Raw genomic sequence first — 40,954 nt, 5'->3', positions numbered from 1 at the left:
CCCCCGCCCCACAGGCTCGCGAAGTCCGTCCCCGTCTGGAACTCGATCCGCGCCGCGCACACCGGCCGGTCCCCCGCCATGGCCAGGACGGCGACGAGCCCCTCCGGGTCGGCCTCAAGGCGGGTCAGCACCTGGTGCTGGATCCGCGAACTGTCCGAGCCGAAGGCCTCGTCGTGGGCCTCCCCCATCAGCCGTACACCTGCCGCATCGGTGACGGGCACCAGCCGCACCCCCTCGGGCAGCCGCACCTCCGTCGGCAGCTCCGCGACCTCCGCGACCATCAGCGCCTCGGCCGGCTCCGCCTCGAATCCGGCCGCCGCCAGCCGCGCCCCCAGGTCGTGGGGCGTGTCGTGCGAGTAGAGCTTCCACTCGAATTCCAGCCCCAGCGCCCCGAAGTGCTTCACCTGCGCCGCGATCACCGCATCCGCGTCCGCACCGTCCTCGCCCAGGCCCGACCAGAGGACTCCGTTCCAGTCGCCGCCCCCGCCCGTCTGCCGTACGACATCACCCGCACGCTCCACCCGCACACCCGGACCGTCCCCCGGGGTCTCCCGCCGCATCTGCCGGTCGAATACCGCACGCACCGCATCACTGTTCATGCGGTCACTCCAACACCGCATCCCACCTGCGGCAACCAGATATCGGCGGGCCCCGTAGCATTCCGGACGAACCCACTCGCACCATGGAGGTACCCCCGGTGAACCGCTCCCCGATCATCCTGGACAGCGACCCTGGTCTCGACGACGCCGTGGCCCTGCAGTACCTCCTGGGCACCGGCCTGTGGGACCTCAAGGCCTTCACCGCGGTCGCCGGAAACGTCCCGCTCGACCACACGTACCGCAATGCCCGCGCACTGACCCGCGCCCTGCGCATCGACGGCGACGTCCCCGTGTACCGCGGCGTCGGGCGCACCCTCAGCCGTATCAGCCCCGACTCCGGCGGCTTCCACGGCGAGAACGGTCTCGGCGACGAGATCATCCCCGACTCCACCGCGCCCCACCAGACCGAGTCCGCGGTCCAGGCGATCCTCCGCCTCTCCAAGGAGTACGAGGGCGAGCTCACCCTCGTCGCCACCGGCCCCCTGACCAACGTCGCCGCGGCCCTCATCGAGGACCCCGACCTGGCCAGGCGGCTGAAGAAGCTGGTCTTCATGGGCGGTGCCGTACACACCGGAAACATCACCCCCGTCGCCGAGTTCAACGTCTGGGCCGACCCCGAGGCCACCGACATCGTGGTCACGTCGGGAGCCCCGTACACGATGGTCGGCCTGGACGCGACGCACGCCTGGCGCTTCACCCAGGGCGACCTGGACACGCTCGTGGCCGCGGGTCCGGGCCAGGAGCTCACCGCCAACCTGATGCGCCACTACCTCAAGTCCTACGACGTGAACGCGGGCCAGCCGGACTGCCCGCTGCACGACCCCCTGGCGGTGGGCGTGGCGGCCGACGAATCGTTCGTCACGGCGGCCGACGGCACGATCGTGGTGGAGTGCGCCAGCGAACTCACCCGAGGCCAGACCGTCTTCCTCCCGGCCGACGAGGCCCGCACCTACGCGTACAGCGATGCCATCAAGGCGCGCACTCTGCAGACGGGCCGGGTGGCTCTCGGCAAGGGCCCGCGGAACTTCAGCGCCCACTTCACCGAGAACCTGCTGCGCTGGCCCAGCGCCTGAGGCGGCTATCTTGTGCCGTCCGGTACGGAATCACCGGTCGGCACATCAAGGGGGAACAGCATGACGCAGGACGCGGGTTGGGGCGGGGCATACGGAGGACCACCCGGGTACGGCGGGCCACCCGGCTACGGAGGACCGCCCGGCCCTGGCCCCGGATGGGGTGGCGGCTGGGGGCCGCCGGAGGCGCCCAAGCCAGGCGTGATCCCGCTGCGGCCGCTGCAGGTCGGCGACATGCTCAGTGGCGCGATGTCCGCGATCGGCCGCTACTGGAAGCCCCTGCTCGGCATTGCCGCGACCCTCTACGGAGGGGCGGCGACAGCCGTCGTCGCGATCATCGGCATCCTGTACGCCACGTTCTCGGACACCTTCCACACCGTGTTCGACGATGACCGCCAGCCCCACCTCACCTGGCCCGACGTCCGTTCGCTGGTGTTCGGCTTCATCGCCCTCTGGGTGGTCGCCCTGCTCCTGATCATGTTCTGTACGGCCATGATGTACGCGACCTGCGCAACCGTGCTCCAGGACGGCGTACTCGGCAAGCCCGCGACCTACGCATCGGTCTGGCGCCGCGCCTTCTCGCGCATGCCCGCCGTGCTCGGCGCCGTACTGCTGTCCGGACTGGCCACCGTGGTGCCGCTGTTCCTGATCGTGGGCGGGTTCATCGCCCTGATCGTGATCGCGGTCAGCAACGACAGCCCGGCGGCTCTGATCGCCCTGATCCCGCTGCTGATCCTGACGGTCGTCCCGCTCGCGGTCTGGCTCTACGTGAAGTTCAGCCTGGCCCCCTCCGCCGTGGTCTTCGAGGGCCGGCGCCCCGTCGACGCGCTGCGCCGCTCCTCGCAGCTGGTGAAGGGCTCCTGGTGGAGGATCTTCGGGATCTCGGCCCTCTCCTCCGTGATGGCCGCCATCACGGGCTACTTCGTCCAGATGCCCTTCACCCTCCTGGGCAGCTTCCCCACGGCAACGCTCGGTGAAGACGCGGGCACCGCCCAGATCGTCACCGTCATCTCCTTCTATTTCGCGCTCGGCATGCTCGGCCAGCTGATCAGCCAGGTGATCACCGTCACCTTCCCCCAGCTGATGACGGGTCTGCTCTACGTCGACCAGCGCTTCCGCAAGGAGGACCTGGCCCCCGTGCTCGTCCAGGCGGCAGCGGGGAACGCTACGGAGTCACCGTGAACCACGTGGCGCGGGACTTCTTCCACTCGTCGTGGGAGAGGTCCTTCGCCTCTGTGCCGTCACCGTAGAGGTCGGCCGAACCGTCGTCGGTGATCAGCTGCGCCTGCGCACCGGAGACGCTCAGGTCCGGTACGTCCACCACGGCCTCCCAGCCGCCCGGGTCACTGGTCGGCAGGTCGATCCGCTTGACCGGGGCGTGCGCCGCGACCCCGTCCCAGGAGTAGAGGGCATACGGGTCGCTGTTGTCGTCGGCGGCCCATGAACCGGCCACGATCAGGTACTGGTTCGCGGCGTTCTTCCGGATGTCCCGGATCGCGAGCCCGCCCAGGTCCAGCTCGATCGGCGTACCGAAGACGGCCTTCGCCCCGCTGCCGAGAACCTTGTCGATGTTGGTGACGGGCACGATCAACCCCTTGCCGCCTCCCTTCGGCGGTACGAGCGGCGCGCGGAATCCGATGTACGCGGTCGTGGTGGATCCCGGCGCGAACTCAAGACCCTCGACGTTGAACCCGTCGATCTGCTTGGGCACCTGGCCGTCGGCCACGCCCGCCGCGAAGCCGTAGCCGTTGCCGTTCATCTTGTCCCAGGCGACCAGGTCGTCACGGAGCTTGTGGTACGAACCGGCCACCGTCAGCGCGGTGTTGGCCCCGGAGCCGCTCACCGTGGTGGTGATAACGGTGTTGCGGTCGGCCTTGTACTCGCCGTCCTTGTTGTTGCCGAGCGATCCGGTCCAGTAGATGGTGTTGCCGACCCGGGCGGCGCCCTCGATGTCGATCTCCTTGTCCGCCCCGAGAGCGTCGCTGACGTCCCAGGTCTTCACCGGCGCCCCGGACGCCGAACGGCTGTACAGCCGCAGCACGTTGGACTCGTCGTCGGCGACGACCACGTACCCGTCACCCACGTCGACGGCGGCCGACGCGTCGGAGGAACCGGTGAGGTACCGGGTCTGCGGCCCGTACTGGACGGCGGCGGACGCGGCGTAGTGCAGCGTCTTGGTGGCGGTCTTCCCGCCGAGCCCGGTCACCTTGAGGGTCAGATCGGTGTACCCCCGCGCATGGGCGCCCACGGTCACCGTCCGGGTCGCCCCGGTCCCGGTGACCGTCACGTCGCCCGTACCGGCGACGGAGGACTTGGAGCTGGCGGATGCGGCCACGGTCAGCGCCGAGACGTCGGCGCCGCTCTGGGCGAGGGTCACGGTGACGGCGGGGTCGGCGGTCGCACCGACGGCGCCGGAGAGGTACGCGGCCGAGAGCGCGATGGTCGGCGTGCCGTAACTCACCGCCTGTGCAGGTGTGTTGAGGCCCATGACGGCCAGCGTAAGCAGACCGCTCGCGGCGGCGATCGCCGTGCGGCGGGAAAGCACTGTGCCTTCCCGGGGGACAACCCCCGGACCCCCGGCCGGAAGAGCACGTCGGCGCGACATCCCCGGGCGCCCTCGCAAAGCTTGCTTTAGCGCAACGTACGACTGCACTGGGTGTCCCTCTCGTCGTGATGATCCCCGTGTGATCTCGACGAGAAGGTTCCGGTTCCTGCGCCAACTGTCGGCGCACGGCGTACGTACGGAAGGCGAACAACGCCGGACGGCCCCGGTGCACTCGGTGCACCGGGGCCGTTCAGGGGTGTTGCGGATCAGGCTCGGATCAGACGTTGAAGCCGAGCGCGCGCAGCTGCTCGCGGCCGTCGTCCGTGATCTTGTCCGGGCCCCACGGCGGCATCCAGACCCAGTTGATCTTCAGTTCGTTGACGATGCCCTCGGTCGCCGACTTCGCCTGGTCCTCGATGACATCGGTCAGCGGGCAGGCCGCGGACGTCAGGGTCATGTCGAGGGTGGCGATGTTCGCGTCGTCGACGTGGATGCCGTAGATCAGGCCCAGGTTGACGACGTCGATGCCCAGCTCGGGGTCGACGACGTCGTACAGCGCCTCGCGGACCTCTTCCTCAGAGGCCGGCTTGGTCGTCAAGGTCTCACTGTCGCTCATGCTGTCTTCCTTTCGGACTCGCCCAGCGCCTGAGCGGTCGCGTCCTTCCACGCCATCCAGCTGAGCAGCGCGCACTTCACACGGGCGGGGTACTTGGAGACTCCGGCGAACGCGACCGCGTCCTCCAGGATCTCCTCCATCGCGTCATCCGGCTCCAGCTTGCCCTTGGACTGCATCAGCTCCAGGAACGCGGCCTGGATCTTCTGCGCGTCCTCGAGCTCCTTGCCGACCAGCAGCTCGTTGAGCACGGAGGCGCTGGCCTGGCTGATCGAGCAGCCCTGGCCCTCGTACGAGATGTCCGCGATGCGGTCGCCGTCGTACTTCACGCGCAGCGTGATCTCGTCGCCGCACGTCGGGTTGACGTGGTGCACCTCGGCGTCGCCGTCCCGGAGACCGCGCCCGTGCGGGTGCTTGTAGTGGTCCAGGATGACTTCCTGGTACATCGAATCCAGCTTCACGATCCCCAGTCCCTATCCGAAGAAGTTCCGTACGTGCTCCAGGCCATCGACCAAGGCATCGACCTCGCCGGGCGTGGAGTACAGATAGAACGACGCTCGCGTCGTCGCAGGAATTCCGTACCGCAGGCAGACGGGCCGCGCGCAGTGGTGGCCGACCCGGACCGCGATGCCCTGCTCGTCGAGGACCTGGCCCACGTCGTGCGGGTGGATGTCGCCGAGCGTGAAGGAGATCGTCGCGGCGCGGTTCTCGGCCGTGTCAGGACCGATGAACCGCAGGTCGGGGATCTCCCCGAGCCGCTTCATCGCGTACGCGGTGATCGCGTGCTCGTGCGCCTCGATCTTGTCCATGCCGATCGCGGAGAGGTAGTCCACGGCCGCACCGAGGCCGACGGCCTGGGCGATCGGGGGCGTACCCGCCTCGAACTTGTGCGGCGCGGGAGCGTACGTCGACGAGTGCATCGACACGGTCTCGATCATCTCGCCGCCACCGAGGAACGGCGGCAGGTCCTCCAGGAGCTCCTGGCGGCCCCAGAGAACGCCGATGCCCGTGGGACCGACCATCTTGTGGCCGGTGAAGGCCACGAAGTCGGCCTGCAGCGCCTGGACGTCGAGCACCATGTGCGGGGCTGCCTGCGAGGCGTCGATGCAGACGAGCGCGCCGACCTGCTGGGCGCGGCGGATGATCGCCTCGACCGGGTTGATCGTGCCCATGATGTTGGAGACCAGCGTGAAGGAGACGATCTTCGTCTTCTCGGTGATGATCTCTTCGATGTTGGACAGGTCGAGGCGGCCGTCGTCGGTGATGCCGAACCACTTCAGCTTCGCGCCCGTGCGCTGCGAGAGCAGCTGCCACGGCACGATGTTGGAGTGGTGCTCCATCTCCGTGATGACGATCTCGGTCTCGCGGTCCACCCGGTAGGGCTCGTCGGCCCAGCCCAGCATGTTGGCGACGAGGTTGAGCGACTCCGAGGCGTTCTTGGTGAAGATGACCTCGTCGCGGCTCGGCGCGTTGATGAAGGCGGCGACCTTGTCGCGGGCGCCCTCGTACAGTGCCGTGGCCTCCTCGGCAAGCACGTGCACGCCGCGGTGGACGTTGGCGTTGTGCTGCTCGTAGTACTCGGTGAGCGCGTCGAGCACCTGGCGCGGCTTCTGCGAAGTGGCCGCGTTGTCCAGGTAGACGATCTTCTTCCCGTCGTGGACCACACGGTCCAGCAAGGGGAAGTCCTTGCGGATCGCCTCGACGTTGTAGTCGGACGCCGTGAGGAGGCCCGGCAGTGTTGTCACGCTGAAGCGCCGCCCTTCGTGGTGTAAGCCTCGTAGCCCTCGGTCTCCAGCTTGTCCGCGAGCTCGGGACCGCCGGACTCGGCGATGCGGCCGTTCGCGAAGACGTGGACGAAGTCGGGGGTGATGTAGCGCAGGATGCGCGTGTAGTGCGTGATGAGGAGCGTGCCGACCTCACCGGTCTCGCGGACGCGGTTGACGCCCTCGGAGACCTGGCGCAGCGCGTCGACGTCCAGACCGGAGTCGGTCTCGTCGAGGATCGCGATCTTCGGCTTGAGGAGCTCCATCTGGAGGATCTCGTGGCGCTTCTTCTCGCCGCCGGAGAAGCCCTCGTTGACGTTGCGCTCGGCGAAGGCCGGGTCCATCTGGAGGGTCTCCATCGCGGTCCTGACCTCCTTCACCCAGGTGCGCAGCTTGGGGGCCTCGCCGCGGATCGCCGTCGCCGACGTACGCAGGAAGTTGGAGACCGACACACCGGGGACCTCGACCGGGTACTGCATGGCGAGGAACATGCCGGCGCGGGCGCGCTCGTCGACGGTCATCGCGAGGACGTCCTCGCCGTCGAGGGTGACGGTGCCGGAGGTGACCGTGTACTTGGGGTGACCCGCGACGGAGTACGCCAGGGTCGACTTGCCGGAGCCGTTGGGGCCCATGATGGCGTGGGTCTCGCCCTGCTTCACGGTCAGGTCGACGCCCTTGAGGATCTCCTTCGTACCGTTCTCGGTTTCGACGGAGACGTGCAGGTCGCGGATTTCAAGCGTTGCCATGGGTAGCTCAGGACTCCTGGGTGACGGAGACGAGCACATCGTCCCCTTGGATCTTTACGGGGTATACGGGGACGGGGCGCGTCGCGGGAAGGCCGGACGGCTTTCCGGTACGGAGGTCGAACGACGAGCCGTGCAGCCAGCACTCGATCGAACAGTCGTCGACCTCGCCCTCGGAGAGGGAGACGTTCGCGTGCGAGCAGATGTCGTTGATCGCGAACACCTCCCCGTCCGTGCGGACCAGCGACACCGGCGTGCCGTCGAGTTCCACCCGCTTCGGGGTGCCCTCTTCCAGCTCGCTGAGCGCGGCCACCTTGACGAAAGCCATCAGACCGACGCCTCCAGCTCCGCGTCGATCTTGGCGAGGAGGCGCTCCTCGACGTCCGGCAGACCGATCTGCTGGACGAGCTCGGCGAAGAAGCCGCGGACGACGAGGCGGCGGGCCTCGTCCGCCGGGATACCGCGCGACTGCAGGTAGAAGAGCTGCGAGTCGTCGAAGCGGCCGGTAGCGGAGGCGTGTCCCGCGCCCGCGATCTCGCCGGTCTCGATCTCCAGGTTCGGTACGGAGTCGACGCGCGCGCCGTCCGTGAGGACGAGGTTGCGGTTCAGCTCGTACGAGTCCGTGCCCTCGGCGGCCGCCTGGATCAGGACGTCGCCGATCCACACCGCGTGCGCGTCCTGGCCCTGCAGTGCGCCCTTGTAGGCCACGTTGGACTTGCAGTTCGGGGCGTTGTGGTCGACCAGGAGGCGGTGCTCCTGGTGCTGGCCCTTGTCGGTGAAGTACAGACCGAAGAGCTCGGCGTCGCCGCCGGGGCCCGCGTAGGTGACGCGCGGGTGGAGGCGTACGAGGTCGCCGCCGAAGGTGACCACGATCGACTTGAAGGTGGCGTCCCTGCCGACGAGCGCATTGTGCTGCGCGACGTGGACGGCCTTGTCGTCCCAGTCCTGGACGGAGACGACGGTGAGCTTCGCGCCGTCGCCGAGCAGGTAGTCGACGTTGGCGGCGAGGACCGCGTCGCCGGTGTGGTCGATGACCACGACGGCCTCGGCGTAGGCGCCGAGCTCGATGACCTGGTGGCCGTAGGCGACACCGCCGATGCCGTGCACGGCGATACGGATCGGCTCGGTGAGCACGGCCTCCTTGGGCACCGAGACGACCGAGGCCTTCTCGAAGGAGGTGTACGCCTGGGCGGCGACCCGGTCCGCCGGGGTGCCGGCCCTGCCGATGCGCGCGTCGTCGCGGCCGACCGTCTCGACGGTCACGCCGTCGGGGGCGGTGACCTCGACCCGTACGCCTTCACCCGTCGCGACGGCGGTGCCGTCGTGCAGGCCCCTGAGGCGGTCCAGCGGGGTGAACCGCCATTCCTCCTCGCGGCCGTGCGGGACCGGGAAGTCGGCCACGTCGAAGGACGGCGGCGCGCTCATACGGGTGGCGACGGTGGACTCGGCGGCCACCGCGATGGACCCGGCAGTGGTGGAACCCGCCGGAATGTTCTGAGCCTCAGCCATGGCTGTCGTCGTGCTCACTTTCTGATGAAGACGTCTGGTGCTGGTGTACGGGCGGGGCGGCTGCTAGCCGACCGAACCCTCCATCTGCAGCTCGATCAGCCGGTTGAGCTCCAGGGCGTACTCCATCGGGAGCTCCTTGGCGATCGGCTCGACGAAGCCACGCACGATCATGGCCATCGCCTCGAACTCCGTCATACCGCGGCTCATCAGGTAGAAGAGCTGGTCGTCGGAGACCTTGGAGACGGTCGCCTCGTGGCCCATGGACACGTCGTCCTCGCGCACGTCCACGTAGGGGTACGTGTCGGAGCGGGAGATCGTGTCGACGAGCAGCGCGTCGCAGAGGACGTTGGACTTGGACCCGTGCGCGCCCTCGCCGATCTCCACCAGACCGCGGTAGGAGGTACGGCCGCCACCGCGCGCCACCGACTTGGAGACGATGTTGGAGGAGGTGTTGGGCGCCATGTGGACCATCTTGGATCCGGCGTCCTGGTGCTGGCCCTCGCCGGCGAAGGCGATGGAGAGCGTCTCGCCCTTGGCGTGCTCGCCCATCAGGTAGACGGCGGGGTACTTCATCGTCACCTTGGAGCCGATGTTGCCGTCGACCCACTCCATGGTCGCGCCCTCGTACGCCACGGCGCGCTTGGTGACCAGGTTGTAGACGTTGTTCGACCAGTTCTGGATCGTCGTGTAGCGGCAGCGGCCGCCCTTCTTCACGATGATCTCGACGACCGCGGAGTGCAGCGAGTCGGAGGAGTAGATCGGGGCGGTACAGCCCTCGACGTAGTGGACGTAGGCGTCCTCGTCGACGATGATCAGCGTCCGCTCGAACTGGCCCATGTTCTCCGTGTTGATACGGAAGTAGGCCTGCAGCGGGATCTCGACCTTCACGCCCTTGGGCACGTAGATGAACGATCCGCCGGACCACACGGCCGAGTTGAGCGAGGCGAACTTGTTGTCGCCGACCGGGATGACCGTGCCGAAGTACTCCTGGAAGAGCTCCGGGTGCTCCTTCAGCGCGGTGTCGGTGTCCATGAAGATGACACCCTGCGCCTCGAGCTCCTCGTTGATCTGGTGGTAGACCACCTCGGACTCGTACTGAGCCGCGACACCGGCGACCAGGCGCTGCTTCTCCGCCTCCGGGATGCCGAGCTTGTCGTACGTGTTCTTGATGTCCGCGGGCAGGTCCTCCCAGGACTGTGCCTGCTTCTCCGTGGAGCGCACGAAGTACTTGATGTTGTCGAAGTCGATGCCGGAGAGGTCGGAACCCCAGGACGGCATGGGCTTCTTGCCGAAGAGCTTCAGGCCCTTGAGACGCAGCTTCAGCATCCACTCGGGCTCGTTCTTCTTCGCCGAGATGTCGCGGACGACGGCCTCACTGAGGCCGCGCTTGGCCGCGGCACCGGCAGTGTCGGGGTCGGCCCAGCCGAACTCGTACGTACCAAGCCCGTCGAGTTCGGGGTGAGCGGTCTCCGTAGGGAGCGTCATGCGGGGTTCCTCCCGGCCGTGCTGGCGGATGCTGAATGGGCGGTATTGGGGATGAACGTCGTGCACACTCCGTCGCCGTGGGCGATGGTGGCCAGACGCTGCACATGGGTCCCGAGCAGGCGGGAGAAGACCTCGGTCTCCGCCTCGCACAGCTGGGGGAACTGCTCGGCGACATGGGCGACCGGGCAGTGGTGCTGGCAGAGCTGTTCGCCGACCGGTGCGCTTCGCGCCGTAGCAGCGTACCCGTCGGCGGTCAACGCCTTGGCAAGGGCTTCGGCGCGGCTCTCGGGGGCCGCGGCCTCGACCGCAGCGCGGTAGGTCTCCGCCTGGGTGGCGAACCTGGCACGGGCGAAGGCCATGACGGCTTCTTCGCTGCCGGCCTGCTCGGCGATCCAGCGCAGGGCGTCGGCCGCGAGCTTGTCGTAGCTCTGGTCGAAGGCGTCCCGGCCGCAGTCGGTGAGCGCGAAGACCTTGGCGGGCCGGCCTCGGGCCCTCGTTCCGTACACCCGCTGTTCACGGGGGACGATCACGTCGTCCGAGACGAGGGCGTCCAGATGGCGGCGGACCGCCGCCTGGGTCAGCCCGAGCCGCACGGCGAGATCGGCGACGGTGGACGGGCCGTGGTCCAGGATGGAGCGCGCGACACGGTTGCGGGTGGACCGCTCACCGGTCGCGAGTTCCTCCTGCGGAGCCTCGCCAACGTATTTCACAACACCATTGTTGCGTAATTCTCCAGACCCTGGCAACCCTCGTCCGGATCATGAGCGATGCATTGCATCACTTAGGGATACCTAAGCTGACCTGGGAAAACGATCACTGATCGATCAAATCAGTGGCGGTCATGGACGGGTGCGAGGACACTGTCGGACCATGTCGACACCGCCTCTGACCGGCCCTTTGTGCACACGCGCGACGATCTCGGCGGAGCTGAGGGCGCTCGGTGTGGAACCCGGCGAGACCCTGCTCGTGCACTCCTCACTGAGCTCGCTCGGCTGGGTCTGCGGCGGGCGCGTCGCCGTCGTACAGGCACTCATCGACGCACTCGGTCCCGGCGGGACCCTGGTGGTGCCCACGCACACAGGGGACAACTCCGACCCGTCGGAGTGGGGCAATCCGCCCGTACCCGAGGAGTGGTGGTCCGCCATTCGTGCGGCGACCCCCGCGTACGACCCGCTCACCACGCCCAGCGGGGGCATCGGCGTGATCCCCGAGACCGTCAGGACCTGGCCGGGCGCCCTGCGCAGCGCGCACCCCCAGACCTCGTTCGCGGCGGTCGGGCCCGCGGCCGCCGCGCTCACGGCGGGCCATGCGGAGGACTGCAGGCTCGGCGAGCGCAGCCCGCTGGCGCGGCTGGAGGAGACGGGGGCCAGGGTGCTGCTGCTGGGCGTCGGCTTCGACCGCTGTACGGCCTTCCATCTGGCCGAGTACCGGATCCCGTCGCCCGAGGTCGACGAGGGGCGCGCGGTGATGACCGCCGGGGGCCGCCGCTGGCAGACCGTGCGCGAGACCTCGATCTCCAGCGACCGCTTCGACGAGCTGGGGGCGGACTTCGCACGGGACGAGCCGGTGGTGCGGGGCACTGTGGGAGCGGCAGAGGTACGGCTGTTCCCCCTGGCCGCGGCGGTCGCGTACGCGGAGGGCTGGCTGGCCCTGCACCGGCCGCGCGACCTCGTGTAGCGGACCGGTCCGGCCCGGTGCCGTACCGCGTGCGAGGAGGCCGCGGAAGGTTCGTAGACTCGCAGCCATGAGCACAGACCCCGCCGTCGAGGTCCGCGGCCTCGTCAAGCGGTACGGATCCAAGACCGCGGTGAACGGCCTCGACCTGAGCGTCGCCACCGGCACCGTCACCGCCGTCCTGGGGCCCAACGGCGCCGGCAAGACCACCACCGTCGAGACCTGCGAGGGCTACCGCCGGGCGGACGCGGGCACGGTCCGTGTCCTGGGTCTCGACCCGGTCGCCGACGCCGCGAAGCTCAGACCGCGCATCGGTGTGATGCTCCAGTCCGGCGGCGTCTACTCCGGCGCCCGCGCGGAGGAGATGCTCCGCCACATGGCCAAACTGCACGCGCACCCCCTCGACGTGGACGCGCTGATCGAGCGCCTGGGTCTGGAGAGCTGCGGCCGTACGGCCTACCGCAGGCTCTCCGGCGGCCAGCAGCAGCGCCTCTCCCTCGCCATGGCCGTGATCGGCCGCCCCGAACTGGTCTTCCTGGACGAGCCGACCGCGGGCCTCGACCCGCAGGCCCGCCGCTCCACCTGGGACCTCGTAAGGGAACTGCGCACCGACGGCGTCACCGTCGTCCTCACCACCCACTTCATGGACGAGGCCGAACAGCTCGCCGACGACGTGGCGATCTTCGACGCGGGCCGGGTCATCGCCCAGGGCACCCCCGAGGCGCTCTGCCGCGGCGGCGCCGAGAACACCCTGCGCTTCACCGGCCGCCCCGGCCTAGACCTCGGCTCGCTGCTCAAGGCGCTCCCCGACGGCAGCGCCGCCGCCGAACTCACCTCCGGCGCCTACCGGATCACCGGCCACATCGACCCGCAGCTCCTCGCCACGGTCACCTCCTGGTGCGCCCAGCACGGCGTGATGCCCGACGGAATCGCGGTCGAGCGCCACACCCTCGAAGACGTCTATCTGGAACTGACCGGCAAGGAGCTGCGCGCATGAGCGCGTCGACGTACACCCCTGCACCCGGAGCCGCCCCGCTCCCCCGCATGATCGTCGCGCAGGCCTCCTTCGAGACGAAGATGCTCCTGCGCAACGGCGAGCAGCTCCTGCTGACGGTGATCATCCCGTCGCTCCTGCTCGTCCTCTTCTCCTCCATCGACGTCGTGGACACCGGCTCCGGCAAGTCGGTCGACTTCCTGGCCCCCGGCATCCTCGCCCTCGCCGTGATGTCCACCGCCTTCACCGGCCAGGCGATCGCGACGGGCTTCGAGCGCCGTTACGGAGTCCTCAAGCGGCTCGGCGCCTCCCCGCTCCCCCGCTGGGCCCTGATGACCGCCAAGACCCTGGCCGTCCTGGTCACCGAGGTCCTGCAGATCGCCCTCCTCACGGTGATCGCCCTCGCCCTGGGCTGGTCCCCGCACGGCAACCCGGCGGCGGTCTTCCTGCTGATCGTCCTCGGTACGGCGGCCTTCTCGGGCCTGGGCCTCCTGATGGCAGGCACCCTCAAGGCGGAGGCCACGCTGGCCGCCGCCAACCTGGTCTTCCTGCTGTTCCTGGTCGCCGGCGGCGTGATCGTCCCGATGGACAAGTTCCCCGGCGGCGTCCAGTCCGTACTGAATCTGCTGCCGATCTCGGCCCTCTCCGACGGGCTGCGCGATGTGCTCCAGCACGGGGCGTCCATGCCCTGGGGCGACCTGGGCATCCTCGCCGTCTGGGCCGTGCTCGGTTTGGGCGCTGCCGCCCGTTTCTTCCGCTGGGAGTGACCCTAGTGAAAGCGTGCACAAGCGTTCCGCCTACGATGTCCCCGTGCCAAAGCTGACCCGAGCCGAAGTCGCTCAAGCCGTGCGAAACCCGCTCGCCTTCATCGCCGAGCGCTGGACCCCCGATCCCAGGACCGTCCGACGAGCGGCCATGGCAGCCCTCGTCATGGCGGTGGCCATCGTCGTCACCGGCGGCGCCGTACGCCTGACGGGCTCCGGTCTCGGCTGCCCGACCTGGCCCAAGTGCACCGACCAGTCGCTCACCACGACCAGTGCGATGGGCTTCCACGGCATCATCGAGTTCTCCAACCGGATGCTGACGTACGTCCTGTGCGCCGCCGTCGGCTGGGCCATCATCGCGGCCCGCGCGGCCGAGCCCTGGCGGCGCGACCTGACCCGGCTCGGCTGGGCGCAGTTCTGGGTGGTCATGAGCAATGCGGTGCTCGGCGGGGTCGTGGTGCTGGTCGGCCTCAACCCGTACACCGTGGCCGCGCACTTCCTGCTCTCCGCGGCCCTGATCGCCATCGCCGTCGTCACCTGGCAGCGCACCCGCGAGGGCTCGACCGAGCCCCGCCCCCTGGTGGGCAGGCCCGTCGTCCAGCTCACCTGGCTGACGGTCGTCGCGGCGGGCGCGCTGATCGCGGTCGGTACGGTCGTCAGCGGCGCGGGCCGGCACGCGGGCGACTCCAGTGATGTGGAGCGCATCCCTCTCGACTGGACGATGATCGCCCAGCTGCACGCCGACCTCGCCTGGCTCGTGGTGGCCCTGTCTGTCGCGCTCTGGTTCGTGCTCAAGGCGGTCGACGCCCCCGTCGGCCCTCGCCGGCGGGCCCGCGATCTCTTCCTGATCCTGATGCTGCAGGGCGTACTCGGCTACATCCAGTACTTCACCAAGACCCCCGAGATCCTGGTGGGCCTGCACATGCTGGGCGCCTGTCTGGTGTGGATCGGTGTGCTGCGCGTACTTCTCTCGCTGCGCGAGCGGCCGACGACGGACACCGAGATCCCCTCGCAGTCGGACAGCTCGGCGCTCTCGGCCGTCTAGGACGCGTCGAGCCGGTAGACGCGGCGGGCATTGCCCGCCGCGATCATCCCGGCGACCCGGTCGGCGTCCGTACGCGACCAGGCCCCGTCCCGCACCCAGTCGCCGAGGACCCGCTCCAGCGCCTCCCGGAAGCCCCGCGCACCCACCACATGCAGTTCGGGAACCCCGTACCCGCCGCTGGAGAAGAGCAGCTTCCCGAACGGCGCGAGCTCCAGGATCTCCGCGAGTACGGCCGCGGCCCGCGCTCCGGTGTGGGCGACGGCCGGGCCCAGGTCGGCGTACACATGCGGGTGGATGCTCGCCAGATGGGCGGCCTGGCGGTGGTACGGATAGGCGTGCAGCAGCACCAGATCGGTGCCGTGCCCGGTCGCGGCGGCGGCGAAATCGGTGAGCAGCAGTGGGTCCCCGACCCCCACCCGCAGTTGCAGCGGCAGTCCGGAGGCGACGGCGTTCCACAGCAGATGCCGCAGCAGTACGGGATCGCTCAGCCGCCCCCCGACCTGCCGCGCCGCCAGCCAGCGCCCCGCGGCGCCGCGCACCTCACCTGGGCCCGGCGGTTCGGGCGCCAGGGCGGGCCCGTGCCGTACGCAGGCGACCGAAGCGAAGGCCACCGCGGTGCAGGAGGCCGCGTGCACGGCCTCGGCGAGGTTGGCGAGGAACGACTCGACGGTGCCAGAGGTGTCGGCGACCTGCTCGGCCAGTAACTCAAGACGTACGATCTCGCGCGCGTCGGCGGCGCCCGCCGCGGCCATCTCCTCGGGACCCGTGAGGTCCCCGGGCAGCCCGGTGTCCACCAGATAGGTGGAGACGCCCGTGCCCCGCAGCAGCAGCCGCGCCGACTCCACGACACCGAGCTCCCTGCGGCGGGCGAGATAGCGGGCCGGCGGGCAGTGCGGTTCGAGCCCGAGGAGCGGCGGGCACCAGCGGCGTACGGCGAACCCGGTCTGGGTGTCGAAGAAGGTGGTGCCGGGCGCGGGCGGGCCCGTGTCCCTGCCCAGATACGACTCGAAGGTGCCGAGCCCGAGCTCCGTACGGAGCACCCCGTGGCAGTACTGGTCCACCAGGGACGGCATTTCGATCATGCGGACTCCCCGTAGTGGACTGTGCTTCCCACAGTCCTAACGGGTGAAGCCGCTTCAGGTGTTGCTCGGGCCGCCGACCTGGATGCCGGCCATGCGTGTCCACTCGTACGGACCGGTGCGCACCTTGGCTGCGAACTCCCCGTCGAAGTCCTCGTGGACGGTGACGCCGGCCTTCTCGGTGGCGCTCTGCGCGAGGGCGTAGGTGGGTGCGACCAGATCGCCCCACTCGCCGTCCTCGCCGACGAGCACGATGCGCGCGCCCTTCTGGCCGATGTACGCGACCTGCGCCTCGGCGCCGCCGTGCGATGTGGAGAACGCCTGGATCTGCTTGGCGAGCCTCGCGGCTCGCTTCTCGTCTACCTGAGTCTCAGCCATGAGGGCATGCTACTCGCGGGTAGCCGGGAAGCGCCGCCGGGCCCCCGGTACGCGTGCTTCGCACGCGTGTCCTCAATCGCCGGACGGGCTATTCATAGCCCGTCCGGCGATTGAGGACCGGGGTCCGGGGCGGAGCCCCGGGGCGGGGCTAGCGCAGGAAGGGGCTAGCGCAGGAAGGGGTCCACCGCGACCGCGATGAAGAGCAGCGAGACATAGGTGATCGACCAGTGGAACAGTCGCATCTCCTTGAGCTTCGCCCCCGTCACCCCGCCCTTGGCCCGCGACTGCAGCCCATGCGCTTCCCAGAGCCAGAAGCCACCGGCCAGCAGGGCCACCGACGTGTAGAACCAGCCGGTGTAGCCGAGCGGCGTCAGCAGCAGTGAGACGGCGACCATCACCCAGCTGTAGATGACGATCTGGCGGGCCACGACGCTGTTGGAGGCGACGACGGGGAGCATCGGAACGCCCACCCGCGCGTAGTCCTCCCTGACCTTCATCGACAGCGGCCAGTAGTGCGGCGGCGTCCAGAAGAACATGACGAGGAAGAGAATGACCGGGGCCCACGACATGGAATTGGTCACCGCGGACCAGCCGATGAGCACCGGCATGCAGCCCGCGATGCCGCCCCAGACGATGTTCTGCGAGGTGCGGCGCTTGAGGATCATCGTGTAGACGACGACGTAGAAGAGCAGCGCGCCCAGCGAGAGTGCGGCGGACAGCCAGTTGACCAGCAGCCCGAACCAGAGCGTGGAGATCACTGCGAGTGCGAAGCCGAAGGCCAGGCACTCGCGCGGCGAGACCATTCCGGTGACCAGCGGACGCTGCGCGGTGCGGTCCATCAGCGCGTCGATGTCGCGGTCGATGTACATGTTCAGCGCGTTGGCGCCGCCCGCCGACAGATAGCCGCCGACACAGGTGACGAGGACCAGCCAGAGCTTCGGCACACCCTGCTCTGCCAGGAACATCACCGGCACAGTGGTGATCAGCAGAAGTTCGATGATCCGCGGCTTGGTCAGCGCCACGAATGCCTTGACGCGGGCCCCGAATGGCCGATGGGCCCCCGGGCTGGGAGTCAAGACGACCCCTGCGGGCCGGGACTCGAGCGCCGTCACGCACACCCCTGACAGAGAATTCTCAGCAAGTCCCCGTAGTTTCCGGGCGTGAAGGCCCGGTAAAGACTTGCGCTTACCACGCCACTCTAGACGTTGCCCATACGCCGATCTTCGCGGGGGTGGGGTCGTGTTGGAGCTCGCTCGACAGGCGAAGTCGGCCCGCCGCCCGCACCCTGGCAGTGACTGTCTTTTACCGACAGGCACTCGAAAAATTGCGCGTTCCTGCGGGGGTAGGCTCGACAACGCCCGGTGCGCCCCGAGTCACCGGGACACAACATGTGGAGAGGAGCCCTGACCCAGGGTGAGCACCAAGCCGACCACCACAGACCTCGAGTGGACCGAATTGGACCAGCGGGCCGTTGACACGGCACGCGTCCTGGCCGCGGACGCCGTACAGAAGGTCGGCAACGGCCATCCCGGTACGGCCATGAGCCTGGCCCCCGCCGCGTACACCCTCTTCCAGAAGGTGATGCGGCACGACCCGGCGGACGCCGACTGGACCGGCCGCGACCGGTTCGTCCTCTCTGCGGGACACTCGTCCTTGACTCTCTACACCCAGCTCTACCTGGCCGGCTTCGGCCTGGAGCTGGATGACCTCAAGGCTTTCCGCACCTGGGGCTCGAAGACCCCCGGTCACCCGGAGTACGGCCACACCACGGGCGTCGAGACGACCACGGGGCCGCTCGGCCAGGGTGTCGCCAATGCCGTGGGCATGGCGATGGCCGCCCGCTACGAGCGCGGCCTGTTCGACCCGGAGGCCGCCGCCGGCACCTCCCCGTTCGACCACTTCGTCTACGCCATCGCCGGTGACGGCTGCCTCCAGGAGGGCATCTCCGCGGAGGCGTCCTCGATGGCCGGGCACCAGAAGCTCGGCAACCTCGTCCTTCTCTGGGACGACAACCACATCTCCATCGAGGGCGACACGGAGACCGCGGTCTCCGAGGACACCGTCAAGCGCTACGAGGCGTACGGCTGGCACGTCCAGCGCGTGGCGCCCAAGCCGGACGGCGACCTCGACCCCGAGGCCCTGTTCAACGCGATCGAGGCCGCGAAGGCGGTGACGGACAAGCCGTCCTTCATCGCGATGCGCTCGATCATCGCCTGGCCCGCCCCGAACGCCCAGGGCACCGAGGCCGCACACGGCTCGGCGCTCGGCGACGACGAGGTCGCCGCGATCAAGCGCGTGCTGAGCTTCGACCCGGAGAAGACCTTCGAGGTCTCCGACGAGGTCATCGGCCACACCCGTGAGGCGCTCGACCGCGGCCGCGAGGCCAAGGCCGAGTGGGAGAAGTCCTTCGCCGCCTGGCGCACCGCCAACCCGCAGCGCGCCGCCGAGTTCGACCGCATCGACGCGGGCGAGCTCCCCGCGGGCTGGGAGGAGAAGCTCCCCTCCTTCGAGACCGGCAAGGCCGTCGCGACGCGTGCCGCGTCCGGCAAGATCCTGCAGGCGCTCGGTGCGGTCATCCCCGAGCTGTGGGGCGGCTCCGCCGACCTCGCGGGCTCGAACAACACCACCATCGACAAGACGTCGTCGTTCCTCCCCGCGGGCAACCCGCTCCCGGAGGCCGACCCGTACGGCCGGACGATCCACTTCGGTATCCGCGAGCACTCCATGGCCGCGGAGATGAACGGCATCGCGCTGCACGGCCACACCCGCATCTACGGCGGCACCTTCCTGGTGTTCTCCGACTACATGCGCAACGCGGTCCGTCTCTCGGCGCTGATGCACCTTCCGGTGACGTACGTCTGGACGCACGACTCCGTCGGTCTCGGCGAGGACGGCCCGACCCACCAGCCGGTCGAGCACATCGCCTCGCTGCGCGCCATCCCCGGCCTCAACGTCGTCCGTCCCGCGGACGCCAACGAGACCGTGATCGCCTGGCGCGAGATCCTGCGCCGCGGCAAGAAGGACTTCGGCAAGAGCGCCCCGCACGGCCTCGCGCTGACCCGCCAGGGCGTGCCGACCTACGACGCCAACGAGGGTGCCGCCAAGGGCGGTTACGTCCTCTTCGACGCCGAAGGGACCGAAGGGCAGAGCACAGAGGCGCAGGTCGTTCTCATCGGCACCGGCTCCGAGGTGCAGCTCGCCGTCGAGGCGCGCGAGCAGCTCCAGGCCTCGGGCGTCCCCACCCGGGTCGTCTCGATGCCGTGCGTCGAGTGGTTCGAGGCGCAGGACCAGGGGTACCGGGACTCGGTCATCCCGCCGTCCGTCAAGGCGCGTGTGGCGGTCGAGGCCGGTATCGGTCTGACCTGGCACCGCTTCGTCGGTGACGCGGGCCGGATCGTGTCGCTGGAGCACTTCGGTGCCTCCGCCGACGCCAAGGTCCTCTTCCGCGAGTTCGGTTTCACCGCGGAGAACGTGGTGGCCAAGGCCCGGGAATCTATCGACGCCGCAGCGCGCTGACGCCGGTACACGATCAAGTAGGAGATGCAACTCTCATGACAGACGCACTCAAGCGCCTCTCCGACGAAGGCGTCGCGATCTGGCTCGACGACCTGTCGCGCAAGCGCATCACGTCCGGCAACCTGGCCGAGCTGATCGACCAGAGCCACGTGGTGGGCGTCACCACCAACCCGTCGATCTTCCAGAAGGCGATCTCCAGCGGTGACGGTTACGAGCAGCAGCTCACCGACCTCGCCGCCCGCAAGGTCACCGTCGAGGAAGCCATCCGCATGATCACGACGGCCGACGTGAGGGACGCCGCCGACATCCTGCGTCCGGTCTTCGACTCGACGGACGGCCAGGACGGCCGGGTCTCCATCGAGGTCGACCCGCGGCTGGCCCACAACACGGGTGCCACGGTCGCCGAGGCCAAGCAGCTCGCCTGGCTGGTGGACCGCCCGAACACGCTCATCAAGATCCCGGCGACCAAGGCCGGCCTGCCGGCGATCACCGAGGTCATCGGCAAGGGCATCAGCGTCAACGTCACGCTGATCTTCTCGCTGGAGCGCTACCGCGAGGTCATGGACGCGTACCTGGCGGGCCTGGAGAAGGCGAAGGCCGCCGGCCTGGACATCTCCAAGATCCACTCGGTGGCGTCCTTCTTCGTGTCCCGTGTGGACACCGAGATCGACAAGCGCCTCGACGGTATCGGCACGGACGAGGCCAAGGCCCTCAAGGGCAAGGCCGCGCTGGCCAACGCGCGTCTCGCGTACGAGGCGTACGAAGAGGTCTTCGGCTCCGAGCGCTGGGCGGCCCTGGACAAGGCGCAGGCCAACAAGCAGCGTCCGCTGTGGGCCTCGACCGGCGTCAAGGACCCGTCGTACAAGGACACCCTGTACGTCGACGACCTCGTCGCCCCCAACACGGTGAACACCATGCCGGAGGCGACCCTCGAGGCCACCGCCGACCACGGCCAGATCACCGGCAACACCATCGCCGGCACCTACGAGCAGGCTCGCGCCGAGCTCGACGCCGTCGAGAAGCTCGGGATCGCGTACGACGACGTCGTACAGCTCCTTGAGGACGAGGGCGTCGAGAAGTTCGCGTCCGCCTGGAACGACCTGCTCAAGTCGACCGAGGCAGAGCTCAAGCGCCTCGCCCCCTCGGAGGGCTGAAACCTTGTCAAGCAGCAATCCGCTGCGTGACGCCGCGGACCGACGGCTCCCGCGTATCGCGGGGCCGTCGGGCCTGGTCATCTTTGGCGTCACGGGCGATTTGTCCCGTAAAAAGTTGATGCCCGCCGTCTACGACCTCGCCAACCGCGGTCTGCTCCCGCCGGGCTTCTCGCTCATCGGGTTCGCCCGCCGCGAGTGGCAGGACGAGGACTTCGCGCAGGAGGTGCACGACTCCGTCAAGGAGCACGCGCGCACCCCCTTCCGCGAGGAGGTCTGGCAGCAGCTCATCCAGGGGATGCGCTTCGTCCAGGGCACGTTCGACGACGACAACGCCTTCGAGCAGCTCAAGAAGACCATCGAGGAGCTCGACAAGGCGCAGGGCACGGGCGGCAACTTCGCCTTCTATCTGTCCGTACCGCCGAAGTTCTTCCCCTCCGTCGTCCAGCAGCTCAAGAAGCACGGGCTGGCCGACCAGAAGGAAGGCTCCTGGCGCCGCGCGGTCATCGAGAAGCCCTTCGGCCACAACCTCCAGAGCGCGCAGGACCTCAACAAGGTCGTGCACGAGGTCTTCCCGCCGCACGAGGTCTTCCGTATCGACCACTACCTCGGCAAGGAGACCGTCCAGAACATTCTGGCGCTCCGCTTCGCCAACACCCTCTTCGAGCCGATCTGGAACCGGTCGTACGTCGACCACGTGCAGATCACCATGGCCGAGGACATCGGCATCGGCGGCCGGGCCGGGTACTACGACGGCATCGGCGCGGCCCGTGACGTCATCCAGAACCACCTCCTCCAGCTGCTCGCGCTGACCGCGATGGAGGAGCCCGCCTCCTTCGACGCGGACGCGCTGGTCGCGGAGAAGACCAAGGTGCTCGGCGCGGTGAAGCTGCCGAAGGACCTCGGCAAGGAGACGGTGCGCGCGCAGTACGCGGCCGGGTGGCAGGGCGGCGAGAAGGCCGTCGGCTACCTCCAGGAAGACGGCATCGACCCCAAGTCGAAGACCGACACCTATGCCGCCGTGAAGCTGGAGATCGACAACCGCCGCTGGGCGGGCGTCCCGTTCTATCTCCGTACGGGCAAGCGCCTCGGCCGCCGCGTCACCGAGATCGCGGTCGTCTTCCAGCGCGCCCCGCACTCCCCCTTCGACCACACGGCGACGGAGGAGCTGGGCCAGAACGCGATCGTCATCCGCGTCCAGCCCGACGAGGGCATCACGATGCGCTTCGGCTCCAAGGTGCCCGGCACCTCGATGGAGATCCGGGACGTGTCGATGGACTTCGCGTACGGCGAGTCCTTCACCGAGTCCAGCCCCGAGGCGTACGAGCGGCTCATCCTCGATGTGCTGCTCGGCGACTCCAACCTCTTCCCGAGGCTGGAAGAGGTCGAGACGTCCTGGCGCATCCTCGACCCGATCGAGGAGTACTGGGACGCCCACGGCAAGCCCGCACAGTACGAAGCGGGCACCTGGGGTCCTGTCGAGGCGGACGAAATGCTCGCACGAGACGGACGGAGCTGGCGTCGCCCATGAAAATCGATCTGACGGAAACCACGGCCAGCAAGGTCAACAAGGCCCTCGTCCAGGGGCGCCGCGCGATCGGCACCCCGGCCGTCGGCATGGTGCTGACCCTCGTCATCGTCACCGACGAGGAGAACGCCTACGACGCGCTCAAGGCCGCCAACGACGCCTCGCGCGAGCACCCCTCGCGCACCCTGGTCGTCATCAAGCGGGTCTCGCGCTCGCCGCGCGACCGTGCCAAGGCCCGCCTCGATGCCGAGGTACGGGTGGGCGCGGACGCCGGTACGGGTGAGACGGTCGTCCTGCGGCTGTACGGCGAGGTCCTGCACCACGCCCAGTCGGTCGTCCTGCCGCTGCTGCTGCCCGACGCCCCCACGGTCGTCTGGTGGCCGGTGAACGCCCCGCTGGACCCGGCGAAGGACCCGCTGGGCGCTCTGGCCCAGCGCCGGGTCACCGACTCGTACGCCGCCGAGCAGCCGATCCACGAGCTGACGGCACGTGCCGCCACGTACACGCCTGGCGACACCGACCTGGCGTGGTCGCGCATCACCCCGTGGCGCTCGATGCTCGCCGCCGCGCTCGACCAGGTGCCCAGCAAGGTCACCGGTGTCGAGGTCGAGGGCGAGGAGTTCAACCCGAGCTGCGAGCTGCTCGCCATGTGGCTCGCGGTGCGCCTCGGCGTCCCCGTGCGGCGCTCGATCTCCGCGGGTCCCGGACTCACGGCCGTACGTCTGGAGACGGACCTCGGCACGATCGTCCTGGACCGTGCCGACGGTTCCCTGGCGACGCTCTCGATGCAGGGCCAGCCGGACCGCGCGGTGGCGCTGAAGCGGCGAGAGACCTCGGAGCTGCTGGCCGAGGAGCTGCGCCGGCTGGACCCGGACGACACCTATGCGGCCGCGCTGGCGTACGGCGTGGACCGGCTCGGCGAGGCCGGTGCCGCGTCGGTGCCGGCCGAGAGCGACGAGAAGCCCGCCGCCTCCCAGGCGCAGGAGGCCGCTGCCGCCAAGAAGACGGCAGCCGCCCCGAAGAAGGCTCCGGCCAAGAGGGCGGCGTCGAAGTGAGTGCTCCGCAACTCGTCGTCCACCACGACAAGGAGCTGATGGCACAGGCCACGGCGGCCCGGCTGATCACGAAGATCCTGGACGCCCAGGCCTCCCGGGGTTCGGCGTCCGTGGTCCTCACCGGCGGCCGCAACGGCAACGGTCTGCTGGCCGCCCTGGCCACGTCACCGGCCAGGGACGCGATCGACTGGTCGCGGCTCGACCTGTGGTGGGGCGACGAGCGGTTCCTGCCCGAGGGCGATCCGGAGCGCAACATCACGCAGGCCCGTGAGGCCCTGCTGGACTCCGTACCGCTGGACCCGAAGCGGGTGCACGCGATGGCGGCGTCGGACGGCGAGTACGGCAACGACGTGGAGGCCGCGGCCGACGCGTACGCCGCCGAACTGGCCGCCGCCGCAGGGCCGGAAGACCATGGCCCGGTCCCGACGTTCGACGTCCTGATGCTGGGGGTCGGCCCGGACACGCATGTGGCCTCGCTCTTCCCCGAGCTTCCTGCCGTACGGGAGACCGAGCGCACGGTGGTGGGTGTGCACGGCGCACCGAAGCCGCCGCCGGTCCGTATCTCGCTGACCCTGCCCGCCATCAGGGCGGCGCGTGAGGTGTGGCTGCTGGCCGCGGGCGCGGACAAGGCGGGGGCTGCCGCCATCGCGCTGTCCGGGGCCGGGGAGATCCAGGCGCCGGCGGCCGGTGCGTACGGCCGCAGCAGGACGCTGTGGCTGCTGGACTCGGCGGCGGCTTCCCAGCTGCCGCCGCAGCTCTACCCGCCGACCGCCTAGCGGTTCGGACGGTACGACGCGGATCGGCCCGCGCTCCCTTCGGGGAGCGCGGGCCGATCTTTCGTTTCGGGGCCTGATCAACGACCGCGCAACGTGCGGACCTCTTCTACTGCCTACCTCGCAGGGCTCGGTAGGTACTCACCAGCGCGGCGGTCGAACTGTCCAGCTGTTCGGCGCCCTTGCCCTCGGTCAGTACCGGCTCGACCTTCTTGGCGAGGACCTTGCCGAGCTCGACGCCCCACTGGTCGAAGGAGTCGATGTTCCAGATCGCGCCCTGGACGAACACCTTGTGCTCGTACAGCGCGATCAGCTGGCCGAGCACGGACGGGGTGAGGTTCTCCGCCAGGATCGTGGTCGTCGGGTGGTTGCCCTTGAACGACTTGTGCGGGACGAGCTCCTCGGCCACGCCCTCGGCCCGTACCTCGTCGGGCGTCTTGCCGAAGGCCAGCGCCTGCGTCTGCGCGAAGAAGTTGGCCATCAGCAGATCGTGCTGGGCGACCAGACCCGGCTGCAGATCGGCGACGGGGCGGGCGAAGCCGATGAAGTCCGCCGGGATCACCTTCGTGCCCTGGTGGATCAACTGGTAGTACGCGTGCTGCCCGTTGGTGCCGGGCGTGCCCCAGACGACGGGTCCGGTCTGCCACTCGACCGGGTTGCCGTCACGGTCCACGGACTTGCCGTTGGACTCCATGTCCAGCTGCTGGAGGTACGCGGTGAACTTGGAGAGGTAGTGCGAGTACGGCAGCACGGCATGCGACTGGGCGTCGAAGAAGGCGCCGTACCAGACCCCGAGAAGGCCGAGCAGCAGCGGCACGTTCTCCTCGGCGGGGGCGGTGCGGAAGTGCTCGTCGACGAGGTGGAATCCGTCGAGCATCTCGCGGAAGCGGTCCGGGCCGATCGCGATCATCAGCGCGAGGCCGATGGCCGAGTCGAAGGAGTACCGCCCGCCGACCCAGTCCCAGAACTCGAACATGTTCGCGGTGTCGATACCGAAGTCGGAGACCTTCTCGGCGTTGGTCGACAGCGCCACGAAGTGCTTGGCGACGGCTTCCTGATCGGCCTTCAGCTCGGTCAGCAGCCAATTGCGGGCGGAGGTGGCGTTGGTGATGGTCTCGATGGTGGTGAAGGTCTTGGACGCGATGACGAACAGCGTCTCGGCCGCGTCCAGGTCGCGTACGGCCTCGTGCAGATCGGCCCCGTCGACGTTGGAGACGAAACGGACCGTCAGATCGCGGTCGGCGAAGGAGCGCAGCGCCTCGTACGCCATCGCGGGACCGAGGTCCGAGCCGCCGATGCCGATGTTGACGACGTTCTTGATGCGCTTGCCGGTGTGCCCGGTCCACTCCCCCGACCTCACGCGGTCGGCGAAGGCGGCCATCTTGTCGAGCACGGCGTGGACGTCCGGGACGACGTTCTCCCCGTCCACCTCGACCACGGCACCGCGCGGGGCCCGCAGCGCGGTGTGCAGGACGGCACGGTCCTCGGTGGTGTTGATCTTCTCGCCGCGGAACATCGCGTCGCGCAGCTCGGCCACCCCGGCGGCGGTGGCCAGCTCACGGAGCAGACCGAGCGTCTCGTCGGTCACCAGGTGCTTGGAGTAGTCGAGGTACAGGTCGCCGACCTGCAGCGTCCAGCCGCTTCCGCGGCCCGGATCGGCGTCGAACAGCTCCCGCAGATGGGTCTCGCCCAGCTGCTCGCGGTGCTTGCCCAGGGCAGTCCACTCGGGCATCTGGTTGAGCTTGGTACGGCCTGCGTTCATCTCGGACATCAGTCCATTCTTCTCGAACCTGCGTACATCCCCGCTGCATATCAAACCTAAAGGATCTGAAGCGCGAGTGACGTGCCGGACAGGGCCGCATGACGACTGGACCGCATGAACAACGTAGTCCGGCCGGACACCCGTTGAGGTGTCCGGCCGGACGGAAAAGCTCTAGATCTCGCCCCGCAGTTTCGCGAGGGCCTCGGCGAGGATCGCCTCGCCGTCCGCGTCACTGCGCCGCTCCCGTACGTACGCGAGATGCGTCTTGTACGGCTCGGTGCGCGGCGGGTCCGGCGGATTGTCGCGGTCCTGGCCTGCCGGGAACCCGCAGCGCGGGCAGTCCCAGGTGTCCGGAACCTGTGCGTCTCGGGCGAAGCTCGGCTGCGTCTCGTGCCCGTTCGAGCACCAGAAGGAGATGCGGAGACGCGGCGCGGACTCGCCGCGCTCGGCCTCCCCCATCGGCCCCGCTCCGACCCGGCTTCCCCGAATCGCGTTGCCACTTGCCACGGTCGTAACTCCCTGCGTGATGGTGCTCGAAGATGCCCCAGTCTACGTAAGGCCCAACGCACGTCCAGCGATTGGAGTTACTCGCAGCCCGTCAGCTGTCGAGCTTCATGACCAGGCCCAGTACGACAATGCACGCGAACCAGAGCAGACCAATCACCACGGTGATGCGGTCGAGGTTGCGCTCGGCAACCGATGAGCCGCCGACGGACGACTGCATGCCACCACCGAACATGTCGGAGAGGCCGCCGCCCTTTCCCTTGTGCATCAGCACCAGCAGCATCAGCAGCAGGCTGAAGACGATGAGGGCGATCGAGAACCCCATGATCACGGCTGGACCAACTTCCTCGGACTTGGACAGGTGCTAGTAACAGTGCTTGAAAAGTACTGCGGGGGCCGTGCGGCTGGACTCCAGCCTGCTCGGCCCCCGCAAGGGTACGACGGATCCGCGCTACCGCATACTCACTGGTCGCGGAACCGGACGATCTTGACGAACTCCTCGGTGTCCAGCGCCGCGCCGCCGATGAGAGCGCCGTCCACATCGGGCTGCGCCATGATCGCCGCGACGTTGCCGGACTTGACGCTGCCGCCGTACTGGATACGGACCTTCTCGGCCAGTTCCTGCGAGTACAGCTCGGCCAGACGCCCGCGGATCGCACCGCAGACCTCCTGGGCGTCGTCCGGGGTGGCGACCTCGCCGGTGCCGATCGCCCAGACCGGCTCGTACGCGATCACGATGGACTCGGCCTGCTCGGCCGGGACGTCCTTGAGGCCGCCGTCGAGCTGCGCGAGGGTGTAGGCCACCTGGTTTCCGGCCTTGCGGATGTCCAGGCCCTCGCCGACGCAGAGGATCGGGGTGAGGCCGTGCTTGTACGCGGCCTTGACCTTGGCGTTGCAGACCTCGTCGTTCTCGGCGTGGTACTGGCGGCGCTCGCTGTGGCCGACGGCCACGTACGTGCACTTCAGCTTGGCCAGCATCGGGCCCGAGATCTCACCGGTGTACGCACCGGAGTCGTACGCCGAGATGTCCTGGGCGCCGTACTTGATCTTGAGCTTGTCGCCGTCGATCAGGGTCTGCACGGAGCGCAGGTCGGTGAAGGGCGGCAGGACGGCGACCTCTACCGCGTCGTAGTCCTTGTCGGCGAGCGCGAAGGCGAGCTTCTGGGTGTGGGCGATGGCCTCGAGGTGGTTGAGGTTCATCTTCCAGTTGCCCGCCATCAGCGGGGTGCGGGTGGTACTCATGGAAAGTCAGCCCTCCAGGGCGGCGAGGCCGGGAAGCGTCTTGCCCTCGAGGTACTCGAGGCTCGCGCCGCCACCGGTCGAAATGTGGCCGAAAGCGTTCTCGTCGAAGCCCAGGATGCGGACCGCGGCGGCGGAGTCGCCACCGCCGACGACGGTGAACGCCGGGGAGTCGAGGAGCGCCTGGGCAACGGCCCTGGTGCCCTCGGCGTAGTCGGGGTGCTCGAAGACGCCCATCGGACCGTTCCAGAAGACGGTTTCCGCGTCGGCGAGCTTCGAGGCGTACAGCTTGCGGGTCTCGGGACCGATGTCCAGACCCATCTGGCCGGCCGGGACGGCGTCCGCGGCGACGGTGCCGGGGTTGGCCGGGGCCTTGGTCTTGAGGTCGGGGAACTCCGCGGCGACCAGGATGTCGACGGGGAGCACGAACTCCACACCCTTGGCCTTGGCGCGCTCCAGGTACTCCTGCACCTTCGGGACCTGGTCCTCCTGCAGCAGCGAGGTGCCGACCTCGTGGCCCTGGGCCTTGAGGAAGGTGTACGCCATGCCGCCGCCGATCAGGATCCGGTCGGCCTTGTCCAGGAGGTGGTCGATGACCCCGAGCTTGTCGGAGACCTTGGCGCCGCCGAGGACGACCGCGTACGGGCGCTCGACCTCCGAGGTGAGCTTCTTCAGGACGCCGACCTCGGTGGCGATGAGGTAGCCGGCGTAGTGGGGCAGCCGAGCCGGGAGGTCGACGACGGAAGCGTGCTTACGGTGCACGGCGCCGAAGCCGTCGCCTACGTACACGTCGGCGAGGGCGGCCAGCCGGTCCGCGAACTCACCGCGCTCGACGTCGTCCTTGGACGTCTCGCCGGCGTTGAAGCGCAGGTTCTCGATGACCGCGACCTGGCCGGGCTCAAGACCGTTCACCGCGTCGTGCGCGGCAGGGCCGACCGTGTCCTGTGCGAACGCGACCGGCTTGCCGAGGAGTTCGGCGAGGCGCTCCGCTGCGGGCAGCAGCGAGAACGCCGGGTCCGGGGCGCCCTTGGGACGGCCCAGGTGGGAGGCGACGATCACCTTCGCGTCCGCGTCCACGAGCGCCTTGATGGTGGGCAGAACGGCGCGGATGCGGCCGTCGTCGGTGATGAGGGCGCCGTCCAGCGGCACGTTGAGGTCGGCGCGGACGAATACCCGCTTGCCCGCGACCCCTTCGGCGAGAAGTTCGTCGATCGTCTTCATGAATAGGGCTCCTCGTGAGGCCATGTCACGTGCAACAACAACTCGTACAACACGTGCAGAAGGGCCCGGGCGGCGCCACATTGCGCCTGCCCGAGCCCTGCTGCTCACATCTTGGTGCTCTCGCCGCTGATTAGAGCTGGCCGCCGACGAAGACGGTCAGGTCGACCAGACGGTTGGAGTAGCCCCACTCGTTGTCGTACCAGCCGAGGATCTTCACCGACGTACCGTCCTGAACCATGGTCAGGGAGGAGTCGAAGGTGCAGGACGACGGGTCGCCCACGATGTCCGAGGACACGATCGGGTCCTCGGTGTACGTGAGGAAACCCTTGAGGTCGCCGTCCTCGGAGGCCTTCTTGAAAACGGCGTTGACCTCGTCCTTGGTGACCTCGCGCGCCACCGTCACGACCAGGTCGGTGACCGAGCCGGTCGGAACCGGGACGCGGATCGCCATGCCGTCGAGCTTGCCCTTGAGCTGCGGGAGGACCAGAGCGGTGGCCTTGGCGGCACCGGTCGTGGTCGGGATGATGTTCTCGGCTGCGGCGCGGGCGCGGCGCAGGTCCGAGTGCGGGTAGTCCAGGATGCGCTGGTCGTTGGTGTACGCGTGGACCGTCGTCATCAGGCCCTTGACCAGACCGAAGTTCTCGTCGAGAACCTTGGCCATCGGCGCCACACAGTTGGTGGTGCAGGAGGCGTTGGAGATGACGTGGTGGTTGGCCGCGTCGTACTTCTCGTTGTTGACGCCCATCACGATCGTGATGTCCTCGTCCTTGGCCGGAGCCGAGATGAGGACCTTCTTGGCGCCACCCGCGATGTGCTTCTCGGCGTCGGCCTTCTTGGTGAAGAAGCCGGTCGACTCGATGACGATGTCGACACCCAGCTGACCCCAGGGGATCTCGGCCGGATTGCGCTCGGAGAGCACCTTGATGGTCTTGCCGTCGACGGTGATGGTGTCGTCGGTGTGCGTCACCTCGGCCTTGAGGCGGCCCAGAATGGTGTCGTACTTCAGCAGATGGGCGGTGGTCGCAGTGTCACCCAGGTCGTTGACAGCCACGATCTCGATGTCCGCACCCTGTTCAAGGAGCGCGCGGAAGTAGTTGCGCCCGATGCGGCCAAAGCCGTTGATGCCTACGCGGATCGTCACGAACCGATCTCCTCGTTGGTACGCCGGTTTTTGACTGCCGGCGAGTTGTATGGGATGTCCCCGACCGCCTCCGACCCTACCTCTCCAATGGCCACAGGGTGACATCGAGCGGGTCCGTATGGGGGCCGCGAACGGCACGGCGACCCGTACCCACCAGTAGGGTTACGGGCCGCCGTGGCGGTCAGGGACCTTGGTCCCGATGTGTCACCGCAGTGTTGTCAGCGCTTTTCCTATGAGTTTCGCGCGGTCCGCCGCGCTCGGTACGTGCTCCAGGCCGAAGCCGAGAAGCACGGTGTCGCGCGTGGTGACCGCTCCGTACGTCTTGAAGAGCTCGCCGGTGCGGGCCCAGTTGTTGGTGACGGGCGGGCTGCCCGCGGGCGGGGCCGCGGCGGTCCAGGCGCCCAGGGAGGTCTCGAAGCCCTCGGTCTCGGTGGCCTGGCCGCCGATGACGACCGAGGCGTTGTCGGCGAGGACTCCGTGGCCGCCGGTGCCGGGGTCGGTGATGTAGCTGAGGGAGACCTCGATCTTCTTGCCCGCGTACGCGCTGAGGTCGAAGGAGACCGGCTGCCAGCCTTCGGAGGCGCCGGTGAAGGCGTTCCAGGTGCCGCTGGTGCCGGTCGCCGTGCAGCCGGTGGAGGCCTGCGTCAGATAGCGCTTGAGGGCGGGGTGCTCCTTGATGTAGAAGCCGGCCTCGCACTCGGCGGGAACGGCGGTGCTGGTGGCGCCGCCCTTCTCCGGCAGGGTGGTCCAGTCCTCGGCCCCTGTCGTGTGGGCTTCGAGCACCGCGTTGTCGTAGCCGGGCTCGGTGTCCCACAGCAGCTGGAACGTGAGAGTGGGCACGTCGGCGGCGGCGACCCCGGTGAGGTCGATGGTGTGGGTGAGGCGCTTCCATGCGTCGTCGGTGTGGATCGCGGCGGCCATCCCGGTGCCCTCGTAGGGGCCGTAGGGGTTGACCGTGCCGACGTACTGGCCCGCTCCCGCGCTCTTGAACTGCGGGTACGTGGCGATGGGCAGGTTGTCGGAGGTGATGCTGTACGAGCCTGCCGCGTCCAGCGGGTTGCCGGGGGCGCCGGCGAGCGCACCGGTGTAGCCGTTGAGGCCGCCGGAGCCGGTGAAGGCGGTGGCGCCCGGCGACGACGTGCGCGAGTAGGCGCCGAGGTAGTACTGGCTGAAGTCGTTGGTGCGGGTGCCGCCGATGTCGACGGAACCGCCCGCCTGTTCGCCCGCCTCGACGAGCTTGCCGCCCTCGTTGAGGAAGTCGCGCAGGGCGAGCTGGGTGGCGAGGCCGGGGCGCGGGACGCCGGTGTAGTGGACGACGTTGCGGAAGTGGTCGAGCACACCGAGCGCGTCGGGCACGCCCTGGGTCGCCACGTCCCAGACCAGGGGCTTCTTGCCGTTGGCCTTCAGCGCGTCGACGTACGCCTGGGACTGCTGGGCGGCCGCGCCCTCCTCGGCGACGACGAGCGTGTCGGCCCTGGGGATCGAGGCCACGGTGTACGTGAAGTGCTCGCTGGAGGTGCGCTTCCCGTGGGCGGTGCGACCGGTGTACCAGACCTCGACCTTGTCGCCCGGGTTCGCGTTCTCCACGGTGGCGCGGTACTCGTCGAAGTAGAGGTTGTCGTCGCCTCCGTAGGTCTCTCCGCCCTTCCAGGCCTTGAGGTCCTCATCGTGTGTACGGCCGCCGTTGATGCGGTAGTTGAGCTCCTTGTCGCGTACGGACTTGCGGACGACCACGGAGACCTTCTGGTCGGCGCCGCGCGCGTAGGAGGTGGTGAAGGCCGCCGGGGTGAAGTCGGCGGCGTTCAGACCGACCGAGGACGACGGCTGGTCGGGGTGGGCGGCCGTCTCGGCGACGGAGAGCGCGAAGGGGATGTTCTTCGCGAACTCGTCCTGGATCAGCTTCTCGTCGTCCGGGTAGGTGAAGACCGACTCGCAGTCCTCGGGCTTCCAGGCGTCGTTGGGGTCGATGGCCGAAGCCGTCTGGCAGGTGCTCATCTCAGGGGTGAACATCGCCACGCCGTTGACGTTGCCCGCGTGTCCGTCGGCCTCACCGTTGGTGGTGTAGAGCTCGGAGGAGACCTGCGGGTGGTAGCCGGGGATGGCCGAGTTCTCGGGGGTGCCTGCGAGCTCCTTGTAGAGCACGTCGTCGGGGGTGGGGGTGGCCACCTGCCAGCCGACTCCGTACAGCAGGAGCTCTGCGGCGGAGTGGTAGTTGATGGCGTACCTGAACCCGACGCGCTTCTCGAAGGCGTCGAGCGCCTTGGTCTCGGGCTCGGAGGCGGGGCTCGTGCCGCGGTAGGTCTCGTTGGCGGGACTGGGGGACGAACCCTCGTCGTCGTAACCCCACTTGTAGGCGAAGTTACGGTTGAGGTCGACGCCGTCGCCGGTGGCGATCGTGCCGTCGCCGTTGTTGTCGTGCAGGTTCTTGCGCCACTGGCGGTCGCCGTCGGCCTTGAAGGTGTAGTCGTAGCCGTCGGGGTTGGCGGAGAGGACGAACCACAGCTCGGTGGAGTCGACGATCTTCGTGATCTGCTTGTTCTTGCCGTAGTTGTCCAGGTAGTAGTGCATCAGCCGCCGGGTCATCTCCGGGGTGATCCACTCACGCGCGTGCTGGTTCGACATGTACAGCACGGCGGGCTTGGAGCCGTCCTTGGTCTTCTTCGCACCCTTGGAGAGCTTGAGCGCGAGGATGTCCTGGCCCTGGACGGTCTTGCCGATGGAGACGACCTTGGTCAGGTTCGGATTGGCCTGGCCGGTCTTGACGATCTCCTCCTGGAGATTGCCCTTTCCGCTGTACGGGCGGAAGACGCCGTCCCCCGCGGCCTCCTGCGCCTTCAGCGCCTTCGCCGAGACCTTGTGCTCGGTGAGGTCGACGCCCTTGTTCTCGAGCTGCCCGGCCTGTTTGTCGGTGAGGTAGACCTCCACCTCGGCCTTGCCCTGCTTCGGGGCCTGTTGGCTCAGCTCCTGGCCGTCCTGACCGGCCGCGAGCAGCAGGGGTATCTGTTCCTTGGTGACCTGGGCATGGAACACCTTGATGGCGTCGGACCCCGGATCGGGTGTCTTCGCCCCACTGGCCTGGGCGACGGGTGCGGCCGCCAGACCGGCTATCAGCAGTGAAGCCGCGGCGAGGATCGATCTCGCTCTGCGTCTCATGAGCCCCCCTTGCTGTTGTCTGCCACGTGAGTGGAATGACGCCAGGCTGGTGACACCTCATGATCATGTCAAGGGGGCGTAAAAGGGTACGCAACCGGAACCCAGAGAACCGCTGCCGGGTCCCCGTGGGGGCCCGGCAGCGGTCGGCGGAAAGGGAGGGGGTGGTTCAGGTCCGGCTCAGGTCCGGTTCAGGTCCGGTTCAGGCCCTGCTCAGCCGACGAGGCTGTCGTCCAGCTCCTCGCTGAGGTTGGACTCCGTCCCCGGAATCCCCAGGTCCTGGGCCCGCTTGTCGGCCATGGCGAGCAGACGGCGGATACGGCCCGCGACCGCGTCCTTGGTCAGCGGCGGGTCGGCGAGCGCGCCCAGCTCCTCCAGCGAGGCCTGCTTGTGCTCCATGCGCAGCCGGCCCGCGGCGGCCAGGTGCTCGGGCACCTCGTCGGCGAGGATTTCCAGCGCGCGCTGGACCCGGGCGCCCGCGGCGACCGCGGCACGTGCCGAGCGGCGCAGGTTGGCGTCGTCGAAGTTGGCGAGGCGGTTGGCCGTGGCGCGGACCTCGCGGCGCATCCGCCGCTCCTCCCAGGCCAGTACCGAATCGTGCGCGCCGAGCCGGGTCAGCAGGGCGCCGATCGCGTCCCCGTCCCGTACGACCACGCGGTCGACGCCGCGCACCTCGCGCGCCTTGGACGCGATCTGCAGCCTGCGGGCCGCACCGACCAGGGCGAGCGCGGCCTCGGGTCCCGGGCAGGTCACCTCCAGGGAGGAGGAGCGGCCGGGCTCGGTGAGCGAGCCATGGGCGAGGAAGGCCCCGCGCCAGGCCGCCTCGGCGTCGCAGGTGGCCCCCGAGACCACCTGCGGCGGGAGACCCCTGATGGGGCGCCCGCGGCCGTCCACGAGCCCCGTCTGGCGGGCCAGCTGGTCGCCGCCCGCCACGACCCGTACGACAAAACGAGAACCCCGGCGCAGACCGCCGGGTGCCATCACAATCAGCTCCGAGCTGTGCCCGAAGATTTCCAGAATGTCCCGCTTGAGCCTGCGCGCCGCCATCGCGGTGTCCAGCTCCGCCTCGATCACAATCCGGCCGCTCACCAAGTGGAGACCGCCCGCGAACCGAAGAATCGCCGAGACCTCCGCCTTCCTGCAGCAGGTCCGGGTGACGGGAAGCCGGGAAATTTCGTCCTTCACCGCTGCCGTCATCGCCATGGGCCGATCCTTCCATGCATCCGAAAAATACGGTCGTACGCGGCGGCCAGCAGCTCCGGGTCATGTGTCGCCGAGCTGCCGGGCGATGCCACCGGCGCCAGCTCGACCGTCGCCCCGAGCCGTTTTGCGGCTTCGGTCAGGCTCTCCCGGTCTCGCACGGCGGCCTGATCGGCCAACACCACGTCGAAGGCGAGTTTAGGGGCGTGTCGGGCCAAAACCTCCAAATGACGCTGCGGTGAGAAGCCATCGGTTTCTCCGGGTTGTGGCGCGAGGTTGAGCGAAAGGACCTTCCGGGCCTTCGTCACGGTGAGCGCGTCGAGCAGTTCCGGCACCAGGAGGTGCGGGATCACGGAGGAGAACCAGGACCCGGGACCGAGCACCACCCAGTCCGCGTCGAGGACCGCGGCGACGGCCTCCGGGACGGCCGGCGGATCACTCGGGACAAGGTGGACGGACTGGACCTCGCCCGGGGTGAGGGCGACGGTGGCCTGGCCACGGACGGTGTCCACGTCGTCGGGGCGGTCCGGGTCGTGGCCCCGTACGAGAGCCTCCAGCTCCAGCGGGACCGCGGACATGGGCAGCACCCTGCCGTGCGCGCCGAGCAGCTTGCCGACCAGATCCAGGGCCTGGACGTGGTCGCCGAGCTGCTCCCAGAGGGCCACGATGAGAAGGTTTCCGACCGCGTGTTCGTGCAGGTCACCCTTGGACTCGAAGCGGTGCTGGATGACGCGGGACCAGGTCTGGCCCCAGTCGTCGTCGCCGCAGAGCGCGGCGAGGGCCTTGCGGAGGTCGCCCGGCGGGAGAACGCCGAGCTCGTCGCGCAGGCGCCCGCTGGAGCCGCCGTCGTCGGCGACGGTGACCACGGCGGTGAGGTCACCGGTGATCCGGCGCAGCGCGGTGAGCGAGGCGGACAGGCCCATGCCGCCGCCGAGGGCGACGGTCTTGGGCTGGGCGCCCCGCTTGTGGTTCTGTCGGTTCAGCCGGTTCAGCCGGTTCAGCCGGTTCAGCCGCAGGGACGACTTCACTCGCGCCCCATGTCGCGGTGGACGATCACCGTCTCCACCCCGGCGGCGGCGAGCCGCTTGGCGAGCTTCTCGGAGGTGGCGACCGAGCGGTGCTTGCCGCCGGTGCAGCCGACCGCGATGGTGACGTACCGCTTGCCCTCGCGGCGGTAGCCCGCGGCGATCAGCTGGAGCAGCTCGGTGTAGCGGTCGAGGAACTCCTTGGCGCCTGGCTGGTTGAAGACGTAGTTGGAGACCTCTTCGTTCAGTCCGGTGAAGGGGCGCAGCTCCGGGACCCAGTGCGGGTTGGGGAGGAAGCGCATGTCGACGACGAGGTCGGCGTCGACCGGCAGGCCGTACTTGAAGCCGAAGGACATCACGGTGGCCCGCAGCTCGGGCTCCTCGTCGCCCGCGAACTGGGCGTCCATCTTGGCGCGCAGCTCATGGACGTTGAGCGAGGAGGTGTCGATCACCAGGTCGGCGTCGCCGCGCAGCTCGCGCAGCAGATCACGCTCGGCGGCGATCCCGTCGACGATGCGGCCGTCGCCCTGGAGGGGGTGCGGGCGCCGTACGGATTCGAACCTGCGGACGAGGGCGTCGTCGGAGGACTCGAGGAAGACGATCCTGCGGGTGACGTGCTTGGCCGCGAGGTCCGCGAGGGATTCGCGCAGATTGTCGAAGAAGCGGCGGCCACGGACGTCGACGACGACGGCGATACGGGCCACGTTGCCCTGCGAGCGGGCGCCGAGCTCGACCATGGTGGGGATCAGGGCGGGCGGCAGGTTGTCGACGACGAACCAGCCGAGGTCCTCCAGGCACTTCGCCGCGGTGGACCGTCCCGCGCCCGACATCCCGGAGATGATCACCAACTCGGGGATGGCCGGTTCGGCGGCCTCGATGGCCGGCGTGGCGCTGCCCGTACTCACGTCTGCTCCGTCCTGTTCTTGCTCTTGCTCTTGCTCCTGCTGGTGCTCTTGCTCCTGATCCTGTTCCTGCTGGTGCTCAAGTTCTTGATCGTCACTGCTCATGTGTGCTGCCCCCGTCGTCTTCCATGATCTCTCCTGTTGCCGTGTTCACGGCGGGTGCGGCCGGAGCCGCCTGGGCGAGTGCCGCGGCCACGGTCTCGGCCGTCTTGCGGCCTATCCCGGGAACATCGCAGATCTGGTCAATTGTGGCCTGTTTCAGCTTCTTCACCGAGCCGAAGTGCTTGATGAGGGCCTGCTTGCGCGTTTCGCCCAGGCCGGGGACGGCGTCCAGCGGGCCCGCCTTGAAGCGCTTGGCCCGCTTGGCGCGCTGGTAGGTGATGGCGAAGCGGTGAGCCTCGTCACGTACCCGCTGGAGGAGGTAGAGGCCTTCGCTGGAGCGCGGCAGGACGACCGGGTCGTCGTCGCCGGGGAGCCAGACCTCTTCGAGGCGCTTGGCGAGGCCGCAGATGGCGATGTCGTCGATCCCCAGCTCGTCCAGGGCGCGCTGGGCGGCGGCGACCTGGGGCTGGCCGCCGTCGACCACCAGGAGCTGGGGCGGGTAGGCGAAGCGCTTGGGGCGGCCGTCGTCCCCGGCGGGGGATTCCGGTTCGGTGGACGCGTCCGGGGCCGGCGCGTCCTGCTCCGTCCACTCCCCCGTCTGCTCCTTCTCGGAGAGATAGCGCCGGAAGCGGCGGGTGATGACCTCGTGCATCGAGCGGACGTCGTCCTGGCCCTCGAAGCTCTTGATCTGGAAGCGGCGGTACTCGCTCTTGCGGGCCAGGCCGTCCTCGAAGACCACCATCGAGGCCACCACGTCGTCGCCCTGCAGATGGGAGATGTCGTAGCACTCGATGCGCAGCGGCGCCGAGTCCAGGTCCAGCGCCTCGGCGATCTCCTCCAGGGCGCGCGAGCGCGTGGTGAGGTCCGACGCGCGCTTGGTCTTGTGCAGGATCAGGGTCTGCTGCGCGTTGCGCTGGACCGTCGCCATCAGGTCCTTCTTGTCGCCGCGCTGCGGGATACGGAGCGACACGTTCGAGCCACGGCGTTCGGCGAGCCAGGCCGCGACGGCCGTCTCCTGCTCGGGGAGCGCGGGGACCAGGACCTCCTTGGGAACGGCGTCGCCCTTCTCCTCGCCGTACAGCTGCTGCAGCGCGTGCTCGACGAGGCCCGCGGTGTCGACGGCCTCGACCTTGTCCGTCACCCAGCCGCGCTGGCCGCGGACCCGGCCCCCGCGGACATGGAAGATCTGGACAGCGGCTTCCAGCTCGTCCTCGGCGACGGCGATCAGGTCCGCGTCGGTGGCGTCGTTGAAGACGACGGCGTTCTTCTCCAGGGCGCGCCTGAGGGCCTCGATGTCGTCGCGCAGACGGCCGGCCTTCTCGTACTCCATCTCCTCCGCCGCCTCGCGCATCTGCTGCTCCAGGCGGCGGATGTACGTACCCGTGCGGCCGGCCATGAAGTCGCAGAATTCCTCGGCCAGTTCGCGGTGCTCCTCGGGGGTGACACGGCCGACGCAGGGGGCCGAGCACTTGCCGATGTAGCCGAGGAGGCAGGGGCGGCCGATCTGGGCGGAGCGCTTGAAGACCCCGGCCGAGCAGGTGCGGACGGGGAAGACGCGGAGCATCAGGTCGACGGTCTCGCGGATCGCCCAGGCGTGGCCGTACGGACCGAAGTAGCGCACGCCCTTCTTCTTGGGTCCGCGCATCACCTGGACGCGGGGGAATTCCTCGTTGAGCGTCACCGCGAGGGACGGATAGCTCTTGTCGTCGCGGTACTTGACGTTGAAGCGCGGGTCGAACTCCTTGATCCAGGAGTACTCCAGCTGCAGCGCCTCGACCTCGGTGGAGACCACCGTCCACTCGACCGAGGCTGCCGTCGTGACCATCGTGCGCGTACGCGGATGGAGATTGGCCAGATCCTGGAAGTACGACGAGAGGCGCGGGCGGAGGCTTTTCGCCTTGCCCACGTAGATCACCCGGTGGTGTTCGTCGCGGAATTTGTAGACCCCCGGCGAGTCGGGGATCTGTCCCGGCTTCGGGCGGTAACTGGAGGGGTCGGCCATGGTGGACAGCCTACTGGCGGGGGCTGACAGTGGGGCCCGCCCGGGGAGGCGGGCGGGCCCCGGGATCAGCGGCGGCGCAGGCGCACGGCCGCGGTGGTGAGGGCCAGCAGGACGGCTCCCGCGGCTCCCGCGGCGGCGGGGTCGAGGGCGGAGTCGTCCTTGGCGGGCGGGGCGGCCTGTGCGGCCTCGGTTCCGCTCGCGGCCTGCGGTGCGCCGTAGCCGCCCGCCTTGCCGGACTTGGCGTAGGCGGAGCCCGGGAGCTTGTCCCCGTAGGCCTTCCGCACCTGGCGCTGGTAGGCGGTGAGGGTGGTGCCTCCGGCGCCGACCGCCCGTACCGCGTCCTCGTCCAGGGGCAGGACCCTGGCGCCCTTCTGTACGTACCAGGCGTCGGCCTGCGGCTCCCGGAAGACCGTGCCGCCGGGGAGCCTGCGGGCGCCTGCCGCGCTGTAGCGGGTCTCGTCGTCGCCTGAGGCGATGTTCACCACCTGCCAGGAGGAGCCCTGCCGCGCGGTCCACAGGGACGCCTTCCGGCCGTCGGACGAGACCGCCGTACTGGCCATGAAGTCCAGGCGGGCGACCGCGGCGCCGGGGCGGCCCGCGACGAAGTCCGGGGCGAGGGTGTAGACGGGGACGGCCCTTCCCTCGATGTGCGGGGCGGCCGCGGCAGCCGCGACCTTGCCGTCGCGGGCGAAGTAGCGGGAGAGGGTGGTGAGGGTGGCGGGGGCGGTGGCCGCTTCGTGGGCGGCCTTCTCGTCCGGGGCCGGGGTGTCGGCCGACGCGTGCGGGGCCGCGAGCAGGAGGAGCGTGGTCGCGGAGCCGGCGAGGACCGACCGGCAGAGACGTCCGTTCATCGGTGTCACGCCCCGATCCGGTAGAGGGAGTGGGTCCAGGAGAACTCGTTGTTGTTCACGTACCAGGCGTGCGAGGCCCAGTTGTAGCGGTCGTTGGAGGGCCAGGGGTCGCCCCAGTAGACCCAGCTGTTCGCCGGGTCGTAGCCGTACAGGACGTGCATATGGCCGCCGCCGCTCGACCACTGGATGCGTGTCTCGACCGGGCGGTTGGCGTCGATCTCGCTCTGGACCGTGGTGTAGCGGAGCCAGCCGGTGACATACGAACCGGCGTTGATGCCCGCCCAGTCGAGACCGTTCTGGACGTCGCCGAGACTGGCCTGGGAGTTGGGGCAGTCGTAGCCCTGCTGACGGCCGAACGCCGCGTTGCAGAACTGGTTCTGGGAGTAGGTGCGGCCGAACCAGGTGGCGATGGTGTTGCCGCTCGCGGCCCAGCACCAGTTGGTCTTCTGCTGGGACTGCATGGTGATGTTCAGGCGTTTGGCGGCCGCGGCGGGGGCGGTCTGGTCGGCCGAGGCCGCCGTCGCCGGTGCGGCGAAGACGGCCGCGGCCAGCAGGGCGGCTGCGGACAGCCATCTCTTCTTGTTGCGCATCGCGTTCCTCCCGAGGCGGGGGGTGGGTTGGAGGAGCGCGTCCGGACGCTGCTGAGGAGCATCGATGGTTGTCGGGTTCAGGTCAACACGCTTCAATGCGGGGTGGCACGGCGCTGTGAACAGTGCGGGTGGAGTGTGAACGGCCCTTGCCGGTACGGTCGGTCGCCCGGCGGCGCCGCCACGCTCCCGTTGTGAACGTTCACCTGAGGAGTCCGGATGGGACACCCCGAGGCCGATCTCGCGCAGATGCTGCACACCGGGCCCTTCCATCTGGCCCTGCGCGCGGCGATCGCGGTGCGCGGGCTGCCCCTGCAGCGCGTACAGAACCGGCTCGCGAGTCGTGGCATCAAGGTCGGCGTGACCAGCCTGAGTTACTGGCAGCAGGGCGCACGCCGCCCCCAGCGGCCCGAGTCGCTGCGGGCCGTGCGCGCGCTGGAGGACGTACTGGAGCTGCCGGGCGAGTCTCTGCTGCGGCTCCTGGGCGCGGAGAGCGCGCGGGCGGAGGTCGAGCGGCCCGCCACCCGCTCCTACCGGTCGCTGGTCGAGTCGTCGGGGGCCGTCGAGCGGCTGCTCGGCGAGCTGGAACTGCCGGCCGACGGTGGGCTGCACACCGTGGGGCATCACGAGCGGGTACGGATCGGGGCGGGGCGTGAGCTCCGGGGGCGCGATTCGGAGCATGTCGTACGCGCCCACCGCGACGGCATCGACCGCTATCTGGCCATCCACCGCGGCGATCCGGGGTGCGACCCGGCGGGCGTGGTGGTGCGCGCCGGGGAGAACTGCAGGACCGGTCGGGTCCGTTGGGAGCGCGAGAGCGGGGTTGTGGTGGCGGAGCTGCTCTTCGACGCGCGGCTGCGCGCCGGGGACACCTATCTCTTCGGGTACGGCTTCGAGGACGGGACCGGGGGCGTGAGCGGCGAGTACGTACGGGGGTTCAGCTTCGGGGGCGGGCAGTACGTACTGCAGGTGCGGTTCGACGAG

The 40,954-nt window shown here is 69.1% G+C and carries 38 protein-coding genes; 12 read left to right on the top strand and 26 right to left on the bottom strand.

The annotated features are described in order from the left end of the window. A partial coding sequence (locus tag J0695_RS00190) for a GNAT family N-acetyltransferase (protein ID WP_206958772.1) occupies positions 1-599 on the bottom strand: 599 nt, incomplete at its 3' end. 83 nt (positions 600-682) lie between these two features. Between J0695_RS00190 and J0695_RS00185 the strand changes: the two genes are divergently transcribed. Together J0695_RS00185 and J0695_RS00180 are read left to right on the top strand one after the other, a co-directional pair. Further along, a complete protein-coding gene (locus tag J0695_RS00185) occupies positions 683-1,672 on the top strand; it encodes a nucleoside hydrolase (RefSeq protein WP_206958770.1) in 990 nt (329 codons plus the stop codon). Positions 1,673-1,732: 60 nt separating this feature from the next. Then, positions 1,733-2,851 (top strand): DUF7847 domain-containing protein, encoded by a 1,119-nt coding sequence (locus tag J0695_RS00180; protein ID WP_206958768.1) that lies wholly within the window; start codon positions 1,733-1,735, stop codon positions 2,849-2,851. Here the strand turns inward: J0695_RS00180 and J0695_RS00175 are convergent. The 9 genes from J0695_RS00175 to J0695_RS00135 all read right to left on the bottom strand — a co-directional run bounded on the left by J0695_RS00175 (position 2,835) and on the right by J0695_RS00135 (position 11,037). Then, entirely contained in the window at positions 2,835-4,157 is a 1,323-nt protein-coding gene (locus J0695_RS00175; RefSeq protein ID WP_242552001.1) for a hypothetical protein, read from the bottom strand. The genes J0695_RS00180 and J0695_RS00175 overlap by 17 nt on opposite strands. Positions 4,158-4,491: 334 nt before the next feature. Continuing rightward, positions 4,492-4,830, bottom strand: a complete 339-nt coding sequence (locus J0695_RS00170; RefSeq protein WP_206958765.1) for a metal-sulfur cluster assembly factor — start codon at positions 4,828-4,830, stop codon at positions 4,492-4,494. After that, positions 4,827-5,288 carry a Fe-S cluster assembly sulfur transfer protein SufU gene (sufU, locus tag J0695_RS00165; RefSeq protein ID WP_206958763.1) on the bottom strand — a complete coding sequence of 154 codons (462 nt, stop codon included), beginning with the start codon at positions 5,286-5,288 and terminating at the stop codon, positions 4,827-4,829. Before sufU ends, J0695_RS00170 begins: the two co-directional genes overlap by 4 nt. 12 nt (positions 5,289-5,300) lie before the next feature. Beyond that, a complete protein-coding gene (locus J0695_RS00160) occupies positions 5,301-6,572 on the bottom strand; it encodes a cysteine desulfurase (protein ID WP_206958761.1) in 1,272 nt (423 codons plus the stop codon). Further along, positions 6,569-7,336 carry a Fe-S cluster assembly ATPase SufC gene (sufC, locus tag J0695_RS00155; RefSeq protein ID WP_206958759.1) on the bottom strand — a complete coding sequence of 256 codons (768 nt, stop codon included), beginning with the start codon at positions 7,334-7,336 and terminating at the stop codon, positions 6,569-6,571. Before sufC ends, J0695_RS00160 begins: the two co-directional genes overlap by 4 nt. Positions 7,337-7,343: 7 nt before the next feature. Next, on the bottom strand, positions 7,344-7,661 hold the full coding sequence (locus J0695_RS00150) for a non-heme iron oxygenase ferredoxin subunit (RefSeq protein ID WP_206958757.1): 318 nt from the start codon (positions 7,659-7,661) through the stop codon (positions 7,344-7,346). Further along, entirely contained in the window at positions 7,661-8,842 is a 1,182-nt protein-coding gene (gene sufD / locus J0695_RS00145; protein WP_206958755.1) for a Fe-S cluster assembly protein SufD, read from the bottom strand. The genes J0695_RS00150 and sufD overlap by 1 nt, the downstream gene beginning before the upstream one ends. Positions 8,843-8,905: 63 nt before the next feature. Continuing rightward, positions 8,906-10,327 (bottom strand): Fe-S cluster assembly protein SufB, encoded by a 1,422-nt coding sequence (gene sufB, locus J0695_RS00140; protein ID WP_206958753.1) that lies wholly within the window; start codon positions 10,325-10,327, stop codon positions 8,906-8,908. Beyond that, positions 10,324-11,037 (bottom strand): helix-turn-helix transcriptional regulator, encoded by a 714-nt coding sequence (locus J0695_RS00135; RefSeq protein WP_206958752.1) that lies wholly within the window; start codon positions 11,035-11,037, stop codon positions 10,324-10,326. Before J0695_RS00135 ends, sufB begins: the two co-directional genes overlap by 4 nt. A 160-nt stretch (positions 11,038-11,197) precedes the next feature. Here J0695_RS00135 and J0695_RS00130 point away from each other — a divergent pair, with 160 nt between their 5' ends. From J0695_RS00130 to J0695_RS00115, 4 genes are all read left to right on the top strand, one after another. After that, positions 11,198-12,004: an AAC(3) family N-acetyltransferase gene (locus tag J0695_RS00130; protein ID WP_206958750.1), complete on the top strand. Its 807-nt coding sequence runs from the start codon at positions 11,198-11,200 to the stop codon at positions 12,002-12,004. Positions 12,005-12,071: 67 nt separating this feature from the next. Next, complete coding sequence (locus J0695_RS00125; RefSeq protein ID WP_206958748.1) at positions 12,072-12,998, top strand: ABC transporter ATP-binding protein; 927 nt, start codon at positions 12,072-12,074, stop codon at positions 12,996-12,998. Beyond that, positions 12,995-13,762: an ABC transporter permease gene (locus tag J0695_RS00120; protein WP_206958746.1), complete on the top strand. Its 768-nt coding sequence runs from the start codon at positions 12,995-12,997 to the stop codon at positions 13,760-13,762. The genes J0695_RS00125 and J0695_RS00120 overlap by 4 nt, the downstream gene beginning before the upstream one ends. 43 nt (positions 13,763-13,805) lie before the next feature. After that, positions 13,806-14,804 (top strand): COX15/CtaA family protein, encoded by a 999-nt coding sequence (locus J0695_RS00115; protein ID WP_307798316.1) that lies wholly within the window; start codon positions 13,806-13,808, stop codon positions 14,802-14,804. Here the strand turns inward: J0695_RS00115 and J0695_RS00110 are convergent. From J0695_RS00110 to J0695_RS00100, 3 genes are all read right to left on the bottom strand, one after another. Further along, a complete protein-coding gene (locus J0695_RS00110) occupies positions 14,801-15,886 on the bottom strand; it encodes an amidohydrolase family protein (RefSeq protein WP_206958743.1) in 1,086 nt (361 codons plus the stop codon). The two genes, J0695_RS00115 and J0695_RS00110, sit on opposite strands and share 4 nt — an antisense overlap. Positions 15,887-15,940: 54 nt before the next feature. Next, positions 15,941-16,261 (bottom strand): hypothetical protein, encoded by a 321-nt coding sequence (locus J0695_RS00105; protein ID WP_206958740.1) that lies wholly within the window; start codon positions 16,259-16,261, stop codon positions 15,941-15,943. Between the two features lie 164 nt (positions 16,262-16,425). Next, entirely contained in the window at positions 16,426-17,379 is a 954-nt protein-coding gene (locus J0695_RS00100; protein WP_206958732.1) for a heme o synthase, read from the bottom strand. Positions 17,380-17,674: 295 nt separating this feature from the next. On the opposite strand from J0695_RS00100, the gene tkt reads away from it, so the two are divergent. The 5 genes from tkt to pgl are packed head-to-tail and all read left to right on the top strand — an operon-like array spanning position 17,675 to position 24,287. After that, positions 17,675-19,777 (top strand): transketolase, encoded by a 2,103-nt coding sequence (gene tkt / locus J0695_RS00095; RefSeq protein ID WP_206958730.1) that lies wholly within the window; start codon positions 17,675-17,677, stop codon positions 19,775-19,777. 35 nt (positions 19,778-19,812) lie between these two features. Then, positions 19,813-20,931 carry a transaldolase gene (tal, locus tag J0695_RS00090; RefSeq protein ID WP_206958728.1) on the top strand — a complete coding sequence of 373 codons (1,119 nt, stop codon included), beginning with the start codon at positions 19,813-19,815 and terminating at the stop codon, positions 20,929-20,931. A 4-nt stretch (positions 20,932-20,935) separates the two neighbouring features. Next, on the top strand, positions 20,936-22,459 hold the full coding sequence (gene zwf, locus J0695_RS00085) for a glucose-6-phosphate dehydrogenase (protein WP_206958726.1): 1,524 nt from the start codon (positions 20,936-20,938) through the stop codon (positions 22,457-22,459). Continuing rightward, positions 22,456-23,511, top strand: a complete 1,056-nt coding sequence (gene opcA / locus J0695_RS00080; protein ID WP_206958724.1) for a glucose-6-phosphate dehydrogenase assembly protein OpcA — start codon at positions 22,456-22,458, stop codon at positions 23,509-23,511. Before zwf ends, opcA begins: the two co-directional genes overlap by 4 nt. Continuing rightward, the gene (pgl, locus tag J0695_RS00075; protein ID WP_206958722.1) at positions 23,508-24,287 is read left to right on the top strand and encodes a 6-phosphogluconolactonase; all 780 of its coding nucleotides are present in this window, start codon (positions 23,508-23,510) and stop codon (positions 24,285-24,287) included. Before opcA ends, pgl begins: the two co-directional genes overlap by 4 nt. A 106-nt stretch (positions 24,288-24,393) precedes the next feature. Here the strand turns inward: pgl and pgi are convergent, their stop codons facing one another. The 13 genes from pgi to J0695_RS00010 all read right to left on the bottom strand — a co-directional run bounded on the left by pgi (position 24,394) and on the right by J0695_RS00010 (position 39,973). Further along, on the bottom strand, positions 24,394-26,046 hold the full coding sequence (gene pgi / locus J0695_RS00070) for a glucose-6-phosphate isomerase (protein WP_206958783.1): 1,653 nt from the start codon (positions 26,044-26,046) through the stop codon (positions 24,394-24,396). Between the two features lie 171 nt (positions 26,047-26,217). Next, positions 26,218-26,553: an RNA polymerase-binding protein RbpA gene (locus J0695_RS00065; RefSeq protein WP_206958720.1), complete on the bottom strand. Its 336-nt coding sequence runs from the start codon at positions 26,551-26,553 to the stop codon at positions 26,218-26,220. 91 nt (positions 26,554-26,644) lie between these two features. Continuing rightward, entirely contained in the window at positions 26,645-26,875 is a 231-nt protein-coding gene (gene secG / locus J0695_RS00060) for a preprotein translocase subunit SecG (protein WP_206958718.1), read from the bottom strand. Between the two features lie 137 nt (positions 26,876-27,012). After that, a complete protein-coding gene (gene tpiA / locus J0695_RS00055) occupies positions 27,013-27,792 on the bottom strand; it encodes a triose-phosphate isomerase (RefSeq protein ID WP_206958716.1) in 780 nt (259 codons plus the stop codon). Positions 27,793-27,798: 6 nt separating this feature from the next. Then, positions 27,799-29,010, bottom strand: a complete 1,212-nt coding sequence (locus J0695_RS00050) for a phosphoglycerate kinase (RefSeq protein WP_206958714.1) — start codon at positions 29,008-29,010, stop codon at positions 27,799-27,801. Between the two features lie 130 nt (positions 29,011-29,140). After that, on the bottom strand, positions 29,141-30,151 hold the full coding sequence (gene gap, locus J0695_RS00045; protein WP_206958712.1) for a type I glyceraldehyde-3-phosphate dehydrogenase: 1,011 nt from the start codon (positions 30,149-30,151) through the stop codon (positions 29,141-29,143). A 204-nt stretch (positions 30,152-30,355) separates the two neighbouring features. Then, positions 30,356-33,304, bottom strand: a complete 2,949-nt coding sequence (locus tag J0695_RS00040) for a M14 family metallopeptidase (RefSeq protein ID WP_206958696.1) — start codon at positions 33,302-33,304, stop codon at positions 30,356-30,358. 210 nt (positions 33,305-33,514) lie between these two features. After that, positions 33,515-34,504, bottom strand: coding sequence for a DNA-binding protein WhiA (gene whiA, locus J0695_RS00035; protein WP_206958689.1), 990 nt, complete (start codon positions 34,502-34,504; stop codon positions 33,515-33,517). Then, complete coding sequence (locus J0695_RS00030; protein WP_242552002.1) at positions 34,495-35,517, bottom strand: gluconeogenesis factor YvcK family protein; 1,023 nt, start codon at positions 35,515-35,517, stop codon at positions 34,495-34,497. The genes whiA and J0695_RS00030 overlap by 10 nt, the downstream gene beginning before the upstream one ends. Positions 35,518-35,525: 8 nt before the next feature. After that, positions 35,526-36,533, bottom strand: a complete 1,008-nt coding sequence (rapZ, locus tag J0695_RS00025; protein ID WP_242551999.1) for an RNase adapter RapZ — start codon at positions 36,531-36,533, stop codon at positions 35,526-35,528. Further along, positions 36,523-38,532, bottom strand: coding sequence for an excinuclease ABC subunit UvrC (gene uvrC / locus J0695_RS00020; RefSeq protein WP_206958681.1), 2,010 nt, complete (start codon positions 38,530-38,532; stop codon positions 36,523-36,525). The genes rapZ and uvrC overlap by 11 nt, the downstream gene beginning before the upstream one ends. Before the next feature lie 65 nt (positions 38,533-38,597). Further along, positions 38,598-39,383 carry a hypothetical protein gene (locus tag J0695_RS00015; protein WP_206958680.1) on the bottom strand — a complete coding sequence of 262 codons (786 nt, stop codon included), beginning with the start codon at positions 39,381-39,383 and terminating at the stop codon, positions 38,598-38,600. A gap of 5 nt (positions 39,384-39,388) precedes the next feature. Beyond that, complete coding sequence (locus tag J0695_RS00010) at positions 39,389-39,973, bottom strand: papain-like cysteine protease family protein (RefSeq protein WP_206958679.1); 585 nt, start codon at positions 39,971-39,973, stop codon at positions 39,389-39,391. 216 nt (positions 39,974-40,189) lie between these two features. On the opposite strand from J0695_RS00010, the gene J0695_RS00005 reads away from it, so the two are divergent. Next, positions 40,190-40,954, top strand: a 765-nt coding sequence (locus J0695_RS00005; protein WP_206958678.1) for a hypothetical protein, incomplete at its 3' end; no start/stop codon positions are given.

This window comes from Streptomyces beijiangensis, from assembly GCF_017315755.1.
In the GTDB taxonomy this organism is placed as follows: Bacteria; Actinomycetota; Actinomycetes; order Streptomycetales; family Streptomycetaceae; genus Streptomyces; species Streptomyces beijiangensis.
The sequence above is the reverse complement of the archived record's forward strand: the minus strand, read 5'-3'. Positions and strand labels throughout refer to the sequence as shown.

Bases quoted from the DNA above. Each gene is read 5' to 3' on its own strand.
- J0695_RS00185 (WP_206958770.1), top strand. From the start codon at position 683: ATGGAGGTACCCCCGGTGAACCGCTCCCCGATCATCCTGGACAGCGAC.
- J0695_RS00180 (WP_206958768.1), top strand. From the start codon at position 1,733: ATGACGCAGGACGCGGGTTGGGGCGGGGCATACGGAGGACCACCCGGG.
- J0695_RS00175 (WP_242552001.1), bottom strand. From the start codon at position 4,157: ATGGGCCTCAACACACCTGCACAGGCGGTGAGTTACGGCACGCCGACC.
- J0695_RS00170 (WP_206958765.1), bottom strand. From the start codon at position 4,830: ATGAGCGACAGTGAGACCTTGACGACCAAGCCGGCCTCTGAGGAAGAG.
- sufC (WP_206958759.1), bottom strand. From the start codon at position 7,336: ATGGCAACGCTTGAAATCCGCGACCTGCACGTCTCCGTCGAAACCGAG.
- J0695_RS00150 (WP_206958757.1), bottom strand. From the start codon at position 7,661: ATGGCTTTCGTCAAGGTGGCCGCGCTCAGCGAGCTGGAAGAGGGCACC.
- sufD (WP_206958755.1), bottom strand. From the start codon at position 8,842: ATGGCTGAGGCTCAGAACATTCCGGCGGGTTCCACCACTGCCGGGTCC.
- sufB (WP_206958753.1), bottom strand. From the start codon at position 10,327: ATGACGCTCCCTACGGAGACCGCTCACCCCGAACTCGACGGGCTTGGT.
- J0695_RS00130 (WP_206958750.1), top strand. From the start codon at position 11,198: ATGTCGACACCGCCTCTGACCGGCCCTTTGTGCACACGCGCGACGATC.
- J0695_RS00125 (WP_206958748.1), top strand. From the start codon at position 12,072: ATGAGCACAGACCCCGCCGTCGAGGTCCGCGGCCTCGTCAAGCGGTAC.
- J0695_RS00120 (WP_206958746.1), top strand. From the start codon at position 12,995: ATGAGCGCGTCGACGTACACCCCTGCACCCGGAGCCGCCCCGCTCCCC.
- J0695_RS00110 (WP_206958743.1), bottom strand. From the start codon at position 15,886: ATGATCGAAATGCCGTCCCTGGTGGACCAGTACTGCCACGGGGTGCTC.
- J0695_RS00105 (WP_206958740.1), bottom strand. From the start codon at position 16,261: ATGGCTGAGACTCAGGTAGACGAGAAGCGAGCCGCGAGGCTCGCCAAG.
- tal (WP_206958728.1), top strand. From the start codon at position 19,813: ATGACAGACGCACTCAAGCGCCTCTCCGACGAAGGCGTCGCGATCTGG.
- opcA (WP_206958724.1), top strand. From the start codon at position 22,456: ATGAAAATCGATCTGACGGAAACCACGGCCAGCAAGGTCAACAAGGCC.
- pgi (WP_206958783.1), bottom strand. From the start codon at position 26,046: ATGAACGCAGGCCGTACCAAGCTCAACCAGATGCCCGAGTGGACTGCC.
- secG (WP_206958718.1), bottom strand. From the start codon at position 26,875: ATGGGGTTCTCGATCGCCCTCATCGTCTTCAGCCTGCTGCTGATGCTG.
- tpiA (WP_206958716.1), bottom strand. From the start codon at position 27,792: ATGAGTACCACCCGCACCCCGCTGATGGCGGGCAACTGGAAGATGAAC.
- J0695_RS00050 (WP_206958714.1), bottom strand. From the start codon at position 29,010: ATGAAGACGATCGACGAACTTCTCGCCGAAGGGGTCGCGGGCAAGCGG.
- J0695_RS00040 (WP_206958696.1), bottom strand. From the start codon at position 33,304: ATGAGACGCAGAGCGAGATCGATCCTCGCCGCGGCTTCACTGCTGATA.
- whiA (WP_206958689.1), bottom strand. From the start codon at position 34,504: ATGGCGATGACGGCAGCGGTGAAGGACGAAATTTCCCGGCTTCCCGTC.
- rapZ (WP_242551999.1), bottom strand. From the start codon at position 36,533: ATGAGCAGTGACGATCAAGAACTTGAGCACCAGCAGGAACAGGATCAG.
- uvrC (WP_206958681.1), bottom strand. From the start codon at position 38,532: ATGGCCGACCCCTCCAGTTACCGCCCGAAGCCGGGACAGATCCCCGAC.
- J0695_RS00015 (WP_206958680.1), bottom strand. From the start codon at position 39,383: ATGAACGGACGTCTCTGCCGGTCGGTCCTCGCCGGCTCCGCGACCACG.
- J0695_RS00010 (WP_206958679.1), bottom strand. From the start codon at position 39,973: ATGCGCAACAAGAAGAGATGGCTGTCCGCAGCCGCCCTGCTGGCCGCG.